52 protein-coding genes and 1 riboswitch (1 of these 53 cut by a window edge) are annotated in these 56,944 nt (G+C 72.2%); of the genes, 10 read left to right on the top strand and 42 right to left on the bottom strand.

The window, feature by feature from the left end:
• The 8 genes from IE260_RS31460 to IE260_RS31425 all read right to left on the bottom strand — a co-directional run.
• A protein-coding gene (locus tag IE260_RS31460) for a hemolysin family protein (protein ID WP_189878066.1) crosses the window boundary here: on the bottom strand, positions 1–1,022 show its 5' portion. Its footprint begins 310 nt before the window's first position; the window shows 1,022 of its 1,332 coding nt (coding positions 1–1,022); the start codon lies at positions 1,020–1,022; the stop codon falls past the left edge of the window.
• A gap of 278 nt (positions 1,023–1,300) precedes the next feature.
• Entirely contained in the window at positions 1,301–1,792 is a 492-nt protein-coding gene (locus tag IE260_RS31455) for a PH domain-containing protein (protein ID WP_189878064.1), read from the bottom strand.
• A gap of 23 nt (positions 1,793–1,815) precedes the next feature.
• Entirely contained in the window at positions 1,816–2,664 is an 849-nt protein-coding gene (hisG, locus tag IE260_RS31450; protein ID WP_189878062.1) for an ATP phosphoribosyltransferase, read from the bottom strand.
• Positions 2,665–2,711: 47 nt separating this feature from the next.
• The gene (locus IE260_RS31445; RefSeq protein WP_030951748.1) at positions 2,712–2,984 is read right to left on the bottom strand and encodes a phosphoribosyl-ATP diphosphatase; all 273 of its coding nucleotides are present in this window, start codon (positions 2,982–2,984) and stop codon (positions 2,712–2,714) included.
• Between the two features lie 34 nt (positions 2,985–3,018).
• Positions 3,019–3,504: a 6,7-dimethyl-8-ribityllumazine synthase gene (ribH, locus tag IE260_RS31440; RefSeq protein WP_189878060.1), complete on the bottom strand. Its 486-nt coding sequence runs from the start codon at positions 3,502–3,504 to the stop codon at positions 3,019–3,021.
• A gap of 22 nt (positions 3,505–3,526) precedes the next feature.
• Entirely contained in the window at positions 3,527–4,816 is a 1,290-nt protein-coding gene (locus IE260_RS31435) for a bifunctional 3,4-dihydroxy-2-butanone-4-phosphate synthase/GTP cyclohydrolase II (protein WP_189878058.1), read from the bottom strand.
• Positions 4,813–5,457, bottom strand: a complete 645-nt coding sequence (locus tag IE260_RS31430) for a nicotinamide mononucleotide transporter family protein (protein WP_189878056.1) — start codon at positions 5,455–5,457, stop codon at positions 4,813–4,815. Before IE260_RS31430 ends, IE260_RS31435 begins: the two co-directional genes overlap by 4 nt.
• The gene (locus IE260_RS31425) at positions 5,454–6,056 is read right to left on the bottom strand and encodes a riboflavin synthase (RefSeq protein ID WP_189878054.1); all 603 of its coding nucleotides are present in this window, start codon (positions 6,054–6,056) and stop codon (positions 5,454–5,456) included. Before IE260_RS31425 ends, IE260_RS31430 begins: the two co-directional genes overlap by 4 nt.
• 150 nt (positions 6,057–6,206) lie before the next feature.
• Positions 6,207–6,337, bottom strand: a riboswitch (FMN riboswitch).
• Between the two features lie 215 nt (positions 6,338–6,552).
• Between IE260_RS31425 and IE260_RS31420 the strand changes: the two genes are divergently transcribed.
• From IE260_RS31420 to IE260_RS31410, 3 genes are all read left to right on the top strand, one after another.
• Complete coding sequence (locus IE260_RS31420) at positions 6,553–8,916, top strand: chitinase C-terminal domain-containing protein (protein WP_189878052.1); 2,364 nt, start codon at positions 6,553–6,555, stop codon at positions 8,914–8,916.
• Positions 8,917–9,069: 153 nt separating this feature from the next.
• Positions 9,070–9,831, top strand: coding sequence for an SDR family oxidoreductase (locus tag IE260_RS31415; protein ID WP_189878050.1), 762 nt, complete (start codon positions 9,070–9,072; stop codon positions 9,829–9,831).
• Positions 9,828–10,262: a hypothetical protein gene (locus tag IE260_RS31410; protein ID WP_229881483.1), complete on the top strand. Its 435-nt coding sequence runs from the start codon at positions 9,828–9,830 to the stop codon at positions 10,260–10,262. Before IE260_RS31415 ends, IE260_RS31410 begins: the two co-directional genes overlap by 4 nt.
• Positions 10,263–10,371: 109 nt before the next feature.
• On the opposite strand, the gene IE260_RS31405 is transcribed toward IE260_RS31410, so the two are convergent.
• A complete protein-coding gene (locus IE260_RS31405) occupies positions 10,372–11,766 on the bottom strand; it encodes an ROK family transcriptional regulator (RefSeq protein WP_189878048.1) in 1,395 nt (464 codons plus the stop codon).
• Positions 11,767–11,931: 165 nt separating this feature from the next.
• Here IE260_RS31405 and IE260_RS31400 point away from each other — a divergent pair, with 165 nt between their 5' ends.
• Positions 11,932–13,143: an MFS transporter gene (locus IE260_RS31400; protein ID WP_189878046.1), complete on the top strand. Its 1,212-nt coding sequence runs from the start codon at positions 11,932–11,934 to the stop codon at positions 13,141–13,143.
• Here the strand turns inward: IE260_RS31400 and IE260_RS31395 are convergent.
• Positions 13,103–13,561 (bottom strand): acyl-CoA thioesterase, encoded by a 459-nt coding sequence (locus IE260_RS31395; protein ID WP_189878044.1) that lies wholly within the window; start codon positions 13,559–13,561, stop codon positions 13,103–13,105. The genes IE260_RS31400 and IE260_RS31395 overlap by 41 nt on opposite strands.
• 191 nt (positions 13,562–13,752) lie before the next feature.
• On the opposite strand from IE260_RS31395, the gene IE260_RS31390 reads away from it, so the two are divergent.
• Complete coding sequence (locus tag IE260_RS31390) at positions 13,753–15,144, top strand: uracil-xanthine permease family protein (protein ID WP_189878042.1); 1,392 nt, start codon at positions 13,753–13,755, stop codon at positions 15,142–15,144.
• On the opposite strand, the gene IE260_RS31385 is transcribed toward IE260_RS31390, so the two are convergent.
• The gene (locus tag IE260_RS31385; protein WP_189878170.1) at positions 15,126–16,259 is read right to left on the bottom strand and encodes a glycoside hydrolase family 6 protein; all 1,134 of its coding nucleotides are present in this window, start codon (positions 16,257–16,259) and stop codon (positions 15,126–15,128) included. The two genes, IE260_RS31390 and IE260_RS31385, sit on opposite strands and share 19 nt — an antisense overlap.
• A gap of 174 nt (positions 16,260–16,433) precedes the next feature.
• Here IE260_RS31385 and IE260_RS31380 point away from each other — a divergent pair, with 174 nt between their 5' ends.
• On the top strand, positions 16,434–17,129 hold the full coding sequence (locus IE260_RS31380; protein WP_189878040.1) for a DUF5995 family protein: 696 nt from the start codon (positions 16,434–16,436) through the stop codon (positions 17,127–17,129).
• A gap of 92 nt (positions 17,130–17,221) precedes the next feature.
• Complete coding sequence (locus tag IE260_RS31375; protein WP_189878039.1) at positions 17,222–18,148, top strand: TIGR03619 family F420-dependent LLM class oxidoreductase; 927 nt, start codon at positions 17,222–17,224, stop codon at positions 18,146–18,148.
• Here IE260_RS31375 and IE260_RS31370 read toward each other — a convergent pair.
• The 10 genes from IE260_RS31370 to rpe form a co-directional block, all read right to left on the bottom strand.
• A complete protein-coding gene (locus IE260_RS31370) occupies positions 18,145–19,842 on the bottom strand; it encodes a flavin monoamine oxidase family protein (RefSeq protein ID WP_189878037.1) in 1,698 nt (565 codons plus the stop codon). The genes IE260_RS31375 and IE260_RS31370 overlap by 4 nt on opposite strands.
• A gap of 54 nt (positions 19,843–19,896) precedes the next feature.
• Entirely contained in the window at positions 19,897–20,685 is a 789-nt protein-coding gene (locus tag IE260_RS31365; protein WP_189878035.1) for a carbon-nitrogen hydrolase family protein, read from the bottom strand.
• 383 nt (positions 20,686–21,068) lie between these two features.
• A complete protein-coding gene (locus IE260_RS31360; RefSeq protein WP_189878033.1) occupies positions 21,069–22,289 on the bottom strand; it encodes an MFS transporter in 1,221 nt (406 codons plus the stop codon).
• Positions 22,290–22,424: 135 nt separating this feature from the next.
• Positions 22,425–22,877, bottom strand: coding sequence for an Lrp/AsnC family transcriptional regulator (locus tag IE260_RS31355; protein ID WP_189878031.1), 453 nt, complete (start codon positions 22,875–22,877; stop codon positions 22,425–22,427).
• A 10-nt stretch (positions 22,878–22,887) separates the two neighbouring features.
• Complete coding sequence (locus IE260_RS31350; protein WP_189878028.1) at positions 22,888–24,357, bottom strand: amino acid permease; 1,470 nt, start codon at positions 24,355–24,357, stop codon at positions 22,888–22,890.
• 424 nt (positions 24,358–24,781) lie between these two features.
• Positions 24,782–26,224 (bottom strand): GuaB1 family IMP dehydrogenase-related protein, encoded by a 1,443-nt coding sequence (locus IE260_RS31345; protein WP_189878026.1) that lies wholly within the window; start codon positions 26,222–26,224, stop codon positions 24,782–24,784.
• A gap of 108 nt (positions 26,225–26,332) precedes the next feature.
• The gene (locus tag IE260_RS31340; protein ID WP_189878024.1) at positions 26,333–26,686 is read right to left on the bottom strand and encodes a barstar family protein; all 354 of its coding nucleotides are present in this window, start codon (positions 26,684–26,686) and stop codon (positions 26,333–26,335) included.
• Complete coding sequence (locus IE260_RS31335; protein ID WP_189878022.1) at positions 26,683–27,057, bottom strand: guanyl-specific ribonuclease; 375 nt, start codon at positions 27,055–27,057, stop codon at positions 26,683–26,685. The genes IE260_RS31340 and IE260_RS31335 overlap by 4 nt, the downstream gene beginning before the upstream one ends.
• Before the next feature lie 40 nt (positions 27,058–27,097).
• Entirely contained in the window at positions 27,098–28,141 is a 1,044-nt protein-coding gene (locus IE260_RS31330; RefSeq protein ID WP_189878020.1) for a sugar-binding transcriptional regulator, read from the bottom strand.
• Positions 28,142–28,219: 78 nt separating this feature from the next.
• Positions 28,220–28,906 (bottom strand): ribulose-phosphate 3-epimerase, encoded by a 687-nt coding sequence (gene rpe / locus IE260_RS31325; RefSeq protein ID WP_189878018.1) that lies wholly within the window; start codon positions 28,904–28,906, stop codon positions 28,220–28,222.
• 125 nt (positions 28,907–29,031) lie between these two features.
• Here rpe and IE260_RS31320 point away from each other — a divergent pair, with 125 nt between their 5' ends.
• Complete coding sequence (locus tag IE260_RS31320) at positions 29,032–31,179, top strand: MMPL family transporter (RefSeq protein ID WP_189878016.1); 2,148 nt, start codon at positions 29,032–29,034, stop codon at positions 31,177–31,179.
• Here the strand turns inward: IE260_RS31320 and IE260_RS31315 are convergent.
• Both IE260_RS31315 and fmt read right to left on the bottom strand, forming a co-directional pair.
• Positions 31,160–32,578 (bottom strand): RsmB/NOP family class I SAM-dependent RNA methyltransferase, encoded by a 1,419-nt coding sequence (locus IE260_RS31315; RefSeq protein WP_189878014.1) that lies wholly within the window; start codon positions 32,576–32,578, stop codon positions 31,160–31,162. The genes IE260_RS31320 and IE260_RS31315 overlap by 20 nt on opposite strands.
• A gap of 77 nt (positions 32,579–32,655) precedes the next feature.
• Complete coding sequence (gene fmt / locus IE260_RS31310; protein ID WP_189878012.1) at positions 32,656–33,588, bottom strand: methionyl-tRNA formyltransferase; 933 nt, start codon at positions 33,586–33,588, stop codon at positions 32,656–32,658.
• A 305-nt stretch (positions 33,589–33,893) separates the two neighbouring features.
• On the opposite strand from fmt, the gene IE260_RS31305 reads away from it, so the two are divergent.
• A complete protein-coding gene (locus tag IE260_RS31305) occupies positions 33,894–34,442 on the top strand; it encodes a hypothetical protein (RefSeq protein WP_189878010.1) in 549 nt (182 codons plus the stop codon).
• 80 nt (positions 34,443–34,522) lie between these two features.
• On the opposite strand, the gene IE260_RS31300 is transcribed toward IE260_RS31305, so the two are convergent.
• The 14 genes from IE260_RS31300 to pyrR form a co-directional block, all read right to left on the bottom strand.
• The gene (locus tag IE260_RS31300; protein WP_189878008.1) at positions 34,523–36,673 is read right to left on the bottom strand and encodes a primosomal protein N'; all 2,151 of its coding nucleotides are present in this window, start codon (positions 36,671–36,673) and stop codon (positions 34,523–34,525) included.
• Positions 36,674–37,086: 413 nt separating this feature from the next.
• Positions 37,087–38,295 (bottom strand): methionine adenosyltransferase, encoded by a 1,209-nt coding sequence (metK, locus tag IE260_RS31295; RefSeq protein WP_189878006.1) that lies wholly within the window; start codon positions 38,293–38,295, stop codon positions 37,087–37,089.
• A 240-nt stretch (positions 38,296–38,535) separates the two neighbouring features.
• Positions 38,536–39,738, bottom strand: coding sequence for a bifunctional phosphopantothenoylcysteine decarboxylase/phosphopantothenate--cysteine ligase CoaBC (gene coaBC, locus IE260_RS31290; RefSeq protein WP_189878004.1), 1,203 nt, complete (start codon positions 39,736–39,738; stop codon positions 38,536–38,538).
• 102 nt (positions 39,739–39,840) lie between these two features.
• Positions 39,841–40,113 carry a DNA-directed RNA polymerase subunit omega gene (gene rpoZ, locus IE260_RS31285; protein ID WP_003977348.1) on the bottom strand — a complete coding sequence of 91 codons (273 nt, stop codon included), beginning with the start codon at positions 40,111–40,113 and terminating at the stop codon, positions 39,841–39,843.
• Between the two features lie 69 nt (positions 40,114–40,182).
• Positions 40,183–40,740 carry a guanylate kinase gene (gmk, locus tag IE260_RS31280; protein WP_189878001.1) on the bottom strand — a complete coding sequence of 186 codons (558 nt, stop codon included), beginning with the start codon at positions 40,738–40,740 and terminating at the stop codon, positions 40,183–40,185.
• A 37-nt stretch (positions 40,741–40,777) separates the two neighbouring features.
• Positions 40,778–41,101: an integration host factor gene (locus tag IE260_RS31275; protein ID WP_003977346.1), complete on the bottom strand. Its 324-nt coding sequence runs from the start codon at positions 41,099–41,101 to the stop codon at positions 40,778–40,780.
• A 224-nt stretch (positions 41,102–41,325) separates the two neighbouring features.
• The gene (pyrF, locus tag IE260_RS31270; protein WP_189877999.1) at positions 41,326–42,171 is read right to left on the bottom strand and encodes an orotidine-5'-phosphate decarboxylase; all 846 of its coding nucleotides are present in this window, start codon (positions 42,169–42,171) and stop codon (positions 41,326–41,328) included.
• Positions 42,168–43,274 carry a quinone-dependent dihydroorotate dehydrogenase gene (locus IE260_RS31265; protein ID WP_189877997.1) on the bottom strand — a complete coding sequence of 369 codons (1,107 nt, stop codon included), beginning with the start codon at positions 43,272–43,274 and terminating at the stop codon, positions 42,168–42,170. The genes pyrF and IE260_RS31265 overlap by 4 nt, the downstream gene beginning before the upstream one ends.
• Positions 43,275–43,367: 93 nt before the next feature.
• A complete protein-coding gene (gene carB, locus IE260_RS31260; RefSeq protein ID WP_189877995.1) occupies positions 43,368–46,676 on the bottom strand; it encodes a carbamoyl-phosphate synthase large subunit in 3,309 nt (1,102 codons plus the stop codon).
• Positions 46,669–47,811, bottom strand: coding sequence for a glutamine-hydrolyzing carbamoyl-phosphate synthase small subunit (gene carA / locus IE260_RS31255; protein WP_189877989.1), 1,143 nt, complete (start codon positions 47,809–47,811; stop codon positions 46,669–46,671). The genes carB and carA overlap by 8 nt, the downstream gene beginning before the upstream one ends.
• Positions 47,808–48,374 carry a PH-like domain-containing protein gene (locus tag IE260_RS31250; protein WP_189877987.1) on the bottom strand — a complete coding sequence of 189 codons (567 nt, stop codon included), beginning with the start codon at positions 48,372–48,374 and terminating at the stop codon, positions 47,808–47,810. The genes carA and IE260_RS31250 overlap by 4 nt, the downstream gene beginning before the upstream one ends.
• Positions 48,371–49,657, bottom strand: a complete 1,287-nt coding sequence (locus tag IE260_RS31245; RefSeq protein WP_189877985.1) for a dihydroorotase — start codon at positions 49,655–49,657, stop codon at positions 48,371–48,373. The genes IE260_RS31250 and IE260_RS31245 overlap by 4 nt, the downstream gene beginning before the upstream one ends.
• Before the next feature lie 5 nt (positions 49,658–49,662).
• Complete coding sequence (locus tag IE260_RS31240) at positions 49,663–50,643, bottom strand: aspartate carbamoyltransferase catalytic subunit (RefSeq protein ID WP_189877983.1); 981 nt, start codon at positions 50,641–50,643, stop codon at positions 49,663–49,665.
• Positions 50,644–50,758: 115 nt separating this feature from the next.
• The gene (gene pyrR / locus IE260_RS31235) at positions 50,759–51,328 is read right to left on the bottom strand and encodes a bifunctional pyr operon transcriptional regulator/uracil phosphoribosyltransferase PyrR (protein ID WP_189877981.1); all 570 of its coding nucleotides are present in this window, start codon (positions 51,326–51,328) and stop codon (positions 50,759–50,761) included.
• Between the two features lie 286 nt (positions 51,329–51,614).
• Here pyrR and bldD point away from each other — a divergent pair, with 286 nt between their 5' ends.
• Positions 51,615–52,118, top strand: a complete 504-nt coding sequence (gene bldD, locus IE260_RS31230) for a transcriptional regulator BldD (protein ID WP_018570201.1) — start codon at positions 51,615–51,617, stop codon at positions 52,116–52,118.
• A 181-nt stretch (positions 52,119–52,299) separates the two neighbouring features.
• Here the strand turns inward: bldD and nusB are convergent, their stop codons facing one another.
• The 5 genes from nusB to aroB all read right to left on the bottom strand — a co-directional run.
• Positions 52,300–52,734: a transcription antitermination factor NusB gene (nusB, locus tag IE260_RS31225; protein WP_189877979.1), complete on the bottom strand. Its 435-nt coding sequence runs from the start codon at positions 52,732–52,734 to the stop codon at positions 52,300–52,302.
• Between the two features lie 2 nt (positions 52,735–52,736).
• Positions 52,737–53,303, bottom strand: a complete 567-nt coding sequence (gene efp / locus IE260_RS31220) for an elongation factor P (RefSeq protein ID WP_188180555.1) — start codon at positions 53,301–53,303, stop codon at positions 52,737–52,739.
• Positions 53,304–53,362: 59 nt separating this feature from the next.
• Positions 53,363–54,469 carry an aminopeptidase P family protein gene (locus IE260_RS31215; RefSeq protein ID WP_189877976.1) on the bottom strand — a complete coding sequence of 369 codons (1,107 nt, stop codon included), beginning with the start codon at positions 54,467–54,469 and terminating at the stop codon, positions 53,363–53,365.
• 172 nt (positions 54,470–54,641) lie between these two features.
• Positions 54,642–55,508 carry a Pro-rich N-terminal domain-containing protein gene (locus tag IE260_RS31210; protein WP_189877974.1) on the bottom strand — a complete coding sequence of 289 codons (867 nt, stop codon included), beginning with the start codon at positions 55,506–55,508 and terminating at the stop codon, positions 54,642–54,644.
• A gap of 179 nt (positions 55,509–55,687) precedes the next feature.
• Positions 55,688–56,944 (bottom strand): 3-dehydroquinate synthase (aroB, locus tag IE260_RS31205; protein WP_229881481.1); only part of this gene is annotated, 1,257 nt, incomplete at its 5' end.

The following is a 56,944-nucleotide window of genomic DNA, read 5'->3' as shown; positions in this document are numbered from 1 at the left end:
CGCACCTCGCCCACGATCTCCTCGACGATGTCCTCCAGGGTGACGACGCCGGCGGTGCCGCCGTACTCGTCGACGACGACCGCGATGGGCTGCTCGCTGCGCAGCCGGGTGAGCAGCGGCCGGACGGGCAGGGTCTCGGGGACGAGCAGCGCCGGCCGCGCGATCCGGCCGACGGGGGTGCGCAGCCGGTCGTGCGCGGGTACCGCGAGGGCGTCCTTGAGGTGGACCATGCCGGCGATCTCGTCGATCTTCTCCCGGTAGACGGGGAAGCGGGACAGACCGGTGGCGCGGGTGAGGTTGACCACGTCCTCGGCGGTCGCCGACGACTGCAGGGCGCTGACCTTCACCCGTGGGGTCATGACGTGCTGCGCGGTCAGCTCACCGAGCGAGAGGGTCCGTACGAAGAGGTCGGCCGTGTCCTGTTCCAGGGCGCCGGCCCGGGCCGAGTGCCGGGCCAGGGAGACGAGCTCGCCGGGGGTGCGAGCGGAGGCCAGCTCGTCGGCGGGCTCGATGCCGAGCGCGCGCACGAGGCGGTTGGCCACCGCGTTGAGGGCGGCGATCACCGGGCGGAACAGACGGGCGAAGGCATGCTGCGGGCCGGCGACGAAGCGCGCGACCTGCAGGGGCTTGGACACCGCCCAGTTCTTGGGCACGAGCTCGCCGATCACCATCTGCACGGCGGAGGCCAGCAGCATGCCGACGACCACCGACAGGCCGGGTACGGCACCGTCGGGGATGCCGATCGCCGTGAACGGGCCGTCCAGCAGCTGGGCGAGTGCCGGTTCGGCGAGCATGCCCACGACGAGGGAGGTGATGGTGATCCCCAGCTGGGTGCCGGAGAGCTGGAAGGACAGTTCCTTGAGGGACTCGACGACCCGGCGGGCGCGTCGGTCGCCGTCGGCGGCGGCCTGCTCGGCGTCGGGGCGTTCCACCGTCACCAGGCCGAACTCGGCGGCGACGAAGAAGCCGTTGGCGAGGATCAGCAGGAATGCGGCTGCCAGGAGCAGCAGGGGGGTGGTCATGATGCCGCCGCCTCCGCATGGGCGCGTCCCGCGGGGGTGCGGTGCGCGCTGTGTCGGCAGGGGGCGGCGCAGGTACTACAGGACGATCCGTCCATCGCCGGAGGGAGTCACTCCTCGGGTAGCAGGAACCCCCGTGCACCGGGCGGAGCGACAGGGGCAGGGACGCGACGGCCGCGTCCTCGGTTCCCAGATTAATCACGACCGGGCGCCCTGCGGCAGGGTGTGCGCCTGCGAGCCGCCCCGGACATCCGTCCGGGGCGGGCCCCGAGGGCCGCGGATCAGCCGCGCGGAGCCTCGGGACCGGCGGTCGAACGGGCCTCGGTGAGCGCGCGCAGCGCCCGCCCGTCGGCGATGGCCCGCTGCCGGGCGATGCCCGGCTGGATGCCGAGCGCGGGCAGGCTGGTGCCGTCGCTGAGGTCGAGGAACACCCAGGGATCACCCGGGCGGAGGTTCACCCGGAGGATCTCCGCCCACTCCAGGCGCCGCTTGTTCGTGAGGTTGACCACGGTGACCCCCGACTCGTCGGCGACGACCTTGGGGCGCGCCAGCAGGAGCAGGACCCCCGCCAGGAGAAGGGCGGTCAGCACGAAGCTGAGCCGTTCTCCGGGGCCGAGGCCCTTGAGCGCCACCGCCACGGCCGTGATGGTCCCGAAGATCAGCACGGCCGAGACGATCAGGACGGCCCGGGTGCGGCCAGGCCGGAAGGTGACCGGCAGTGCGGGCAGGTCCCCGGTGGCGGGCTGGGCGCCCCCCGGCTGGGTGTCCGACATGAGGGTGCTCCGTTGGCTGTGACTCAGAGACGGCAGGCGTGGATGGCCGTGGTGAGAATGGCGCGGGCGCCGATCTCGTACAGGTCGTCCATGATCCGCTGGGCCTCCTTGGCCGGGACCATCGCGCGGACGGCGACCCAGCCCTCGTTGTGCAGCGGGGAGACGGTCGGGGACTCCAGGCCGGGGGTGAGCGCGACGGCCTTCTCCAGCTGCTCGACCCGGCAGTCGTAGTCCATCATCACGTACGTCCGGGCGACCAGGACGCCCTGGAGGCGGCGCAGGAACTGCTGCACCTTCGGCTCCTCGGCGTCGGCGCCGGTGCGGCGGACGACGATGGCCTCGGACTTCATGATCGGCTCGCCGAACACCTCCAGGCCCGCGTTGCGCAGGCTGGTGCCGGTCTCCACGACGTCGGCGATGACCTCGGCCACGCCCAGCTCGATCGCGGTCTCCACGGCGCCGTCGAGGTGGACCACGGAGGCGTCGACGCCGTTGTCGGCGAGGTGCCCGGCGACGATCCCCTCGTAGGAGGTGGCGACGGTCTTGCCCTTGAGGTCCTCGATGCCGTCCGCGGTGCCGGGCTTGGCGGCGAAGCGGAAGGTGGAACGGGCGAAGCCCAGCGGCAGGATCTCCTCGGCGTCGGCGCCGGAGTCGATCAGCAGGTCGCGGCCGGTGATGCCGATGTCGAGGCGGCCGGAGGAGACGTAGATCGCGATGTCGCGGGGGCGGAGGTAGAAGAACTCGACCTCGTTCTCCGGGTCGACGATCCGCAGTTCCTTGGACTCCCGGCGCTGCTGGTAGCCGGCCTCATGCAGCATCTCCGCCGCAGGGCCTGACAGGGAACCCTTGTTGGGGACGGCGATGCGCAGCATGAGGTCGGCTTCCTTTGCGTGATGGGGAAATGTAGGGGAACGGGGTGTCACAGGTGGGCGTAGACGTCGTCCAGGGAGATGCCGCGGGCGACCATCATCACCTGGACGTGGTACAGCAGCTGGGAGATCTCCTCGGCGGCCGCCTCCTTGCCCTCGTACTCGGCGGCCATCCAGACCTCGGCGGCCTCCTCGACGACCTTCTTGCCGATGGCGTGGACGCCCTTGTCCACCAGCTCGGCGGTGCGGGAGGTGGCGGGGTCGCCGTTTGCGGCCTTGTGCTGGAGCTCGGTGAAGAGCTCCTCGAACGTCTTCTTGGACATGGTGGCGCCCACTTTACGCGCTGTGCCGACCTGGCTAGCGCCACGGTTCGGATACTGAGCGCAGCGTCGCCGCCGTGGCGACGGCCGCGGTCACCGCCTCGTGCCCCTTGTCCTCGCTGGAACCGTCGAGACCGGCCCGGTCCAGGGCCTGCTCCTCGGTGTCGCAGGTGAGCACGCCGAAGCCGACGGGGACGCCGGTGTCGACCGAGACCTGGGTGAGGCCCTGGGTGACGCCCTGGCACACGTAGTCGAAGTGCGGGGTTCCGCCGCGGATGACGACGCCGAGGGCGACGATCGCGTCGTAGCCGCGGCCCGCGAGGACCTTGGCGACGACCGGCAGCTCCCAGCTGCCGGGGACCCGCAGCAGGGTCGGCTCGTCGATGCCCAGGTCGTGCAGGGCGCGCAGGGCGCCGTCCACCAGTCCGTCCATCACCTTCTCGTGCCACTGTGCCGCGACGACGGCGACCCGCAGGTCCCCCACGTTGCGTACGGACAGTTCCGGTGCACCCTTGCCGCTCACGCTTCTCCTCGCATCCCTTCGCTTACTGATTGCCGCAGGTGGACACGGCGGTCGTGTCCAGCCAGGGCAGGTCGTGTCCCATCCGGTCCCGCTTGGTGCGCAGGTAGCGGAGGTTGTGCTCGCCGGCCTGGACGGGCATCGGCTCGCGGTCGGTGACCTCGAGGCCGTGCCGCTCCAGCGCGTCGGTCTTGTCGGGGTTGTTGGTCATCAGGCGCACGGTGCGCACGCCGAGGTCCTTCAGGATCTGCGCGCCGGCGCCGTAGTCCCGGGCGTCGGCGGGCAGGCCGAGCTCCAGGTTGGCGTCGAGGGTGTCCCGGCCGCGCTCCTGGAGTTCGTAGGCGCGCAGCTTGGACATCAGGCCGATGCCGCGCCCCTCGTGGCCGCGCAGGTAGACCACCACTCCCCGGCCCTCGGCCTGGATGCGGTCCAGGGAGGCGTCCAGCTGGGGTCCGCAGTCGCAGCGCAGGGAGCCGAAGACGTCGCCGGTCAGGCACTCGGAGTGGACGCGGACGAGGACGTCCCTGCCGTCGCCGATCTCGCCGTGCACGAGGGCGACGTGCTCGACCCCGTCGACGGTGGAGCGGTAGCCGTACGCGGTGAACTCGCCGTGCCGGGTGGGCAGGTGGACCTCGGCCTCGCGGCGGACGGTGGGCTCCTCGCTGCGGCGGTAGGCGATCAGGTCCTCGATGGAGATGATCGTCAGTCCGTGCTTGCGGGCGAACGGGATCAGCTCGGGCAGCCGCAGCATCCGGCCGTCCTCGCCGGCGATCTCGACGATGGCGCCGGCCGGGCGCAGACCGGCGAGGCGGGCGAGGTCGACGGCGGCCTCGGTGTGGCCGTTGCGGACCAGGACGCCGCCGGAGCGGGCGCGCAGCGGGAAGATGTGCCCGGGCCGGACCAGGTCGGTCGGCTCGGCGGTGCCGCTCGCGAGCAGCTGGAGGGTGGTGGCGCGGTCGGCGGCCGAGATGCCGGTGCTCACGCCGTGGGCGGCGGTGGCGTCCACGGAGACCGTGAAGGCGGTCTTCATCGACTCGGTGTTGTCCTCGACCATCTGCGGGAGCTTCAGCCGGTCCAGTTCCTCGCCCTCCATGGGGGCGCAGATCAGGCCGCGGCACTCGCTCATCATGAAGGCGACGATCTCCTCGGTCGCCTTCTCCGCGGCGATCACGAGGTCGCCCTCGTTCTCGCGGTTCTCGTCGTCGACGACCACGACGGGGCGGCCGGCGGCGATGTCGGCGATGGCCTGTTCGACGGGGTCGAGCGAGAGGTCGTCGATGCCGTCGGTGCTGTAGAGGATGGGTGCCGTGCTCATGCGGGCGCTCCTTCCGGGATGGGCCGCGTGGCGTTGCGGGAGCGCAGCCACCAGTCGCGCAGGCCCCACAGGACGAGCGCGCCGTACAGGACGTAGACGAAGCCGGAGAAGGCGAAGCCGTTGGCGAAGTTCAGCGGCACGCCGACCAGGTCGACGAGCAGCCAGGCGAACCAGAACTCGACCATGCCGCGGGCCTGGGCGTACATGGCGACGACGGTGCCGACGAAGATGTACGCGTCCGGCCAGGGGTCCCAGGACAGCGTCGGGTAGGCGGTGAACAGGCCGCCGACGGCGAGGGTGCCGAGGGCGGCGGCGGCGAGCAGGGCACCGCGCTCGCGCCAGGTGGCGAACCGGACGGCGATGGAGCCGTCCTGCGCCTGCTGCCGGCCGCGGTTCCACTGCCAGAAGCCCCAGGCTGCGACGACCATGACGACGATCTGCTTGCCGGCGCTGCCGGAGAGGTGGGCGGTGGCGAAGGCGGCGAAGAGGATGACGCCGGAGAGGAACTGGGCGGGCCAGGTCCAGATCGAGCGCCGCCAGCCGAGGGCGAGGGCGAGCAGACCGACCACGTTGCCGATCACGTCCGACCATTTGATGTGCTGGTCGAAGAGCGTGAACGCCTCGGAGTTGAGCCAGTTCACTTGGTGCCCCCCTGGGTGCCGAGCAGCCGCTCGACGTACTTGGCGATGACGTCGACCTCGAGGTTGACCGGGTCGCCGGGCTGCTTCAGGCCGAGCGTGGTCAGGGCGAGGGTGGTGGGAATGAGGCTGACGGTGAAGAAGTCGGGCCCGGCGTCGACGACGGTGAGGCTGATGCCGTCGACGGTGATGGACCCCTTCTCCACGACGTAGCGGGCGAGGTCGGCGGGCAGGGAGATCTTGACGATCTCCCAGTGCTCGGAGGGCTTGCGCTCCAGGATCTCGCCGGTGCCGTCGACGTGGCCCTGCACGATGTGCCCGCCGAGCCGGGCGCCCACGGCGGTGGGGCGCTCCAGGTTGACGCGGGAGCCGACGGCGAGGACGCCGAGGCTGGAGCGGTTCAGGGTCTCGGCCATCACGTCGGCGGTGAACTCGTCGCCCTCGTGGTCGACGACCGTGAGGCACACGCCGTTGACGGCGATGGAGTCGCCGTGCCGGGCGCCCTCGGTGACGACGGGGCCTCGCAGGCGGAAGCGACAGGCGTCGTCGAGGGTCTCGACGGCCGTGACCTCGCCCAGCTCTTCGACGATTCCGGTGAACACTTCCCGGGTCCTCCTGCCTCTTCGGGCACGGACTCCGGGGCTGTCGAGACGACAGAAAGTACGAGCGAGGACACCGGGAGCGACGCCGGACGGGGACCCGCCCGGTTCCGGACGAGCCCAGATTCGGCGGCGCGCACGCATGCCCGCCCGCCGCGCACTGCCTCCCATCCGGACTTTAACCGTCGGTCCAGGAATTTCACCTGGTCAACCGGCCGCTGGAGGCGACCGGGTCGCGGACTGTAACCGCCGGTTCGGACTTTCACCGACCCCGGAGTGCGCTGCTTCTGGTACACGGCCAGTGTGCCACGCCGGATCGGCGTCCATGCGGGTGAGTGGTGTGGATTGGCTCACAGCACCCCCGTCCGCACCCGCCGGCCGCGCCGCGACGGGCTCAACTCGCCCGCCCGCCCATCGCCTTGAGCTTGGTCCATACCTATTGACTCACTGGTCTAGTCCTCTCTAGGGTCTGCGCAACTTCCGTGGAGAGGAACCCACCGTGCTTTCCCCCTCACGCCATAGAGCGAGACCCGCGCTGTTCGCGGCGGCCGCCGCCGTCGCCGGTCTGGTGCTCGCCGGCCTCCCGGCGACCGTCTCGCACGCAGCCGACCAGGAGTCCTGTCGCCCCGACGGGCTCTACCGGACACCCGGCGTCGACGTCCCCTACTGCTCGGTCTACGACGCCGAGGGCCGGGAGGAGATGGGCGCCGACCACCCCCGCCGGGTGATCGGATACTTCACCGGCTGGCGCACCGGCAAGGACGGCAAGCCCGCCTATCTCGCCTCGGACATCCCCTGGGACAAGGTCACCCACATCAACTACGCCTTCGCGCACGTCGACGGCGGCAACAAGCTCTCCGTCGGCTCGGACGGCCCGGCCAACGCCGCCACCGGGATGACGTGGCCGGGCGTCAGCGGCGCGGAAATGGATCCGGAACTCCCCTACAAGGGCCATTTCAACCTGCTGAACAAGTTCAAGAAGCAGCACCCGGACGTCAAGACGATGATCTCGGTGGGCGGCTGGGCGGAGACGGGAGGCTACTTCGCCGACGACGGCACCCGCGTGGACTCCGGCGGCTTCTACTCGATGGCCACCAACGCCGACGGCTCGGTCAACCAGGCGGGCATCGACACCTTCGCGGACTCGGCGGTCGGCTTCGTCCGGAAGTACGGCTTCAACGGCGTCGACATCGACTACGAATACCCGACGACGATGAAGGACGCGGGCAATCCGCTCGACTGGTCCCTGGCCAACGGCCGCCGGGCGGGCCTGGTCAAGGGCTACGCGGCGCTGATGAAGACGCTGCGCGAGAAACTCGACCGCGCGGGCGCCGCGGACGGCAGGCACTACCTCCTCTCCGTCGCCGCGCCGTCCTCCGGATACCTGCTGCGCGGCATGGAGACCTTCCAGGTCCAGAAGTACCTGGACTACGTCAACATCATGTCGTACGACCTGCACGGTGCCTGGAACGAGTACGTCGGTCCGAACGCCTCCCTCTTCGACGACGGGAAGGACGCCGAACTCGCCGCCGCGGGCGTGTACTCCACGTCCCAGTACGGCGGGATCGGCTATCTCAACACCGACTGGGCCTACCACTACTTCCGCGGTTCGATGCCCGCCGGCCGCATCAACATCGGGCTTCCCTACTACACGCGGGGCTTCAAGAACGTCACCGGCGGCACCGACGGGCTCTGGGGCAGGGCCCCCGCCACGAACTGCCCGGCGGGCTCCGGCCTGACCAAGTGCGGTGACGGCGCGGTCGGGATCGACAACCTGTGGCACGACCTCGACACGAACGGCAAGGAGTCGCCCGCGGGTTCGAATCCGATGTGGCACGCCAAGAACCTGGAGAAGGGCGTCGTCGGCGACTACGTCACCGACTACGGCTTCCCGGCCGACACGAAGCTGACGGGGACCTACGCGCGCAAGTACGACGCCACGCTGGTCGCGCCCTGGCTGTGGAACGCGGAGAAGAAGGTCTTCCTGTCCACCGAGGACGAGCAGTCGGTCAAGGCCAAGGCGGACTACGTCGTCGACCGGGGCATCGGCGGCACGATGGTGTGGGAGCTCGCGGGCGACTACGCCTGGAACGCGGGCAAGGGCCAGTACGAGCCGGGATCGACGCTGACCGGGACGATGTACGACACGTTCAGGTCGGCCACCCCGTACGGCGCCGAGCGGTCCACCGTCGAGATGCCGGCCGAAGCCCTGGACGTCGGCGTGGAGTTCGGGCAGTTCCCGCTCGGCGACTCCAACTACCCGATCAGCCCCAAGCTGAAGATCACCAACAACACGAAGGCCACGCTGCCGGGCGGCACGGAGTTCCGGTTCGACTACGGCACCTCCGCGCCCGGCAACGCCAAGGACCAGTCCGGCTGGGGCACTTCGGTGGTCCGCAGCGACCACACCGGAAACAACGTGGGCGGGCTCGAGGGCGACTACCACCGGGTCTCGCTGAAGCTCCCGGCCTGGCAGTCCCTGGCACCGGGCGCGTCCACCGAGCTGGACCTCGTCTACTACCTGCCGGTGTCGACGCCCTCGAACTGGACGGTGACGTTCGGTGGAAAGACGTACGCGCTCAAGGGCGACCTGGCCCGCGGGACCACCGTGGTGGACCCCGGGACGCCGACCCCGACCCCGACGCCGACGCCCTCGGGCACGGGATCGCCCTCCCCGTCGCCGAGCCCGACCGGAGGCACCGGGCAGTGCACGGCACCGGCGTGGAGCGCGGCCACGGAGTACGGCGGCGGCAGCACCGTGTCCCACGAGGGGCACACCTGGAAGGCCAAGTGGTGGACGAAGGGCGAGGAGCCCGGAACCACCGGCGAGTGGGGTGTCTGGCAGGACCTCGGCGCCTGCTGACCTCCGGCGAGACCGGCCCGGCGGCGGTGACGACGGCCCTTGCCCGCCGCCGGGCCTCCCAACGACCTGACCGGCGCCGGTTCTCGTCACGGGACCCGGAGCCGGACAGACTGGAGTTCCCACGCCGTCACCTCGCCGAAGGGGCTCAAGGGCATGACCACGATCCTGGTGACCGGCGGTACCGGCACGCTCGGCCGGCTCGTCACCGAGCGGCTGCGCGCGGACGGGCACGAGGTGCGGGTGCTCAGCCGGCGCAGCCGGCCGTACGCCGTCGATCTGCGCGAGGGCGGCAGCCCTCTGGACGCGGCGCTCGACGGAGTGGACACGGTGGTGCACTGCGCGACCTCCCCGCGCGGCGGCGACGAGCGGGCGGCCACGAATCTGATCGCGGCGGCGCTGCGGGCCGGGGTGCGGCATCTGGTGTACATCTCCATCGTCGGCGTCGACCGGGTGCCGCTCGGCTACTACCGGTCCAAGCTCACCGTCGAGCGGCTGGTCGAGGCGTCGGGTCTCGGCTGGACCGTGCTGCGGACGACGCAGTTCCACGATCTGCCGGTCCGGCTGTTCCGGGCGCTGGCCAAGCCGCCGGTCATGGTCCTGCCGGCGGGTGTCTCGGACCAGCCGGTCGCGGCGGCGGAGGTCGCCGAGCGGCTCGCCGGGCTGGCCGTCGGCGAGCCCGCCGGACGGGTCCCGGACCTGGCGGGGCCCGAGGTGCGGACGGTGGAGTCGCTGGCCCGGGCGTATCTGCGGGCGACGGGGCGCCGGCGTGCCGTGCTGAACGTGCCGCTGGCGGGGAAGGCTTACCGCGGGTTCCGTGCGGGCGGGCACCTCGCGCCCGAGCGGGCGGTCGGCACGGGGACGTTCGAGGAGTACCTGGCGGTGCGGTTCGGCGGCGGGGACGGGCGGCGGGCATGAACAGACGTGACTGGCTGCGGGCGGGGCTGGGGCTGCTCGCCGGTACGCAGGTGCTGCTCGGGCTGTGGATCCTGCTGCTGCCGGAGCTGTTCTGGAAGTGGCGCTGGGTGTCGCATCTGCCGCCCTACAACGAGCACCTGCTGCGGGACTTCGGCGGGGCGAGCCTGGCGCTCGCCGTCGTGCTGTGCGCGGCGGTGGCGGCGATGGAGCGGCGGCTGGTGATGACGGCGCTGGTGGCCTATCTGGTGGCCTCGGTGTCCCATCTCGTCTTCCACGCCCAGCACCTTCAGCCCCTGTCGGCCGCGAGCGGCGCGGGCTTCATGGCACTGCTGGGGACGGCGGTGGTGCTGCCCGCCGCGCTGCTGTGGCTGGCGGCGGACGCCGCGGCCTTCCGGGTGGCCGGTCCCGTTGACGAGAAGGCCATGCCCTGACGCCCCGCGGGTGAACGGGGCCCGGTGTGTCCGGGGAACGTTTCGGCAGCACGGCGGGCGCCCGTGCCAGGTGTCGCCGGGCAGGTGGGGGCGTGTCCGACTGGGGCCCCTAGCGCTCCGGCGGTGCGAACAGCTCGTCCTGGGCGCGGTCCCGGGCGGTCAGGAGTGCCCCGCGCAGCACCGCGCCGCCGCCCAGCTCGCTGGGCCGCACGTCGGTGGCGAGCGGCGACATCCGGGCGAGTCCGTCCCGGACCCGGGCGGCCAGTACGTCGCCCCCGGCCCGGCCGACCTCGCCGGCCAGCACGACGCAGCCCGGGTCCAGGACGGAGACGACGGCGGCGGCACCGAGGGCGATCCGGTCGGCGAGGGCGTCGAGGAACCTCTCGGCGGCGGCCGTGTCCGGTCCCGTCCAGGACATCGCCGCCCGCCCGGACTCCCCCGCCGGCGGGTGGTCGCCTTCGCCGGCGGCCGTCGGCTGCCCCTCACCGGTCATCGCACGGCGCTCCCCGGCCGCGTCCCCGGCCGCCGCAGCTCTTCCCCCGTGCGCCGCTTCCTCCCCCGACCGCGCCTCCTCCCGGCCGGCCGTGCCCCGCCCTGCCCCGCCGACCCGGCGCACCGCCTCCCGCACCAGTGCCGCCGCCCGCGGTTCCCGGCCGGCGGCCCCGGCCGTCAGCCCGTGTTCCGTCGCGAGGTCGACGACCGCCGCGGCCCCGGTGAGGGAGTGGAAGCCGCCGTCGCAGTCGGTGGCCGACGGCAGGCCGGTCGTACCCGGTACCGGCAGGAAGCCGATCTCCCCCGCACCGCCGGAGGCACCGCGCCGCAGCGTGCCGTCGAGGACCACCGCGGCGCCGACGCCCAGGCCGAGCCACAGCAGGACGAAGGTGTCGCGGTCCCTGGCGGCGCCGTCGCGCTGCTCGGCCAGGGCCGCGAGGTTGGTCTCGTTCTCGACGTTGACGCGAGCCTCCGGGAACCGTTCCTGGAGGGCCGCCACCAGCCTGCGGTGCCACGCGGGCAGGCCGGTGCTGTCGCGGAGTTCGCCGCTCGCGGGATCGATCAGCCCGGGCGCGCCGATGCCGACGGTGTGCAGCCGGTCGGCGCCCGCCTCCTTCGCCGCCCGCTCCACGAGCGTGACCGCCTGCTCCACCGCCGGACCGGTCCCGGTGTCGCCGCCGATGGGCACGGACGCCTCGGCGAGCACCCGGCCGACCAGGTCGGACACCAGCACGGAGACGCCCTCGGTGCGCACGTCGAGCGCGGCCAGGTGCGCCCGGTCGGCGACGATGCCGTACAGCTTGGCGTTCGGCCCGCGGCGCTGCTCGCCCGACTCCCCGGCCGGCTCGATCAGGCCCGCGGCGGTGAGCCGTTCGACCAGGTCGGCCACGGTCGGCCGGGACAGGCCGGTCAGCTGCTTCAACTGCCCTGCCGTCAACGGACCCTCCTGCTGCAGCAGACGCAGGGCGAGCCGGTCGTTGATGGCCCGGGCGGTGCTCGGGGATGCGGGCATGCCGGGATCCTCCCAGATCGACGGGCCGCGTCGGACGCGGCCGGAACGGGCCTGCCGTGGGCGGGCCTTCGATCACCTATCTATCAGGCAGGGTTCCTGATAGTTTACGCCGGGCACCGGGACGCACAGGGCGCGGTGGGGCGACGACAGGGGGAGGACCCGACAATGAGCTCAGTGGTCTACGAGCAACGCGAGGTGAGGCGCGCCCGGTACGCCGTGGCGGCCGTGTTCGCCGTGCACGGCGCCGTCACCGGCTCGTTCGCGACGCGCGTGCCGTGGATCCAGGACCACGCCGGGGTGAGCGCCGGCCAGCTGGGCCTGGCCCTCGCGTTCCCGGCGCTCGGCGCCTCCGTCGCCATGCCGCTGGCCGGCGGCATCAGCCACCGCTTCGGCGCCCGCACCGCGCTGCGCGGACTGATCGCGCTGTGGACGCTGTCGCTGGTCCTGCCGTCGATCGCCCCGAACCTCCTCACCCTCTGCCTCGCCCTGTTCGTCTACGGCGCGACGGCCGGCATGTCGGACGTCGCCATGAACGCGCTCGGCGTGGAGGTCGAGAACCGTCTCGACAAGTCGATCATGTCCGGACTGCACGGCATGTGGAGCGCCGGCGCCCTGATCGGCTCGGCGGCCGGCACGCTCGCCGCCCACCTCGGCGCGGACGCCCGGCTGCACCACGTGCTGGCCGCCGCCGTGCTGACCGTGCTGGGCGTCACCGCGTGCACCTGGGTGCTGGACCTCCAGCCCGCCGAGGACGAGGATCCGCCGCCCCGGTTCGCGCTGCCGCCCAGGTCGGCGCTGCTGATCGGCGCGATCGGGTTCTGCGCGGTGTTCGCGGAGGGCGCGAGCCTGGACTGGTCGGCGGTGTATCTGCGGGACGAGCTGGAGACCTCGGCCGGCCTGGCGGCGGCGTGCACGACCGGCTTCACCCTCACGATGGCCGTGGCCCGGATCGCGGGCGACAAGGTGGTGGACCGGTTCGGCGCGGTGCGCACGGTCCGGGTGAGCGGCGTACTGGCCGCCCTCGGCGGACTGCTGATCGTCGTCGCGGGCCATCCGGCGGTGGCGATGACGGGCTTTGCGCTGATGGGCCTGGGCATCGCCGTGGTCGTCCCGCTGTGCTTCGCCGCGGCCGGCCGCAGCGGTCCCAACCCGAGCCAGGCCATCGCCGGTGTCGCCACCATCACCTACACCTCGGGCCTGGTGGCGCCGAGCGCGATCGGCACGCTGGCCCAGGTGACCAGCCTGGTGGTGTCGTTCGCCCTGGTGACCGTGCTGTCCTGCGGCCTGGCGGCGTTCGCGGGCGTGCTGCGTGCCGGCGACCGGGACCGGCCGAAGGTCAGTCCTCCGAGCGCAGCAGTTCCCGACCGGCGCCCCTGAAGGCCTCGCTCCAGGGCGCCGGGCGCATTGTTGCGGAGTCCAGCCGGACCAGCACCCGGGTGCCCTGGGCGTACGTGGTGGAGCCGTCCGCCGAGCAGAACCGGAAGCCGTACGTCAGCCCGGTCGTGCCGAGCCGCTCCAGCCAGAGGTGGACGGCGTACGCTCCGGGCCGGGTGACCGGCGCCTCATAGGTGATCCGCAGTTCCTTGACCGCGTTGCAGGCGTCGCCGGCCGCCGCCCAGTCGCCCTCGAACCGGAAGCCGTGCTCGGTCCACAGCTCGGCCCAGGCACGCTCGACCATCACCGGGTAGCGGGCGTTGTGCAGCAGGCCGAGGGCGTCCAGGTCGTCGAAGTGGACGGTGACGGGGACGAGCCGGCCGTAGGACAGGGTGGGGGCGGCGGGGGCTTCGGCGGTCACGGGCGGGCTCCTGGAGGGTCACGCAAAGCTTGCTCACGTACGGAGGATCCCCCTCATCCTAAGCGCACGCTCAGCGAGCCCGTCGGGGAAGGCCCTGGTCAGCAAGGGGGCCGGGGGACAATGGGACGGCCCGGTACCCCCGACAATGGGTCCGGACAGTCCTCACGTACACAAGAAAGCGAAACCTCACCATGGACCTCGGCGTGCGCTGGAAGCTGCACGGTGACGGGCGCACGCCCGCACCCGGAGCGGTGGTCCGCCCCGACGAACGGCTCTCGTGGCCCCGCACGGTCGGGCTCGGCGCCCAGCACGTGGTGGCCATGTTCGGAGCGTCCTTCGTGGCCCCCGTCCTCATGGGCCTGGACCCCAACCTCGCGATCATGATGTCCGGCGTCGCCACGGCCATCTTCCTGCTCGCCACGCGCGGCCGCGTGCCCAGCTACCTCGGCTGCTCGCTGTCCTTCGTCGGCGTCGCCGCGGTGATCCGCGCCCAGGGCGGCACCAGTGCCACGGTGACCGGTGCGGTCCTCGTGGTCGGCGCGGCGCTGTTCCTGGTGGGCCTCGCCGTGCAGCGCTTCGGGGCGCGGATCATCCACGCCGCGATGCCGCCGATCGTCACCGGCGCGGTGGTGATGCTGATCGGCTTCAACCTGGCCCCGGTCACCGCCTCGACCTACTGGCCGCAGGACCAGTGGACGGCGCTGCTGGTGATGCTCTTCACCGGCCTGGCCGTGGTCTGCCTGCGCGGATTCTGGTCCCGGATCGCCATCTTCCTGGGGCTGGTCTTCGGCTACGGCGTCTCCTGGGTCTTCGACCAGCTCTTCGGGAAGATCCACTCGGTGGACGGCAGCGGCAAGGTCACCGACCACTGGCGGCTCGACTTCTCCGCCGTCGGCCAGGCCGACTGGATCGGCCTGCCGTCCTTCCACGGGCCGTCCTTCGAGTGGTCGGCGATCCTGGTCGCCCTGCCGGTCGTGATCGCGCTCGTCGCCGAGAACGCCGGCCACGTCAAGGCGGTCGGCGAGATGACCGGCGACCCGCTCGACGACAAGCTCGGTACGGCGATCTCCGCCGACGGCGTCGGCTCCATGCTGTCCACCGCGGTCGGCGGCCCGCCCAACACGACGTACTCCGAGAACATCGGCGTGATGGCCGCGACCCGCGTCTACTCGACGGCCGCGTACTGGGCCGCCGCCGGCTTCGCCCTGCTCTTCGGCATCTGCCCGAAGTTCGGAGCCGTGGTGGCCGCGATCCCCGGCGGCGTGCTCGGCGGCATCACCGTCATCCTCTACGGCATGATCGGACTGCTCGGCGCGCAGATCTGGATCAACGCCAAGGTGGACCTGCGCAACCCGCTGAACCTGGTGCCGGCCGCCGCGGGCATCATCATCGGCGTCGGCAACGTCAGCATGGAATTCACCGACAACTTCTCGCTGAGCGGCATCGCGCTGGGCACCCTGGTCGTGATCACCGGCTACCACGCGCTGCGTGCCTTCGCCCCGGCCCACCTCAAGATGCAGGAGCCGCTGCTCGACGAGGGCACCTCGACGTACGACGAGGACTCTCAGCGCGCCAAGTCGTAGGCGTACGAGGGGGTGAACGTGCCCGGCGACCCCTTGCAGCCGTCCGACTCCCCCGGCAGCTTCACCCACAGGTAGGCGTCGATGCGCCCCAGGCCGGTGCTCAGGGTCGGGGCGCGGCCGACCTTGCGCCCGGCCGGGTCGCACCACTCGCCGTCGGGCGGGGCGCCGTTGCCGTTGCGGCTGGTGTCGATGACGGCACCGAGGCTCGCGGGGCCGCCGAGGGCGTCCAACACCGCACGGTCGTAGGCGACCTCGTCTGAGGTGGTGTGGAAGTTGGAGACGTTGCTGAAGATGCCGTCGGAGGAGTCGGCCGAGGCGGCACCGGCCCGTTTCAGCCATCCCGCCTGCTTGGCGGGCGCGTGCCAGCCGGAGTGGCCGGCGTCGAAGTAGACGCGGGCACGGGGGTTGGCGTCCTTCATCACCCGGCCGGCCCGGGCCAGCGAGGCGAAGCGGTCGGCGCGCTCACCGGCGGACAGGCACTCGGCCTGGGCCACCGAGTCGGGCTCCAGGATGACGACGACCTCACCCGAGCCGAGCCCGGCGGCGAAGCGGTCGACCCAGTCGTCGTAGGCGTCGAGGTCCGGCGCACCGCCCTGGGAGTGCCCGCCGCAGTCCCGGCCGGGTATCGCGTACGGCACCACGACCGGAACCCGGCCCTGCCGGGCGCCGCCCGAGGTGACCGCGCGGACCCGGGAGGTGATGGTCCCGGGCGAGAAGTCGGCGAACCACACGGCCGCCGGGTGGTCGGCTATCCGGGACTCGATGACCGGCCGGCGCGGGTCGTCGCGGTGGGCACGGACCCATTCGAGGATCTGGGACTCGGGGTGCCGGTAGAGCCGGGTGGACGCGGCGACGGTCCGCGGCTGCTTCCCGGTCTTCTTCGGCGTCGGCCGGGGGCTCGCCTTCTTCTCGGCCGGCGTGGGCGACGGCGAGGCGGACCGGGTGGCCGACGGGGACGGCGACGGCGACGGCGGCACGACGGGCAGCGACTGAAGGCGGGGCGACCGTGTCACCTCGGGTGGCCGGGCCTGGTCCGTGCCGCCGCCTTCGTCGAGCGCGGACAGCATGCCGGTCGCGATGCCGACCACGACCACGACGGACGCCGCCGCGACCATCGCGCCACGACGGACGGCACGCCTGCGCTCGGCCCTGCGGGCGGCCAGGCGCCGGGCACGAAGGCCAGACACGTACGGTTCCCCCTCCCCCGCACGGCGGGCGCGTTCCCCCGTTCTGGGGAAGCGTCGGGCCCGCCGGCACTCCTGCCACCCTAGAGCTGCGACCCTGCCGCCATGGCGCACTGCGAACAAGTCACCACGGCCGTCGGGACGGTGGACGGCGTCCTGTCGCGCATGCGCGCCCTCGACGCGACGCTCCCGGCACGGGACGGCCTCGCCGTGTTCAACCGCGTCTACCTCGCCGTCACCGAGGCGGTCGACCGGCACATCGACGCAGGCCGGTTCGCGGACGCCCGGGCCGCGATCGCGCTGGACGTGCGGTTCGCGGAGCGCTATCTGGCCGCCGTCGACGCGGTGGCCGGCGACCGCCGGCCGCCGGCCTGCTGGCGGCCCCTGTTCCAGTTCCGCCGGCATCCCGGAGTACGGCCGTTGCAGTTCGCGCTGGCCGGCATCAACGCGCACATCGGCCACGACCTGGCGCTCGCCGTGGTGGACACCTGTCGTACGCTCGGCTGCGAACCCGTCGAGCTGGAGGACGAGTTCGACCGCGTGGGCGATCTCCTCGTGTCGCTGGAGGAGCGCATCCGCGACGATCTGATGCCGGGACCCGACCTGCTCCAGATCGCCGACCCGCTGACGCATCTGCTCGGCTCCTGGAGTCTGGAGCGCGCCCGGGACGCCACCTGGGCGGCGGCCCGCGCGCTGTGGGCGCTGCGCCGACTGCCCGACGTCGCCGAGGAGTTCACCGAGCGGCTGGACGCGGCGGTGGGCTTCGCCGGGCGCATGCTGCTCACCCCGCTGCCGGACTGATCCGGCCATCCTCGCCGCGCCCGGCGGGAAATCCCCGGTGACCGCAGTACGTTGGCCGCTCGGGCACAGCGACGGCGAAGGAGCACCCAGGTATGGCGACCCGGCTCGGACTCGGCCTCCCCCAGATGCGTCAGTACGACATCGGCAAGGACGTCCCCGACGTGGCCCGCGCAGCGGAGCGGATCGGCTACGACAGCCTGTGGGTCTTCGAGCGGGCCCTGTTCCCCGAACCGGCCACCCAGGGGCTGTACGGCATCGAGGGCCTGCCCTGGCCGGACGAGTACCGGAACGTGGCCGAGCCGCTGGTCACCCTGGCACTGGCCGCCGCGGCCACCGAACGGGCGGAGCTGGGCACGAGCGTCCTGGTCGCCCCGCTGCACGTGCCGTTCCAGCTCGCCAGGACGCTGGCGTCGCTGGACGCGGCGAGCGGCGGGCGGGTGGTCGCGGGCTTCGGCACGGGCTGGTCGCACGACGAGTACGCGGCGGCGTCGGTGCGGCCGTTCGCCGAGCGGGGCCAGGCGCTGGACGAGCTGATCGGGGTGTGCCGCGCGGTCTGGGGCCCGGACCCGGTCACGTACGACGGTCACCTCACGAAGATCGCGTCCGCGGTGGTCGGCCCCAAGCCCGCCCGGCCCATCCCCGTCCTGCTGGCGGCGGGCAGCGGCGCGGCCCGGCGCCGGCTGGTCGACCACGCGGACGGCTGGCTGCCGGTGGGCATGGGCGCCGAGGCCGTGGCCGGGCAGTGGCGGTCGCTGCGGGAGCTGGCCGCCGAGCGCGGCCGTACGCGGCCGATCCGGACCGTGCTGCGGGTCAACGCGCGCCACCGGGCGGCGACCGTGGACGGCGAGCGCGGCCCCTTCCACGGCAGCGTCGACCAGATCGTCGATGATCTCGCCGCCCACGCCGAGGTCGGTCTCGACGAGATCCTGATCGACCTCCAGGGCACCCCGCGGGACGCCGAGGAACTCAAGGACGTCGCCGCCGAGGTGTACGAGAAGGCGCGGGCGGCCGGGATCTAGTCCTCGGGCAGTTCCACGGGGGCGATGTCGTCGTACACGTCACCGGGCCCCGGGTTGCCGGGGTCCGTCGCCCCGCCGAAGTGGTGCATGACGCCCCACACCGCGTTCAGCGCGGTCTGGACGGCGCCCTCGGCCCAGCCCGCCGTCCAGGAGATGTCGTCGCCGGCGAGGAAGATGCCCCGCTTGTCCTCGGGCAGCCGGTCCTGCATGAAGTGGGTGAACAGGCGGCGCTGGTAGCGGTAGTGCCCGGGCAGGTTGGCCTTGAACGCGCCCATGAAGTAGGGCTCGTTCTCCCAGGAGACCGTGACCGGGTTGCCGATGATGTGCTTCCTGATGTCGACCTTCGGGTAGATCTCGCCGAGCGACTTCAGCATGACCTCCATCCGCTCGTTCGCGGACAGCGGCAGCCACTTCAGGCTGTCGTCGCACCAGGTGTAGGACAGGCAGATGACGGCGGGCTTGTCGGGACCGTCGTCGAGCAGGTAGGTACCGCGCGTCATGCGGTCGGTGAGCGTCATCGACATGACGTCCCGGCCGGTCTCCTCGTCCTTGTCCAGCCAGAAGGGCCGGTCCACGGGCACGAAGAGCTTGGAGCTCTCCATGTAGTGGGTCCGCTCGATGGCCGTCCAGTGGTCGATCGGGAACAGCGAGTCGTCGCAGGCGATCTTGGACAGCAGCATCCAGGACTGCGCGGTGAAGATCGCGGCCCGGTAGGTGCGGATGTCGCCGTTCGCGTCCGTCACGGTGATGTGGTTGCCCGCGGTGCGGTTGAGGCGGGTCACGGCCGGGCGGGGCTCGCCGCCCTCGTGCAGGCTCGCGAGCGAGGTGCCGTACGGCCAGTGGACGATCTTCTCCGGCTCGCGCTCCCACAGGCGCAGCGGCAGCTGCTGGGAGCCGCCGACGATGCCTCGGTGGTGGTCGTCGGCCTCGGTGTACACGACCCGCAGGATCTCCAGGATGGAGTTGGGGAAGTCGGTGTCCCAGCCGCCCGTGCCGAAGCCGACCTGGCCGAAGATCTCGCGGTGCCGGAAGGACTTGAAGGCCTCGGAGTCGCAGAGGAAGCCGTAGAAGGTCTGGTTGTCGAGCTTCTCGACGAGCTTCGCCCAGATCTCGCGGATGCGCGGCACGTCCCGCTCGCGCAGGGCGCGGTTCATGTCGGAGAAGTCGGCGCCCTCTTCGAGGCACCTGGCCCAGGCGTCGGCCACGTCGCGGTAGACCTGGGGCAGGTCGGCGAGCGTCTCGGCGTAGTGCGACTCGCCCTTGAGGTCGACGACGGTGGAGGGGGTCGCCTCCGCGAGGGGGTTCGGGAAGGGTCGGGTCTGCAGGCCGACCAGGTCGATGTAGTGCTGGAGGGCGGTGGAGGACGGCGGGAAGCGCATCGCGCCCATCTCGGCCGTCAGCGACGGGTCGCACCCGTCGAAGCCGACCGTCCGCAGCCGGCCGCCGATCCGGTCGGCCTCGTAGACGACGGGCTTGAGGCCCATCTTCATCAGCTCGTAGGCGGCCACGATGCCGGACAGACCGCCGCCGATGACCGCGACCTCGGTGCCGTGCTCGGTCGCGGGTATCTGACCCAGGCCCGCCGGGTGGGCGAGGAAGTCGTCGTACGCGTACGGGAAGTCCGGGCCGAACATGGTGATCGGCGGCTGCTGCTCGTCTGTGTGCTCGACGGCGTTGGGCACCGTGGACGTCATGGGGTACGGACTCCTTGCGCGAAAAGCTGAGGGGGGAGGTACTGGCGGGGTGGTTCAGACGAGGGACCCGTAGAGGCCGGGGCGGCGGTCCTTCAGGTACGGGTTGGCCTCGCGGGAGGCGGCGAGGAAGGCCGGGTCGGCGTCGGCGAGCACCAGCTGCTCCGCGCGCCCGGCCCGGGTCCGGGCGATGCCGTCGGGTCCGGCGAGGGTGGAGAGACCGACGAACTCGAACTCGCCCTCCTGGCCGACCCGGTTGACGTACGCCACGTACATCTGGTTCTCGAAGGCCCGTACCGGCACGACCGACTCGGCGACGAACTGGAACGGGTGCATCTGCGCGGTCGGCACCAGGAGAAGGTCGGTGCCGGCCAGGGCGTGGGCGCGGACGTTCTCCGGGAACTCGACGTCGTAGCAGATCATCAGGCCGACGGTCAGACCGCCCAGCTCGGTCTGGACGACGGGCTGCTCGCCCGGCGTGAAGTGGTCGCGTTCGAAGCAGCCGAAGAGGTGGGTCTTGCGGTAGTTGGCCAGGCGCGTGCCGTCGGCGGAGATCAGCTGGGCGGAGTTGAAGACGGTCCCGCCGGCCCGCTCGGGGTAGCCGTAGGCGATGGCGAGGCCGTGCCGGGTGGCCGTCTCCCCGATCGCGTCGGCCGCGTCGCCGTCGGCGGGCTCGGCCAGGCGGGCGACGTCGTCGCCGATGGCGTACCCGGTCAGGAACATCTCCGGCGCGACCAGCAGCCCGGCGCCCGCGGCGGCGGCCCGGCCCGCGGCCTCGTCGAGGACCTTGAGGTTCTCGGCGGTGGAGCCGGGGCGGCCGGAGCTCTGGAGCAGGGCGGTGCGCATGCGTGTTCCTCACCGGTGGGCGGGGTTCGGGGTCAGGTAGACGGTACGGTCGGCGGTCTCGGCCGGACAAGGAGGAGCCGTTGCGCGCCGGTGAGCGGATCGTTGCGTCCGTCGGGCGCCTCCCGGCGATTCGTTGCGCGGCCCCGGTCGGGCGTCCGTCCTCCCCGTCCGGTCCGCTGCCTCGGCCGTCGGGACCGCCTCGGTTCACGCTCGTGCCCCGGCGGCCGCGGCCCCGGGGCACGTCCGGCGGACCACGCGGCACGCGGGGGTCCGGCATGCCCTCCTCGGCGCCGGGACCCCCTCGCACCGCCCGCCGCGCAGCGGCTGTTGTCAACACCTCCGGCTTGCGGCCGGCCGCGCCGGGCCCGGTTTCCCGGCGCCGGTCAACTGCCGCCGCTCTGCTGCGACTGCTCCGCCGGACGGGCTCGGGCCGCCCGTGCCGTCAGCAGCGCGGCCGTCAGCAGGTACGGCACCGCGAACCACGCGAAGGCGGTGCCGTGTCCGGTCGACGTGCCGACCGCCGCGTAGGCGCCGTAGACGGCGACCGTGGCCAGCTCGGTGCCGAGGCCCGCCACCGAGGTGAGGGTGGCCCGGCCGGTGGTGTCGATGCGCTGCTGGAGCCGGGCGTCGGCGAGCACGCTCGCGAGCTGGAACCCGCCGAAGGCGACGGCGACCAGCACGAGGGCTGCCGGTGTGCCCGCGGCGGCGCCCGTGGCCAGGGCGAGCGCCGCGCCCGTGAGCAGACCGGCGAGCCCGGCCGTTCCCAGGCGTTCGCCGACGCCGGCCAGCAGTCCGCCGGCGGTGGCGCCGGCCCAGATCACCAGAAGCAGCCACGGCACGGTCCGATCGGCCACACCGGTGTCGCGCACCAGCAGCGGCGTGTACTCGTCGAGCGCTCCCCACACGGCGGTCACGGCCGGGACGAGCAGCAGCGCGCCGCGCACGGAGCGGTCGGCGCGGGCCTCGGCCAGCCCGGCCCGCAGGGTGGTGGCCCAGCGGGCGCCGTCGGCGGACGGCTTCCGGTGTTCCGGGAAGCGGGTCGCCGTCGCCGCCGCGAGCAGGCAGACCAGGACGCTCGCCGCGCCCACGGCGGCGTACCCGCCCCAGGCGAAGACCGGCCCGGCGAGCCCCATCGCGGCCATCACGGCGACCAGCCCCGCCGAGCGGGCCCGGCCCATGACACGGGCGTACCGGTCGGTGGCACCGAGCCGGTCCAACTCGTCGTGGACCAGCGCCTCCAGCGCTCCCGAGCCGAGCGCTCCCCCGGCTCCCCACAGCACGAAACCGAGCGCGAAGGCGCCGTACGAGGGGACGAGCACCCACAGGGCGAACCCCGCGGCGGTGAGCAGCGGGCCGAGCCACAGCAGCCGTCGGCGGGAGACGGCGTCGGCCCAGGCGCCGGAGGGGACCTCCAGCAGCACACCGGTGACCGACCAGAGGGCGAAGAGGGAGGACACCTGCCAGACGGACAGACCGGTGTCGCTGAACAGCAGCGCGTACACCGGGTAGAGCAGGACGAACTCGTCGAGGAACGAGTAGCCGTACAGCGTGGTCGTCAGCCGCCGGTATCCGGCGGTCGGCGCACGCGGGGGTGTGAGAGTCATGAGGCCTTCCCGAGGGAGCGGTTCGGACACCGGAGGTACGGCGTCCGAGGCGGTCCTCGGGAGGCGCGGCTGGTGGATCAATGTCGCCAGGTCATGGCCCGATGATAGGCGGGCCGGCGGCCCCCCGCGGGGGAATCAGGTGGGCGACCCCGACGAGAAGCGCCGCAGCAGCGGCGACAGCACCAGCACGGACTTGGTCCGCTCCACGAACGGCTCCCCGGCGATCCGCTCCAGGACCCGTTCGAAGTGCCGCATGTCGGAGGCGAAGACCTGGGCGATCGCGTCCGCGTCCCCGGTGACGGTGGACGCGGCCACGACCTCCTGGTAGCGCTCCAGGCCCCGCTGGATGGTCTCCGGCGAGGTGTTGCGGCGGCAGTGGATCTCGACGAACCCCTCGGTCTCCCAGCCGAGCGCGGCCGGGTCGACGCGCACGGTGAAGCCGGTGATGGCTCCGGTGGCGCGCAGCCGGTCCACGCGCCGCTTCACGGCGGGCGCGGACAGGCCGACCAGTTGCCCGATGTCCGCGTAGGAGCGGCGGGCGTCCTCGGCGAGGGCGTGCACGATGCGTTCGTCGAGATCGTTCAGCACTGCGGGTCGTTCACTTCGCTTCTGATGTGGCCAGTCGGGAGCGGCGGTAGCCGTATACGAAGTAGAACACGAGCCCGACCGCCATCCAGACACCGAAGACCACCCAGGTGACGGTCGACAGGCTGCCCATCATCCACACGCAGAAGCCGAAGCCCAGGGCCGGCAGCACCGGCGACAGCGGCACCCGGAAGGTGCGGGGCATGTCCGGACGGGTCCGGCGCAGCACCACGACGGCCACGTTGACCAGCGCGAAGGCGAAGAGCGTGCCGATGCTGGTGGCGTCCGCGAGCTGCCCGAGCGGGATCGCGGCGGCGAGGACGCCGCAGAACAGGGACACGATCAGGGTGTTGGCGCGGGGGGCGCCGGTCTTCGGGTGGACCTTGGAGAACACCTTGGGCACGAGGCCGTCCCGGGACATCGCGAACAGCACGCGGGTCTGGCCGTAGAGCACGGTCAGGACGACGCTGGCGATGGCGATGACCGCGCAGAACGCCAGCAGCGTGCCCCAGAAGTCCTGCCCGGTGACGTCGCTCATGATCTGGGCGAGGGACGCCTCGGAGTCGGTGAAGGTCCGCCAGGGCCGGGCGCCGACGGCGACGGCCGCGACGAGGACGTACAGCGCGGTGACGATGACGAGGGACAGCATGATCGCGCGCGGCAGGTCGCGCTGGGCGTTCTTCGCCTCCTCACCGGCGGTGGAGGCGGCGTCGAAGCCGATGTACGAGAAGAACAGCGTGGCCCCGGCGGCGCTGACGCCGGCCATGCCGAGCGGCATGAAGTTCTCGTAGTTGCCGGAGCGGAAGCCCTGGACGCCGATGGCGCAGAACAGCACCAGCGCGGCGATCTTGACGACGACCATGACGGTGTTGGCGCGGGCGGACTCGCGGGCGCCGCCGAGCAGGAACGCCATGGCGAGCAGGACCACGATCAGCGCGGGCAGGTTGAAGATGCCGCCGTCGCCGGGCGGGGCCGACAGAGCGGCCGGGATGGTGACGCCGACGGTGCCGTCGAGGAGCTCGTTGAGGTACTCGCCCCAGCCGACGGCGACGGCGGCGACCGACACGCCGTACTCCAGGACCAGACACCAGCCGCAGACCCAGGCGACCAGCTCGCCCATCGTCGCGTACGCGTACGAGTACGAGGACCCGGCGACCGGGATGCTGCCCGCCAGTTCCGCGTAGGACAGGGCCGAGAACAGCGCCGTGAGGCCGGCGATGACGAAGGAGAGGGTGACCGCGGGTCCGGCCTTGGGGACGGCCTCGCCGAGGACCACGAAGATGCCGGTGCCGAGCGTGGCGCCGATGCTGATCATCGTCAGCTGCCACAGGCCGAGGGAGCGGCGCAGGCTGCCTCCCTCGCCCTGGCCGCCCTCGGCGACCAGGCGTTCCACCGGCTTGCGGCGCATGAGGCGCGCGGCCGGGCCCGGGGACGGCGGGGCCGCCGATGCGTCGTGGTGCGGGGGTGCGCCTTGGTCGAGCACGCGTTGACTCCTTTGTCGCTGCCGGTCTCAAGCGGGCGGGCTTGCGGCGGGCTTGCTGAAGCGGCGGGGACCGGCGGCGCTCGCGGAAGCGGGCACCCACCGAGCGGGGTCCCCGCCACGCCACGTACAGCGCAGAACCCTATGAGCGGGGCGTTGCCCCCGGTAATGCAGCAACCTTGCGCGTCTCCGCACGATCGTTGCGTTCCCCGGGTCAGGACGTGTGTTCGTTGCGCGGGGGCTGTCGAGCGTTGCGCCGGACGGTCGTGGTGCGGTGGATCGGCCCTGGTCAGCGCCCGGCCGACGCCCGCCCGTGCCCGCGGGTGATCTTCCGTGCCGCGATCCCGCGGGGGACGGCCGGTCACGGCGACGGCCCCCGCTCCTCCCGGTGACGGGAGGGACGGGGGCCGTTCGGGACGGGTGCCGCTCAGCTCCAGCTGGCGTGCAGCGGCTTGCCCTCGGCGTACCCGGCCGCGCTCTGGATGCCGACGATGGCCTTCTCGGCGAACTCCTCCAGGGAGGCGGCACCGGCGTAGGTGCAGGAGGAACGGACGCCGGCGATGATCGAGTCGATCAGGTCCTCGACGCCGGGGCGGGCCGGGTCGAGGAACATCCGGGAGGTGGAGATGCCCTCCTCGAACAGCGCCTTGCGGGCCCGGTCGTACGCCGACTCCTCCGAGGTGCGGTTGCGCACCGCGCGGGCGGAGGCCATGCCGAACGACTCCTTGTAGGCGCGGCCGTCCGCGTCGTGCTGGAGGTCGCCCGGGGACTCGTACGTCCCCGCGAACCAGGAGCCGACCATCACGTTGGACGCGCCGGCCGCGAGTGCCATCGCCACGTCGCGGGGGTGGCGGATGCCGCCGTCGGCCCACACGTGCTTGCCGTACTTCTTCGCCTCGGCCGCGCACTCCAGGACGGCGGAGAACTGCGGCCGGCCGACACCGGTCATCATGCGCGTGGTGCACATGGCGCCGGGGCCGACGCCGACCTTGACGATGTCCGCGCCCGCCTCGATCAGATCGCGCACGCCCTCGGCGGAGACGATGTTGCCCGCGACGATCGGGACCTGCGGGTCGAGGTCGCGCACCAGCTTGATGGCGCTGATCATCGACTCCTGGTGGCCGTGCGCGGTGTCGATGACGAGCGTGTCCACGCCCGCGTCCAGCAGCGCCTGGGCCTTGCCCGCCACGTCGCCGTTGATCCCGACCGCGGCGGCGATGCGCAGCCGGCCCTGCGCGTCGGTGGCCGGCGTGTACAGGGTGGCGCGCAGGGCGCCCTTGCGGGTGAGGATGCCGGCGAGCCTGCCGTCCCCGTCGACGGCGGGGGCGTAGCGGCGGTTGGCGGCGTCGAGGGTGTTGAACGCCTCGCGCGGGTCCATGTCCGCGTCGATCAGCAGCAGGTCCTTGGACATGACCACTTCGAGCTGGGTGAAGCGGTCCACGCCGGTGAGGTCGGTGTCGGTGACCACGCCGATCGGCTTGTGGTTCTCGTCGACGACGACACCGGCGTTGTGCGCCCGCTTGGGCAGCAGGGCCAGGGCGTCGGCGACGGTCTGGTGCGGGGCCAGCACGATCGGGGTGTCCAGGACGTGGTGGCGGCCCTTCACCCAGGAGACGACCTCGGTGACGACCTCGATCGGGATGTCCTGCGGGATGACCACGAGGCCGCCACGACGGGCCACCGTCTCGGCCATGCGGCGACCGGCGATGGCGGTCATGTTGGCGACGACGAGCGGGATGGTCGTGCCCGTGCCGTCCGGGGAGCTGAGGTCCACGCCCTGCCGGGAGCCCACGGCGGAGCGGCTCGGCACCATGAAGACGTCGTCGTACGTCAGGTCGTACGAGGGCTGGATGTCATTGAGGAAACGCACGTGCTGCACATCCCAGTGGTTCAGAGGTGGCCCCCGGACAGGTCAGCCAGGGGGAAAGAGCACGTACTTCATTCTCCCATGTCAGGCGGCCCATCCGCCCCGGGCAGATCATCCAGGCTGGTCAGGACCCTGTTTGGAGGAACCTCCAGGACCCAGGGTCACGAAGAGGCCCGCGCCGCGGTCGGTCGCCTCGGCGAACACCTCCTCGGCGACCTGCCACTCCTCCGGCCGCGCCTCGGCGTACGCCCGCCAGCCCCGCACGACGACCAGCAGCCCCCGCTCCACGGCCCCCGCGGGCCAGAGGGTGTCGTCGGACAGCGAATCGGCGAGGGCGTCCCAGTTGCGGCCGAACCACTCGGGCAGCCCCAGGGCACGGGCGCAGCGGTCCATCAGGCCCGCCTTGTCGGTGACGCCGTCGAGATCCAGCGTGATCACGATCCGTCCCGCCGGGTCTTCCGTCATCTCAGCACCGCCCTGAAGGAGTCGTAGTGATCGTCGGTGTAGTAGGTCTCGCCGTGCCGGCCGGTCACGATCCGCCGGGCCCCGCGGTCGCGAGAGCCGGGCGTCCCGACCGTGTACTCGTGGTAGTAGCCGCGCTCGTGGCGCGGCAGCAGGCCCTCGAAGTTGCCGAAGACGGCACCGTCCCGCTCGTACGGGAAGGGCCCGCCCGCGTCGATGAGCCGCAGAGTCTCGCGGGCCTCGGCGGGCAGCTCGGACTCCCGGACGGTGGCCATGCCGGCCGACCGCTCGGGGGCCGGGGCTTGTGTCGTCGAGCAGGCTGTGAGCAGGACGAGAACGCCGACGAGCCCCCGGAGGACGAACCGCAGCACCATGCCGCCGATGCTGCCACGGCCCTCCCCCCGTCACCTCTGGTCAGGCCCCGTCCGGATCCGCCCGGTTGAGCGCCGGCCTGGGCGTCGGCCCGGCCGTCATCAGGTAGTCCGCGGCGGACGTGTCCGTCACCAGGCTGGTGACCAGTCCGGACCGCAGCACCGCGTCGATGGCCGCAGCCTTGCGCTGTCCGCCCGCGATCGCCACGACCTCCGGGATACGGCGGAGCTGGTCCGCCTTGACCGTGATGCACCGCTCCCCCAGGTCCCGGCCGACCCGGCGCCCCTCGGCGTCGAAGAGGTGCGCGGACATCTCGGCGGCGACGCCGAGCGAGGCGTAGTGCGCCCGCTCCTCGTCGCTGAGCATGTCGTGCACCGTCGAGATGCCCGGCTCCCAGGAACCGATGGAGACGCAGGCGACCGTGACCTTGTCGAAGTACTCGAAGGCCCGCGCGATACCCGTCTGGTGGCGCAGCGCCGTCGCGGTGGCCGCGTCGGGCAGCAGCATCGGCGCGTAGATGGGGTGCGCGTCGCCGCCCGACACCTGGGCCGCACGGCGCACGGCCTCCACCGAGCCGCGCTCGGCGGTCCCGGCGTCGTACACGCCCGTCAGCTGCACCACCGTGCACGGCGGCAGCCGGTCCAGCGCCGCCGCCATGTGGATGGTGGACCGGCCCCAGGCCAGCCCCAGCACGTCCCCCTCGTTGACCAGCTCGCCGAGCAGGTCGGCGGCCACTTCCCCCAGGTTCTCGGGATCGGGCGTCTCCTCGGCGTCGGCCGGGGACTCCACCACGACCGCGTGCCTGAGGCCGTAGCGGGCGCGCAGCGCGTCCGAGCGCTCGGCGTCCAGCTCGGCCGGCACCCTGATCTCGATTCGTACGAGGTCCCGTTCGAGGGCGGTCTCCAGGACCCGGGCCACCTTGAAGCGGCTGACGCCGAACTCCTCCGCGATCTGGATCTTGGACTTGCCCTCGAGGTAGAAGCGGCGGGCCATGGCCGCCGCCTGGACCAGCTCAGCGGGTCCCATCCGCATGGCTGACCGGCCCGCCGACATACCCGACACGGCGATCTCCTCACTGCTGTTCACACTCTGGATTCGCCGTTCATCCTTGCAGATCCGGCGCTTTTGATCAGCCCTGATGGGAGCCGTTCACGTTCTCGTGGTTCAGTGGTCGCACGCCCAGGACGCCTTGGCGGTCGCCGCCTCGGCACGGGTGCGCAGTGCACGTACGGCCTCGGCAGGGTCGGACGCCCCGTACACGGCCGAACCCGCGACGAAGACGTCGGCGCCCGCGTCGGCGCACTGTTCGATGGTGGAGTCCGACACACCCCCGTCGACCTGGAGCCACAGCTCCAGACCGTGCTTGCTGATCAACTCGCGGGTGCGGCGGATCTTGGGGAGCATGATGTCCAGGAAGGCCTGCCCCCCGAAGCCCGGCTCGACCGTCATGATCAGCAGCATGTCGAGCTCGGGGAGCAGGTCCTCGTACGGCTCGATCGGCGTCGCGGGCTTCAGCGCCATGGAGGCACGGGCACCCTTGGCCCGGATCTCCCGGGCGAGCCTCACGGGAGCGGCGGCCGCCTCGACATGAAAGGTGACGGAACCGGCCCCCGCCTCCACGTACTGGGGCGCCCACCGATCGGGGGCCTCGATCATCAGGTGGCAGTCCAGCGGGATGTCCGTCGCCCGGGCCAGGGACTCCACGACCGGCACGCCGAGGGTGAGGTTCGGGACGAAATGGTTGTCCATGACGTCGACGTGGAGCCAGTCGGCTCCCCGGACGGCCCGCGCCTCGTCCGCGAGGCGGGCGAAGTCGGCGGACAGGATGCTGGGGTTGATCTGCGCGGCCATGACCCAAGACTGCCATGCCGGGACGCGAAGGGTCGCGCCGGTCCGGGCCCAGGACGTTCATCGGATGTTCGGACGGTTCCGTCCGTGCCTGAGGGGGCGCTCCACGGGCCCCGGGAGGGGCGGCCGTGAGGGACCACCGAGGCGTGGGACACCTGGTGTGCGGGCGGCGGTCGAAGTGGCTGGTGCTCGCCCTGTGGTTGCTGGTGCTGTTAGTGGCGGCGCCCTTCGCGCAGAAGCTCAACGACGCCCAGGACAACGACGCGGCCTCCTGGCTGCCGGCCTCCGCGGAGTCCACCCGGGTCATGGACATCTCCAAGGACTTCCGGCCCGAGCAGGTCCCTGCCGTCGTCGTGTACGCGCGCGAGAGCGGGCTGACGGACGAGGACCGGGCCCGTATCGCACAGGACGTGCGGCAGCTCAAGGAGCTGCGCGACGACGGCGTCATCGGTGCCCAGACCCGGGGCCCGGTGTACGACCGGCCCGCCGACCCGCGTGCGGCCCAGGTCTACGTGCCGATCACGATGGACGGCCGGGGCTGGGAGCGGATCGGGCCCGCCGTCGACTCCGTCCGGGACGACGTCGGCGAGGGAGGCGACGGGCTCGCCGTGCACATCACGGGCCCGGGCGGCACCTCCGCGGACTTCGCCGAGGCGTTCGAGGGCATCGACTCCACACTGCTGTTCTCCGCGATGGCCGTCGTCGTCGTGATGCTGCTGATCACCTACCGCAGCCCCACCCTGCTCGTGGTCCCGCTGCTCGCGGGCATCTGCGCGCTGTTCACCGCTCAGGCGCTGATCCATCTGCTGGCCGAGCACGCGGGTCTGACGGTCAACGCCCAGAGCGCCGGCATCCTCACCGTCCTGGTCTTCGGGGCGGGCACGGACTACGCGCTGCTCCTGGTCGCCCGGTACCGCGAGGAGCTGCGCCGCCACGCGGACCCGCACGAGGCCATGGCTCTGGCGCTGCACCGCGCGGGCCCGGCCGTGCTCGCCTCGGGTGCGACGGTCGTCCTGGGCATGCTGGTGCTGCTCCTGGCCGAGATGAACTCCACCAGCGGCCTCGGCCCGGTCGCCGCCATCGGGGTCGCGGTCGCGCTGCTGGCGATGACGACTCTGTTCCCCGCCCTGCTGGTGATCTTCGGCCGGTGGATCTTCTGGCCGGTGATCCCGCGCTTCGGCGCGGCCGACCCCACCGAGTGGGGCGTCTGGGCGCGCACAGGCCGTCGCATCGCCCGCCGTCCCCGCGTGATCTGGGTCGTCACGGCGGCCGTGCTGGCGGTCTGTTCGCTGGGCCTGTTCCAGCTCCGCGCGGAGGGCATCGGCAACGCGGACGCGTTCACCGGCGAGCCGGACTCGATCGCCGGCCAGGAGGTCTCCGCTCGGTACTTCCCGGCCGGCAGCGGCGATCCGCTGGTGATCATCAGCAACCTGGCGCAGGCCGAACAGGTCGGCCGCGCGGTGGCGGCCACGCCGGGTGTGGTCGCCGAGTCGCTGGGCCTGCCGCCGGACAGCAGACCCTCCTTCGAGGGCAAGGTGCTCTTCGAGGCGGTGATGACCGCCCCGGCGGACAGCGAGGCCGCGAAGCAGACCGTGGAGCGGGTCCGGGACGCCGTGCACGCGGTGCCGGACGCCGATGCCGCGGTGGGCGGCGGGACCGCGTCCCTGCTCGACATGGACAAGGCGACCGCGCGTGACAACGTGCTGGTCATCCCGCTGGTGCTGCTGGTGGTCCTGCTGATCCTGTGCGTGCTGCTGCGTGCCCTGCTCGCGCCGCTGCTGCTGATCGGCACGGTGATCCTGTCGTTCGCGGCGGCGCTCGGCATCAGCGCGCTGGTGTTCCGCCATGGGTTCGGCTACGCGGGCGAGACGACCGACTTCCCGCTCCTCGTCTTCGTCTTCCTCGTGGCCCTGGGCATCGACTACAACATCTTCCTGACGACCCGCATCCGCGAGGAGGCGGCCCGCCGGGGCACCCGCCCGGGCGTGGTGACCGGCCTCGCCGCCACGGGCGCGGTCATCACCTCCGCGGGCCTGGTGCTGGCCGGCACGTTCGCCGTCCTCGGCACCCTGCCCATGGTGGTCTTCGCCGAGATCGGCTTCGCGGTGGCGCTGGGGGTGCTCCTGGACACGTTCGTCGTGCGCTCGGTGCTGGTCACGTCCCTGCTCCTCGACGTGGGCCCGCGGGTGTGGTGGCCGCACCGGCTGGCCCGGGAGGACGGTGGGCCGACGGCGCCGGCACCGTCACCGCAGGTCCTCAGCCGGATCGTCGAATGAGCGCCAGGTACATCGCGTCGGTCCCGTGCAGGTGCGGCCACAGCTGGACGTCGGGCCCCTCGCCCAGGTCCGGCACGCCGGGCAGCAGCGGACGGGCGTCGAGCAGCTCGGTGCGGGGGTGCTGCTTGAGGACGTCGGCGACGACGGCCCGGGTCTCGGCGAGGTGCGGCGAGCAGGTCGCGTAGCCGACGACGCCGCCGGGCCGTACGGCCTCCAGGGCGCTGCTCAGCAGGCCGCGCTGGAGCGGCGCGAATCCGTCCAGGTCCTCGGGCCGGCGCCGCCAGCGCGCCTCGGGCCGGCGGCGCAGGGCGCCGAGCCCGGTGCACGGAACATCGACCAGCACCCGGTCGAAGCTGCCCGGCCGCCAAGGCGGCCGGGTGCCGTCGGCGGCGATGACCTGGTACGGGCCGGGGTTCCCGTCCAGCGCCCTGGCCACGAGCCCGGCCCGGTGCGGCTGCTTCTCGGAGGCCAGCAGGAAGGCACCCCGCTCGGCGGCCAGGGCACCGAGCAGCGCGGCCTTGCCGCCGGGCCCGGCACACCCGTCCAGCCAGCGCCGGTCCGGCCCGTCCAGGGGCGCGTTGGCCAGGGCCAGCGCGACCAGCTGGCTGCCCTCGTCCTGCACCCCGGCGCGGCCCTCGCGCACGGCGGTGACGGCACCGGGCTCACCGCCCTCGGTCAGCCGCACGGCGTAGGGCGACCAGCGTCCCGGCACGGCGGCCTCCTCGCCGAGCAGCTCGTCGCTGGTGGCCCGGCCGGGCCGCGCGACCAGCGTGACCTCCGGCCGCTCGTTGTCGGCGGCCAGCAGCTCCTCGATGCCGGCGCGGCCGCCGCCGAGCGAGTCCCACAGCGCCGAGACGACCCAGCGCGGATGCGAGTGCACGACGGCGAGGTGGTCCTCGGGGTCCTCGTCGTAGGGCGGGGCGACCCGCTCCAGCCACCCGTCGAGGTCGTCCTGCGCGACCTTGCGGAGCACGGCGTTGACGAACTTGGCCCGTCCGTCGCCGAGCACCACCCGGGCCAGCTCCACGGAGGCGGACACGGCGGCGTGGCTCGGGATCCGTGTCCCGAGCAGCTGGTGCACGCCGAGGCTGAGCACGTCCAGCACCGGCGGATCGACCTCTCGCAACGGCCGGTCGACGCAGGCGGCGATGACCGCGTCGTACGTCCCCTGCCGCCGCAGCGTCCCGTACACCAGCTCGGTCGCCAGCGCCGCGTCCCGGGCGTCGAAGTCACCGCTCTCCCGCGCCTTGCGCAGCAGTGGGGGCAGGACGAGGTTCGCGTACGCGTCCCGCTCGTCCACGGCCCTGAGCGCCTCGAAGGCGAGGACGCGGACGGGGTCCTTCTTGGGCCGGCGGTAGGGCTTGCCGGGTCTGCGGGGACGACGAGGCTGCTCGCTCACGAAAAAGGTGCTCCGGGTGTGGGAGGAAGTGCGCCTCCCAGCCTACGTCGGCCGAGGCGGGAGGCGGTCCGGGGGCGTCAGTCCCCGAGGGTCTCGCCCTCGGCGATCCGCACCCCGCGCGCCCAGTCCGCGGCCCGCATCGGCTTCTTGCCCTGGGCCTGCACCCACAGCAGCTCGACGGCGTACGAGCCGGTGCCGACGTACACGTTGTTCTTGCCGGCGGCGAGCCGCCCCGGGGCGAGGTCGGTCCGGTCCGGCACGGGCGTGGCCTGCACGAGCTTGAGCCGCTCGCCCCGGAAGGTGGTCCAGGCGCCGGGCGCGGGGGTGCAGCCGCGCACCACCCGGTCGACGCGCAGCGCCGGTGCGGACCAGTCGACCCGGGCGTCCTCGACGGTGATCTTCGGGGCGAGGGTGACGCCCTCGGACGGCTGCGGCACGGCCTTCAGGGTGCCGTCCTCGATGCCGTCCATGGTGGCGGCGAGCAGCCCGGCGCCGGCGAAGGCGAGCCGGGTCAGCAGGTCCCCGCTGGTGTCGCTGGGGCGGATCTCCTCGGTGACCGTGCCGTAGACGGGCCCGGAGTCGAGCCCCTCCTCGATGAGGAAGGTGGAGGCCCCGGTGATCTCGTCCCCCGCCATGAGCGAGTGCTGCACGGGCGCGGCCCCGCGCCAGGCGGGCAGCAGCGAGAAGTGCAGGTTGATCCAGCCGTGGACCGGGACGTCCAGGGCCACGCGCGGCAGCAGGGCACCGTAGGCGACGACGGGGCAGCAGTCGGGCGCGATCTGCCGCAGCCGGTCCAGGAACTCGGGGTCCCCCGGCCTGGCGGGCTTCAGCACCTCGATCCCGGCCTCCTCGGCCCGCTCGGCCACGGGGGAGGCGACCAGCCTGCGCCCGCGTCCGGCCGGTGCGTCGGGCCGCGTGACGACGGCGGCCACCTCGTGCCGCCCGGAGGCGATCAGGACGTCCAGAGCGGGAACGGCGACCTCGGGGGTACCGGCGAAGACGAGCTTCATGGGTGGGACGGGCCTCTCGGGCTGGGGCAGTTGCGGGCAACGCAACAGTCTACGAGCCCGCACGGCACGGAAAACCGCCGACGGCACACAGCCCCCGCGGGCGACGCAGGCCCCTCGGCCGACCGGACACGACTGGTGCGCGGGTGGGAGACCCCCGAGGCCGCAGGCCGAGGGGCGCACGCATATGCCGCCGCGCCCCGACCCGTGACCCGCGGAGCGCTGACGCGTTGGTCAAGGAAGAGTTGACCACAACGGGCCGCCCGCGCGGCCCGATTCCTTTCAACGCCGGTTCGAGAGGCTTGTTCATGGCCGACCACGCAACCCACGACGCCCAGGCTCGGGCCAGCCTGCACTTGCTGGTGCGGGACATCGAGCGGGTCCGCCGGCAGGTGGACGCACTGCGTACGCTCACCGCCCAGCTGGGCAACGTCTACCGCCCGCGCCGCACCGGGCCCTCCACGGGCTTCGTCGTCTACGGACGCGCCCCCGCACCGACGGTCCGTCTCGCCCAGGAGCTGCGGGACAGTGTCGAGACCCTGGTCACGGCCGCCGTGGACTTCGACCGCTCGCTCGGCTTCTCGTGGGACGCGGTCGGCTCCGCCCTCGGCGTCACCAAGCAGGCGGTGCACCGCCGTTACGGCGCCCGCCGTGCCGCGGCCCAGACGGCGGCCCCCGAGACCGCCGAGCGCGCGCCGGAGCCGACGGGCACCCGCACGGTCAACGTGGGCACCGGCGTCACCACCGTGCCGACCGTCCCGGCGGCCCGCTCCATGCCGACCCAGCCGACGGCCGGCAGCCCGGCCCTGCGCGACGAGGTCAGGCCGACGGCCTTTCCCGGCCCGCGCAACGGCTGACCGGCCGTCCCGTCCCCCGCCTCGGCCCTCCCGGTACTTCTCCCGGGAGGGCCGCACCATGTGCCCCGGGTCCGCGCGGCTCAGCCGATGTCGGGCGGATCGATCCGCACCCACACCGCCTCTTCGCCCCCACGTGCCATCCGCGCCGCCTGCGCGGTCTTCAGCGCGCCGGCCAGTGCCGCGCCACTGCCCGGCGGCACCCGCACCAGCGCCCGCTCCCAGTGCTCCCCGGGCGGCGGCGCCCCCGCCCGCCGCGGACGCCCCGCGGGGGTGACGGGCAACGGCACGGGCCCCAGGACCTCGGCCTGGCGCGGCAGTACGACCGCCCGCAGGAAGCCGGCCACCGCCTCGGGACGCCCCGACACGGACGCCATGCGGGACACCGGCGGGAAGCCCAGCTCCGCCCGCTCGGCGAGCTCCCGGACCGCATGGCCGACGGGGTCCCAGCGCACGAGTGCCTGCACCGGCCGCAGGGTCGGCTCGGCGACCACGACGACGGTGCCCCCGGCGCCCTGCGGGCGTACCAACGCGCAGGCGGCGATCCATCGCCGCAGGGCGTCCTCACCGGCGCGCAGGTCGGGCCGTCCGAGCATGGCCCAGCCGTCGAGCAGCAGGGCCGCCGCGTACCCGCCCTCGGCGACGGGCTCGGCGCCCGGGGTGCTCACGACCAGCGCGGGGGCCCCCGGCACGGTGTCGAGCACGTGCTCGCGTCCCGAGGTCCGCACGGGCACGGCGGGGAAGGCCCGCCCCAGCTCCTCGGCGGTCCGCCGGGCCCCCACGACCTGGGCACGCAACCGGAAGGAACCGCACTCCGGGCAGTGCCAGCCGCTCTCCTCGCGCCCGCACCACCCGCAGCGCAGCGCGGACCCGGACTCCTGGGCGGCCAGCGGTCCGGAGCAGTGCCGGCAGCGTGCGGGGGCCCGGCAGGCGGCACACGCCATCCGGGGCGCGTAGCCGCGCCGGGGCACCTGCACGAGCACCGGTCCGTCCCGCAGCCCGTCCTTGACGATCTGCCAGGCGAGAGTCGGCAGCCGTGCGGCCCGGGCGGCCTCGTCCCGGGCCAGATCACCGTCCCCGACGGTCCTCACGAGCGGGGCGGAGGCCCGCACCTGGTCCCGGGCCGCGACCAGCGGGCGGGCCCAGCCGCTCTCCACGAGCTGCGCGGCCTCCACGGTGCAGCTCCAGCCGCCCAGCAGGAAGGCGCACTTGTCCTGGGCCGCCCGCAGCAGCAGCACCTCCCGTGCGTGCGGCTGCGGGGCGTGGGGTTCGCTGTGGCTGTCGTCGCCGTCGTCCCAGAGGGCGACCAGTCCGAGGTCCCGCACCGGCGCGAACATGGCGGCGCGGGTGCCGACGACTGCCCGTACGGCGCCGCGCCGGACCGCGAGCCATTGCGCGTACCGCTTCTCCGGGCCCGCGTCGGCGGTGAGCACCGCGTGCCGTCCCTCCCCCAGCAGGGAGGTCAGCGCGGCGTCGGCCCGGGCGACCGTCCGCCCGTCCGGCAGGACGACGAGCGCACCGCGGCCGGAGGCCAGCGTCGCCGCCACGGCGCGCGCCAGCTCCTCGGCCCACCCGGGTCCGGGCAGTGCGTTCCACACGGCGCGCGGCGCTCCGCCCGAGGCGAGGGACGCGACGAACGCGGCACCCCGCTCGTACCGCTCCCAGGAGCCGGCCTCGGGCGCCGGTGGCGGCGGCAGCGGCTCGGGTGAGGGGCGCTGCTCGGCGCGCGCGTTGCGCGGCGGGACGGCGAGCTGCAGTACGTCGGCGAGGCTGCCCGCGTACCGGTCGGCGACCGCGCGCGCGAGTCCCAGCAGCTCCTCGCCGAGCACCGGCTCGGGGGAGACGACCTGGGCCAGCGCGGCCAGCGGTCCCGAGTAGTCGGACTCGGCGAGCCGCTCGACGAGGAACCCGTCGATGAGCCCGCCGCCCTCGCGCCGCCCTTCGCGCACCCGGTGCCGCCCCGCTCCGAACCGCACCCGCACCCGCACCCCGGGCTGGGCGTCGGCGTCGAGTTCCTCGGGCACGGCGTAGTCGAAGTACCGGTCGAGGTGGAGCACGCCCTTGTCGACCAGCACCCTGGCGACGGGCAGTTCCTTGGCGAGGGCGGCGCCGCGCCAGGTCCGCGGCTTGGCGCGGGGCGCCTTCGCCCTGCGCACGCTCTCGCGGATGAGCGCGAGCTGCTCGGGCGGCGCGTCCCGAGCGCCCCCGTCCGCCGGTCCGTTCTCGCTGCTCACGCTTGCATTCTTACCAAAGTCCACTGACAACCGCGGCGCCCGAGATCATCACCGGCGACGGTTCGACTCTGCCTTGGACCACTCGGCCACGCCGGCCGGAGCGGTGTGCGTCCGGCCGACGGCGGGATTCGAACCCGCGAGGGCTGTTCGCCCGAAGTACCCGTCGCCTTCGCACCGGGCGCCCGGTGCCGGTTCTCCCGAGGTCAGGGCGGCTGCGGTCACGTGTTGCCGGACTTCACCGCGCGCCACGGGCGCGCTCCATCGAAGTATCCGCGGCCTGCGCACCGGGAGATCACCAGCATAGGAGCCGCCCACGCGGGCCACGAGCCGTTTTCGGTGCGGCCTCCGGACGCACCGGGGCCCGGCGTCCCTCACCGGGACACCGGGCCTCGCACGGAGCCGTGAAGGACTTCTTACAGTCCCGCAGCCTGCCGCAGCGCGTCCACGCGGTCGGTGCGCTCCCAGGTGAAGTCGGGGAGCTCACGGCCGAAGTGGCCGTACGCGGCGGTCTGCGCGTAGATCGGGCGGAGCAGGTCGAGGTCGCGGATGATCGCGGCCGGGCGGAGGTCGAAGACCTCGTCGATCGCCTTCTCGATCTTCTCGGCGTCGATCTTCGCGGTGCCGAAGGTCTCCACGAACAGGCCGACCGGCTCGGCCTTGCCGATGGCGTAGGCCACCTGGACCTCGCAGCGGGAGGCGAGGCCCGCGGCGACCACGTTCTTGGCGACCCAGCGCATGGCGTACGCCGCCGAGCGGTCCACCTTGGACGGGTCCTTGCCGGAGAAGGCACCGCCGCCGTGGCGGGCCATACCGCCGTAGGTGTCGATGATGATCTTGCGTCCGGTCAGGCCGGCGTCGCCCATCGGGCCGCCGATCTCGAAGCGGCCGGTCGGGTTGACCAGGAGGCGGTAGTTCTCCGTGTCGAGCTTGATGCCGTCCTCCAGCAGCGCCTTCAGCTCCGGCTCCACGACGAACTCGCGGATGTCGGGGGCCAGCAGCGAGTCCAGGTCGATGTCGCTGGCGTGCTGGGAGGAGACGACGACCGTGTCGAGGCGGACGGCCTTGTCACCGTCGTACTCGATGGTGACCTGCGTCTTGCCGTCGGGACGCAGGTAGGGGATGGTGCCGTTCTTGCGGACGTCCGACAGGCGCTTGGACAGGCGGTGCGCCAGGAAGACCGGCAACGGCATGAGGGTCGGCGTCTCGTCGGAGGCGTATCCGAACATCAGGCCCTGGTCACCGGCGCCCTGCCGGTCCAGCTCGTCCTCGTCGCCCTCGACCCGCGACTCGTACGCCGTGTCGACACCCTGCGCGATGTCGGGGGACTGCGCGCCGATCGACACCGAGACACCGCAGGAAGCGCCGTCGAAGCCCTTCTTGGAGGAGTCGTAGCCGATCTCCAGGATCTTGCCGCGGACCAGCGTGGCGATGTCCGCGTACGCCTTGGTCGTGACCTCGCCGGCCACGTGCACCAGGCCGGTGGTGATCAGGGTTTCGACGGCGACCCGGGAGGTCGGGTCCTCGCGCAGAAGCGCGTCGAGAATCGTGTCGCTGATCTGGTCAGCGATCTTGTCGGGGTGACCTTCGGTCACGGACTCCGAGGTGAACAGGCGACGGGACACAACGCTCCCTGGGGTTGCAGCGGCTGCTGGCTGATCATTGGTGGACGGCACGGGGGGCTGCACCCGGCGACGTCCGAGAACAGTTTATCGGTCGCACTGGACCGCGGGCCCACCCGTCTCGCCTCTCGGGAGGGCTGTGACCTGCGGCACGGGCATTCTGCCCAATCCGGAGCGCGCTTGGCCAGCGTCGCCACGCGGGATTGCGCGGGGTTCCAGCGCGCTGCGAGGTGCATCGGACATTCAGCCGAGCCGTTCGGCCACGAGGTCCCACACGGTTTCGGCCAGCTCTTCCTTCGGGCCGTGCGGGACCGGGGTCTCGCCGCCGTCGGCGCCGAGCACCACGGCCTCGTTCTCCTCGGCCCCGAAGGTCTTGCTCTCCCCCACCTCGTTCACCACGAGGAAGTCGCAGCCCTTGCGCTTCAGCTTGGCGCGGCCGTTGGCGAGGACGTCGTCCGTCTCGGCGGCGAAGCCGACGACCACCTGCCCGGGGCGGGCACGGTGGGCGGACAACTCCGCGAGGATGTCCGGATTCCGCACGAGGACGATCGGCTCGGGCTCCTGGTCGTCCTTCTTCTTGATCTTCCCGGCGGCATAGGCGGCGGGGCGGAAGTCGGCGACCGCCGCGGCCATGACGACGGCGTCGGCGTCCGCGGCCGCCCGCAGCACCGCCTCGCGCAGTTCCACGGCCGTGCCCACCGGGACCACGTCCACGCCGGCCGGGTCCGGCAGGGCCGTGTTCGCCGCGACCAGCGTGACGCGGGCGCCGCGTGCGGCGGCGGTGCGGGCGAGGGCGTAGCCCTGCTTGCCGGAGGAGCGGTTGCCGAGGAAGCGGACCGGGTCGAGGGGCTCCCGGGTACCGCCGGCGCTGACGACGACGTGCCGCCCCTCGAGGTCCGGCTCCTCGGCGCCCCGGGCGAGCACACGGCGGCAGACCTCGAAGATCTCGCCGGGGTCGGGCAGCCGGCCCTTGCCGGTGTCGACGCCGGTGAGGCGGCCGACGGCGGGTTCGACGACGACGGCGCCGCGGCGGCGCAGCGTCGCCACGTTCTCCTGGGTGGCCGGGTGCTCCCACATCTCCGTGTGCATGGCGGGGGCGAAGACGACCGGGCAGCGGGCCGTGAGCAGGGTGTTGGTGAGGAGGTCGTCTGCGAGGCCGTGGGCCGCCTTGGCGAGTATGTCCGCCGTGGCCGGAGCGACGACGACCAGGTCGGCGTGCTGCCCGATGCGCACGTGCGGGACCTCGTGCACGTCGTCCCACACCTCGGTGGCGACCGGGTTGCCGGACAGGGCGGACCAGGTGGCGGCGCCCACGAAGTGCAGCGCGGAGGCGGTGGGGACGACCCTGACCTCGTGCCCCGACTCCGTGAACCTGCGCAGCAGCTCACAGGCCTTGTACGCGGCGATGCCGCCGCTGACCCCCAGAACGACCTTGGGCTTGTCCACCGTCACTCCCGGACCTCGGAAAACGTATGCCCCCATCACACACCACAGGCCCGGCAGTCGCTCTGCCGGGCCTGTGGAAAAGTCAGCTCTGGGCTGAAAATACTACTGCGCCGGGCCCTCGATGGCCTCGGACGTCAGCAGCCCCGCGTTGATCTCGCGCAGGGCGATCGAGAGCGGCTTCTCGTGGACGTGGGTGTCGACGAGGGGACCGACGTACTCGAGGAGGCCCTCGCCGAGCTGCGAGTAGTACGCGTTGATCTGGCGGGCCCGCTTGGCCGCGTAGATCACGAGGCTGTACTTCGAGTCGGTGGCCTCGAGGAGCTCGTCGATCGGCGGGTTGATGATGCCCTCGGGCGCGGAGATGGAAGAGGACACGCTCTACCTTCCGATGGATGGGAAAGAATCAGTCGCGGTGATCGGTCTGGACCAGGCGATCACTCACGATCACACGACGTCCATCAAGGCTAGCAGCTCGCGTGCCACGTCCTCGACGGAGGTGTTGACCAGGGTGCTGTCGAACTCCGGCTCGGCCGCCAGCTCGACCCTCGCCGCCGTGAGGCGGCGCTCGATCACTTCCGGCGGCTCGGTGCCCCGGCCGGTGAGCCTGCGCACCAGCTCCTCCCAGGAGGGAGGAGCCAGGAACACCAGCCGGGCCTCCGGCATGGACTCGCGGACCTGCCGCGCACCCTGGAGGTCGATCTCCAGCAGCACCGGCTCACCGGCCTCCAGGCGCTCCAGCACGGCCGCACGCGGCGTGCCGTAGCGGTTGCCGGCGAATTCGGCCCATTCCAGCAGCTCGCCGTTGGCGATCAGCTTGTCCATCTCCTCGTCGGTGACGAAGAAGTAGTGGACTCCGTGCTGCTCACCGGGTCGGGGCCTGCGGGTCGTCGCCGACACCGACAGCCAGACCTCGGGGTGTTCCTTGCGCATATGGGCGACGACCGTGCTCTTGCCGACCCCCGAGGGGCCGGAGAGCACGGTCAGCCGCGGACGTTCACTCATGCAGCGATTATTCCAGCAATCCCGGAGTGGTCCGGACTCAGCTGCCGGTGCTGCCGAACTCGCGCTCCAGGGAAGCGATCTGGTTGGAACCGAGGCCGCGCACGCGGCGGCTCTCGGAGATACCGAGTCGCTCCATGATCTGCTTGGCGCGGACCTTGCCCACGCCCGGCAGGGACTCAAGGAGGGCGGAGACCTTCATCTTGCCGATGACGTCGTTCTCCTGGCCCTGCTTGATGACCTCGTGGAGGGAGGCGCCGGAGTGCTTGAGTCGATTCTTGACCTCGGCCCGCTCCCGGCGAGCCGCGGCGGCCTTTTCGAGCGCGGCTGCGCGCTGTTCAGGGGTAAGGGGCGGAAGAGCCACGCCTACGTCACCTCGGATGTCGAACTGTCGGATACGGACCGGTGAGGAACCTAGTCGCCCCACACCTGGGGAGCCACGAGCAACACGCTTGCCCGTTCACTCTCGTCGGAGACTAGCGGTCAAGTCCGCCAGAGTCAGCGAGAACAGCGGAAAAGTCCTGGTCAGCCTCCGTCAGGCCGGACATTTAGGACATACTGCCTCGGATTTGAGAATGTATCCAGACTCTATGCCCCCGCCACCGCGCTCCGGATCTCCTCCGCGAAGCGGTCGGCGGCCGTCCGCAACGCGCTCACGTCCGGACCGTGACGCAGAACACCCCGGCTCACGTTGGGCACCACGTTGCGCACCGCCGCGCCGAAGACCCGGGGCAGATCCGCCGGGGTGGCACCCTGGGCGCCGATGCCGGGCGCGAGCAGCGGACCGTTGATGGCCAGGTCGTACGACGACAGGTCGCCGAGTGTGGCGCCGACCACGGCACCGAAGGAGCCGAGGGGCTCCTCCCCCGCGTTCTCCGCCGCCAGGTGCGCCAGCATCGTCGCCCCGACGCTGCGCCCGTCGGACCGCGTCGCGTGCTGGACCTCGCCGCCCTCCGGGTTGGAGGTCAGCGCCAGCACGAACAGGCCCGCGCCGCTCTCGCGCGCCAGGTCCACGGCCGGCTTCAGGGAGCCGTAGCCGAGATAGGGCGAGACGGTCAGGGCGTCCGAGAACAGGGGGGCGTCCTTGCGCAGGAAGGACTCGGCGTACGCGGCCATGGTGGAGCCGATGTCGCCGCGCTTGGCGTCCATGACGACCAGCGCGCCGGCGTTCCGCGCCTCCTCGACCGACTTCTCCAGCACGGCGACGCCCCGGGAGCCGAAGCGCTCGAAGAACGCGCTCTGCGGCTTGAGGACGGCGACCCGGTCGGCCACCGCCTCGACGACGGTGCGGCTGAACCGCTCCAGACCGGCCACGTCGTCGCTCAGGCCCCACTCGGCGAGCAGGGAGGCGTGCGGGTCGATGCCGACGCACAGGGGGCCGCGCTCGTCCATCGCACGGCGCAGTCGCGCGCCGAAGGGTTCGAGTACCGTCATGAGTTCGTCCTCACATCGGCGCCGACCGCGTCGGCGAGGGTGGCGTACGGGCTCTGCCGCAGACGGGCGGCGAGCCCCTTGTGGATGGCGCGGCCCCAGAAGGGCCCCTGGTAGATGAACGCGCTGTAGCCCTGGACCAGCGTGGCCCCGGCCAGGATGCGCTGCCAGGCGTCCTCGGCGGTCTCGATGCCGCCGACGCCGACGAGCGTGATCCGGTCGCCCACGCGCGCGTACAGGCGGCGCAGCACCTCCAGGGAGCGCGCCTTCAGCGGGGCGCCCGACAGACCGCCGGTCTCCTGGACGAGCGCGGGCGGGGACGTGAGGCCCAGTCCCTCGCGCGCGATGGTGGTGTTGGTGGCGATGATGCCGTCCAGGCCCAGCTCCACGGCCAGGTCGGCGACCGCGTCGACGTCCTCGTCGGCGAGGTCGGGGGCGATCTTGACCAGCAGGGGCACGCGCCGGGTGGTGACCACGCGGTCGGCGGCCTCGCGCACCGCGCTCAGCAGGGGTCGCAGCGCCTCGGTGGCCTGGAGGTTGCGCAGGCCGGGTGTGTTCGGGGAGGAGACGTTGACGACCAGGTAGTCGGCGTAGGGGGCCAGCCGCTCGGCCGACTTCACGTAGTCGCCGACGGCCTCCGCCTCGGGGACGACCTTCGTCTTGCCGATGTTGACGCCGACGACGGTCCTGAAGACGGGCGTACGGGAGGCCAGGCGGGCCGCGACGGCGCGCGAGCCGTCGTTGTTGAAGCCCATGCGGTTGATCAGCGCCCGGTCCCCGACCAGGCGGAAGAGGCGCTTCTTGGGGTTGCCGGGCTGCGGCTCGCCGGTCACGGTGCCGATCTCGACGTGGTCGAAGCCGAGCATCGCCATGCCGTCGATGGCGACCGCGTTCTTGTCGAAGCCGGCGGCCAGTCCGAAGGGACCGTGCATCCGCAGGCCCAGGGCCTCGGTGCGCAGCTCCCTGTGGCGGGGCGCGAGCACGGCGGCCACGAAGGTGCGCAGCACGGGGATGCGGGCGGCCAGGCGGATCCAGCGGAAGGCCAGGTGGTGGGCCTGCTCCGGGTCCATCCACCGGAAGACCAGGCGGAAGAAGAGCTTGTACATGTTCGGGTGTCCCAGGTGTCCTCGTGAGGCCTCGTGGCCTCGTGGGCCTCATGAAGAGGGGGACACCGTTTCCGGTGTCCCCCTCTTCGGCTGCTAGTCGCGGGCCGCGGTCAGGAATTCCGCGTGTTCCTGCAGCGAGCGGACGCCCACGTCCCCGTGGTTGAGGGCGTCGATGCCCTGGACCGCCGCGGCGAGCGCCTGGACGGTGGTCAGGCACGGCACGGACCGCGCCACGGCGGCCGTACGGATGTCGTAGCCGTCGAGTCGGCCGCCGGTGCCGTACGGGGTGTTGACGATGAGGTCGACCTCGCCGTCGTGGATGAGCTGGACGATGGTCTTCTCGCCGTTCGGGCCGGTGCCCTCGGACTGCTTGCGCACGACCGTGGCGTTGATGCCGTTGCGCTTGAGGACCTCGGCGGTGCCGGAGGTGGCCAGGAGCTCGAAGCCGTGGGCGACCAGCTCGCGGGCCGGGAAGATCATCGAGCGCTTGTCGCGGTTGGCGACCGAGATGAACGCCCTGCCCTTGGTGGGCAGCGGGCCGTAGGCGCCCGCCTGCGACTTGGCGTACGCCGTGCCGAAGACGGAGTCGATGCCCATGACCTCGCCCGTGGAGCGCATCTCCGGGCCGAGGACGGTGTCGACGCCGCGGCCGTGGATGTCCCGGAAGCGGGACCACGGCATCACGGCCTCCTTGACGGAGATCGGTGCGTCGAGCGGCAGCTCGCCGCCGTCGCCGTGCGCCGGGAGCAGGCCCTCGGCGCGCAGCTCGGCGACGGTCGCGCCCAGCGAGATGCGGGCGGCGGCCTTCGCCAGCGGAACGGCGGTCGCCTTGGAGGTGAAGGGCACCGTGCGCGAGGCGCGCGGGTTGGCCTCCAGGACGTAGAGGATGTCCCCGGCCAGCGCGAACTGGATGTTGATCAGGCCGCGCACGCCGACACCGGCGGCGATGCCCTCGGTGGAGGCGCGCAGCCGCTTGATGTCGAAGCCGCCCAGCGTGATCGGGGGCAGGGCGCACGCCGAGTCGCCGGAGTGGATGCCGGCCTCCTCGATGTGCTCCATGACGCCGCCGAGGTACAGCTCCTCGCCGTCGTACAGCGCGTCGACGTCGATCTCGATCGCGTCGTCGAGGAAGCGGTCGACCAGGACCGGCCGGGAGGGGCTGATCTCGGTGGACTCGGCGATGTAGGACTCCAGCCGGGTCTCGTCGTAGACGATCTCCATGCCGCGTCCGCCGAGGACGTAGGAGGGCCGGACGAGGACCGGGTAGCCGATCTCGTCGGCGATGGCCTTGGCCTCGGCGAAGGTGGTCGCGGTGCCGTGCTTGGGGGCCGGCAGGCCGGCCTCCTTGAGGACCCGGCCGAAGGCGCCCCGGTCCTCGGCCGCGTGGATGGCCTCGGGGGACGTGCCGACGATCGGCACACCGTTGTCCTTGAGCGCCTGCGCGAGGCCCAGCGGCGTCTGGCCGCCGAGCTGGACGATCACGCCCGCGATCGGGCCGGCCTGCGCTTCCGCGTGGACGATCTCCAGGACGTCCTCCAGCGTGAGCGGCTCGAAGTACAGCCGGTCGGAGGTGTCGTAGTCGGTGGAGACGGTCTCCGGGTTGCAGTTGACCATCACGGTCTCGTACCCGGCGTCGCTCAGCGCGAAGGAGGCGTGGACGCAGGAGTAGTCGAACTCGATGCCCTGGCCGATGCGGTTCGGGCCGGAGCCGAGGATGATCACGGCGGGCTTCTCGCGCGGCGCGACCTCGGTCTCCTCGTCGTAGGAGGAGTAGAAGTACGGCGTCTTCGCGGCGAACTCGGCGGCGCACGTGTCGACCGTCTTGTAGACCGGGCGGATGCCGAGCGCGTGCCGGACCTCGCGGACGACGTCCTCGCGCAGCCCCCGGATCTCGCCGATCTGCTGGTCGGAGAAGCCGTGCCGCTTGGCCTCGGCGAGCAGGTCCGCGGTCAGCTCGGGCGCCTCGGCCAGCTCGTCGGCGATCTCCTTGATCAGGAAGAGCTGGTCGACGAACCAGGGGTCGATCTTCGTGTACTCGAAGACCTCCTCCGGCGTGGCACCCGCGCGGATGGCCTGCATGACGGTGTTGATGCGGCCGTCGGTCGGCCGGACGGACTCCTCCAGCAGGGCCTGCTTGTCGCCCGTCTCACCGACGAAGGTGAACTGGCTGCCCTTCTTCTCCAGCGAGCGCAGCGCCTTCTGGAACGCCTCGGTGAAGTTCCGGCCGATGGCCATGGCCTCGCCGACCGACTTCATGGTCGTCGTCAGCGTCGAGTCGGCGGACGGGAACTTCTCGAACGCGAAGCGCGGGGCCTTGACGACCACGTAGTCGAGCGTCGGCTCGAAGGAGGCCGGGGTCTCCTGCGTGATGTCGTTCGGGATCTCGTCGAGGGTGTAGCCGACGGCGAGCTTGGCGGCGATCTTCGCGATCGGGAAGCCGGTCGCCTTCGAGGCCAGCGCGGACGAACGCGACACACGCGGGTTCATCTCGATGACGATCACGCGGCCGTCGGCCGGGTTCACCGCGAACTGGATGTTGCAGCCGCCGGTGTCGACGCCGACCTCGCGGATGACGGCGATGCCGATGTCGCGCAGGATCTGGTACTCGCGGTCGGTCAGCGTCATCGCGGGCGCGACGGTGATCGAGTCGCCGGTGTGCACGCCCATCGGGTCGAAGTTCTCGATGGAGCAGACGACCACGACGTTGTCGTGCTTGTCGCGCATCAGCTCCAGCTCGTACTCCTTCCAGCCGAGGATGGACTCCTCCAGGAGCACCTCGGTGGTCGGCGACAGGGTGAGGCCCTGGCCGGCGATGCGGCGCAGTTCCTCCTCGTCGTGGGCGAAGCCGGAGCCGGCGCCGCCCATGGTGAAGGAGGGGCGGACGACGACCGGGTAGCCGCCGAGCTCCTCGACGCCCTTGAGGACGTCGTCCATGGAGTGGCAGATGTAGGACCGGGCGGACTCGCCGTGGCCGATCTTCTTGCGGACCTCCTCCACGACCTCCTTGAACTGGTCGCGGTCCTCGCCCTTGTGGATGGCCTCCACATTGGCGCCGATCAGCTCGACGCCGTACTTCTCCAGGACGCCGTTCTCGTGCAGCGAGATGGCGGTGTTCAGGGCCGTCTGGCCGCCCAGGGTGGGCAGCAGCGCGTCGGGCTGCTCCTTGGCGATGATCTTCTCGACGAACTCCGGGGTGATCGGCTCGACGTAGGTGGCGTCGGCGATCTCCGGGTCGGTCATGATCGTCGCCGGGTTGGAGTTCACCAGGACGACGCGCAGGCCCTCGGCCTTGAGCACGCGGCACGCCTGGGTGCCGGAGTAGTCGAACTCGGCGGCCTGGCCGATGACGATCGGGCCGGAGCCGATGACCAGGACGGACTGGATATCGGTGCGCTTAGGCACGCTGGCCCTCCATCAGGGAAACGAAGCGGTCGAACAGGTAGGCGGCGTCGTGCGGGCCCGCTGCCGCTTCGGGGTGGTACTGGACGCTGAAGGCCGGCCTGTCGAGGAGCTGGAGGCCCTCCACCACGTTGTCGTTGAGGCAGACGTGGGAGACCTCGGCGCGGCCGTAGGGGGTCTCGGAGACCTTGTCGAGCGGGGCGTCGACGGCGAAGCCGTGGTTGTGCGCGGTGACCTCGACCTTGCCGGTCGTGCGGTCCTGCACGGGCTGGTTGATGCCGCGGTGGCCGTACTTCAGCTTGAAGGTGCCGAAGCCGAGGGCGCGGCCCAGGATCTGGTTGCCGAAGCAGATGCCGAACAGCGGGGTGCCGCGCTCCAGGACGCCCTGCATCACGGAGACCGGGTGGTCGGCGGTGGCGGGGTCGCCCGGGCCGTTGGAGAAGAACACGCCGTCGGGCTGGACCGCGTACACGTCGTCGACGGTCGCGGTGGCCGGCAGGACGTGCACCTCGATGCCGCGCTCGGCCATGCGGTGCGGGGTCATGCCCTTGATGCCGAGGTCGACGGCGGCGACGGTGAACTTCTTCTCGCCGATCGCGGGGACGACGTACGGCTCGGTGGTGGCGACCTCGGCGGAGAGGTCGGCGCCGGCCATCTCGGGGGCCTGGCGGACCTCGGCGAGCATGGTGCCCTCGTCGGGCAGCGCGTTGCCGGAGAAGATGCCGACGCGCATGGCGCCGCGCTCGCGCAGGTGCCGGGTGAGGGCGCGGGTGTCGATGCCGCTGATGCCGACGACGCCCTGCGCGGCCAGCTCCTCGTCGAGGGAGCGGCGGGAACGCCAGCTGGAGGGCACGCGAGCGGGGTCGCGCACGACGTAGCCGGAGACCCAGATCTTCCTGGACTCCATGTCCTCGTCGTTCACACCGGTGTTGCCCACGTGCGGGGCGGTCATCACGACGACCTGGCGGTGGTACGACGGGTCGGTGAGGGTCTCCTGGTAGCCGGTCATCCCGGTGGAGAACACGGCTTCGCCGAAGGTGGCCCCCACGGCCCCGTAGGCGCGGCCGCGGAAGATCCGGCCGTCCTCCAGGACGAGTACGGCGGGAGTCCTGGCAACTCCCCTGGTGGAGGTCGTCATCGTGCGCCTTCCGTTTCCGTCTTGTTGATCATGTCGTTCAGGGTTTCGACCCACTCGTTGTGCTCGGCCGCGCGGTCCGAGCGGAAGCCGGAGTCGATCAGCTTGTCGCCGTGCTCCCAGGTGACGACCAGCAGGCCGCCCTCGGTGAGCACCTTGCCGGCGATGCCCTTGTCGAGCCGGGCCTCGCGGAGCTGCCCGGCCGGGACGAAGAAGTCGGTCGCGCCGGGGCGTACGACGTCAAGTCCCGCGTCCGTCAGCGTCAGCTCGACACGGCTGCGGGTGCCCAGGCCGTGCGCCACGATGCGGTCCAGCCACTGCCCGGCGGTGGTCGAGCCGTGGTAGCGGCCGCTCATCGTCAGTCTGGCGGCACCGGGCGACTCCGGCGCGCCGGGCAGCTCCGGCAGGTCGCTCTGGAGCGTGCCCCGCCACTTCCAGCCCTCGCGCATCAGCCAGTAGACGAGGGCCACGAACAGGCCGAGGCCCACGACCCAGCCGATGCGGGCGGCCCAGTCGGTCACTTCCGCCGATTCCTTCTCGGCGGCCAGCAGGATTACAGGTGTCACGTGAGCTTCCCGTCGACGAGCGTGGCCTTGCCCCGCAGCCACGTGTGCGTCACGCGGCCCGGCAGCTCACGCCCCTCGTACGGGGTGTTGCGGCTGCGCGAGGCGAAGCCCGCGGGGTCCACCCGGCCACGGTATGCCGTGTCGACGAGGGTGAGGTTGGCGGGCTCACCAGCCGAGACGGGACGGCCCTGGCCGGTGGCCCGTCCGATCCGCGCGGGCGTGAAGGACATCCGGTCGGCGACGCCGGCCCAGTCGAGCAGGCCCGTGTCCACCATGGTCTCCTGGACCACCGACAGCGCGGTCTCCAGGCCGACCATGCCCATGGCCGCGGCGGCCCACTCGCAGTCCTTGTCCTCGTGCGGGTGCGGGGCGTGGTCGGTGGCGACGATGTCGATCGTGCCGTCGGCGAGCGCCTCGCGCAGCGCCATGACGTCGCGCTCGGTGCGCAGCGGCGGGTTGACCTTGTAGACCGGGTTGTACGACCGCACCAGCTCGTCGGTGAGGAGGAGGTGGTGCGGGGTGACCTCCGCGGTGACGTCGATGCCGCGGGACTTGGCCCAGCGGACGATCTCGACGCTGCCCGCCGTCGACAGGTGGCAGATGTGGACGCGGGAGCCGACGTGCTCGGCGAGCAGCACGTCCCGGGCGATGATCGATTCCTCGGCGACGGCCGGCCAGCCGCCGAGGCCCAGCTCGGCGGAGACGACGCCCTCGTTCATCTGGGCGCCCTCGGTCAGCCGCGGCTCCTGGGCGTGCTGGGCGACGACGCCGCCGAAGGCCTTCACGTACTCCAGCGCCCGGCGCATGATCACGGCGTCGTGGACGCACTTGCCGTCGTCGGAGAAGACGGTGACGCCGGCCGCGGACTCGTGCATGGCGCCCAGCTCGGCGAGCTTGCTGCCCTCCAGGCCGACGGTGACCGCGCCGATGGGCTGCACGTCGCAGTAGCCGGACTCCTTGCCGAGCCGCCAGACCTGCTCGACGACACCGGCGGTGTCGGCGACCGGGAAGGTGTTGGCCATGGCGAACACGGTGGTGTAGCCGCCGCTCGCCGCCGCGCGCGTGCCGGTCAGGACGGTCTCGGAGTCCTCCCGGCCGGGCTCGCGCAGATGGGTGTGCAGGTCGACCAGGCCCGGCAGCAGCACCTTGCCGGCGGCCTCGACGATCTCGGCGCCCTCCGCCGGGAGGCCGGTGCCGACCTGCGCGATCGTCCGGCCCTCGATCAGCACGTCCTGCGGCTCGCCGCCGAGCACCTTCGCACCACGGATCAGGATCTTGCTCATCGTTCTTACTTCTCCTCGGTGGTGCGGGCATGGGTGACGGCGGGTTCGTTGCCGCCGAGCAGCAGGTAGAGGACGGCCATCCGGATGGAGACGCCGTTGGTGACCTGCTCGACGACGGTGCAGCGGTCGGAGTCGGCGACCTCGGCGGTGATCTCCATGCCGCGGACCATCGGGCCGGGGTGCATGACGATGGCGTGCTCGGGCATCCGCGCCATGCGGTCGCCGTCGAGGCCGTAGCGGCGGGAGTACTCGCGCTCGGTCGGGAAGAACGCGGCGTTCATGCGTTCGCGCTGCACGCGCAGCATCATCACCGCGTCGGACTTGGTCAGCGTGGAGTCCAGGTCGTACGACACCTCGCACGGCCAGGTCTCGACGCCGACCGGCAGCAGGGTCGGCGGGGCGACGAGGGTGACCTCGGCGCCGAGCGTGTGCAGCAGGTCGACGTTGGAGCGGGCGACCCGGCTGTGCAGGACGTCGCCGACGATCGTGATGCGCCGCCCGTCGAGGTCCCGGCCGAGGCCGGCGTCCCGGCCGACCAGCCGGCGGCGCATGGTGAACGCGTCGAGCAGGGCCTGGGTGGGGTGCTGGTGGGTGCCGTCACCCGCGTTGATGACGGCGGCGTCGATCCAGCCGGAGGTGGCCAGGCGGTACGGGGCCCCGGAGGCGCCGTGCCGGATGACGACGGCGTCGACGCCCATGGCCTCCAGGGTCTGGGCGGTGTCCTTCAGGGACTCGCCCTTGGAGACGCTGGACCCCTTGGCGGTGAAGTTGATGACGTCCGCGGACAGGCGCTTCTCGGCGGCCTCGAACGAGATCCGGGTGCGGGTGGAGTCCTCGAAGAAGAGGTTGACGACGGTACGGCCGCGCAGGGTCGGGAGTTTCTTGATCGGCCGGTCCGCGACCCGGGCCATCTCCTCGGCGGTGTCGAGGATCAGGACGGCGTCGTCGCGGGTGAGGTCGGCGGCCGAGATGAGATGACGCTGCATCTGTCAGGCTCCGTAAGGCAGTTCATTCGGAAGAACAGGAGAATTCGGGCGTCCGGGCGCGTGCGTGGGCGCACCGAGCGGGCGTACGGCGGGCGAGTGCGCGTACGCAGCGGTGCTACGGCTGGGCGCCCTGGGTGGCCGGCTTGGCTCCGAGCAGCACGGTGTCGCGACCGTCCTCCTCGGCGAGCTGGACCTTGACCGTCTCCCGCAGCGACGTGGGGAGGTTCTTGCCGACGTAGTCGGCGCGGATGGGCAATTCGCGGTGGCCGCGGTCGACGAGGACCGCCAGCTGCACCGCGCGGGGACGTCCGATGTCGTTCAGGGCGTCCAGAGCGGCCCGGATGGTGCGGCCGGAGAAGAGAACGTCGTCGACGAGGACGACCAGACGGCCGTCGATGCCGTCACCGGGGATCTCGGTGCGGGCCAGCGCACGCGGCGGGTGCATGCGCAGGTCGTCGCGGTACATGGTGATGTCCAGCGAGCCGACCGGGACCTTGCGCTCGGTGATCTGCTCCAGCTTGGCGGCGAGTCTGCGGGCGAGGAAGACGCCTCGGGTCGGAATGCCGAGGAGCACCACGTCGTCGGCGCCCTTGGCGCGTTCGACGATCTCGTGGGCGATGCGGGTCAGCACCCGCGCGATGTCGGGCCCTTCGAGTACGGGCCGTGCATCGGACTGCGTGTCCATAAGAAACGGACCTCCTTCTCCGCCTCACGGGACGGACCTTAAAGGACGTCGGAATTGCGCCACCTACGGTAGCAGGCCCCGGGGAGTGACCCGATCGCCCCCCTGTCACCCTTCCGCCACCCCGGTATCACCCCTTCGGAGTAATGGATCGCCGATACCACGGAAGCGTCGGTGCGGACCATTCGGCTTGACGCAGGAGAGTAACGCTGCGTAACCTCACAGTGAGTTACCAGCCGCGCGGCACGGAACCAAGCCAGCCGCGTCGACACAGTGTCCGGGGAGCCATATGTCCAGCGAATACGCCAAACAGCTCGGGGCCAAGCTCCGGGCCATCCGCACCCAGCAGGGCCTTTCCCTCCACGGTGTCGAGGAGAAGTCCCAGGGCCGCTGGAAGGCCGTGGTGGTCGGTTCGTACGAGCGCGGCGACCGTGCCGTGACCGTGCAGCGCCTCGCCGAGCTGGCGGATTTCTACGGCGTTCCCGTGCAGGAGCTGCTTCCGGGCACCACCCCGGGCGGTGCCGCCGAGCCGCCGCCGAAGCTGGTCCTGGACCTGGAGCGGCTGGCCACCGTGCCGGCCGAGAAGGCGGGTCCCTTGCAGCGCTACGCGGCCACGATCCAGTCGCAGCGCGGTGACTACAACGGCAAGGTGCTCTCGATCCGCCAGGACGACCTGCGCACCCTCGCCGTCATCTACGACCAGTCGCCGTCGGTGCTCACCGAACAGCTGATCAGCTGGGGTGTCCTGGACGCGGACGCGCGCCGTGCGGTGGCGTCCCACGAGGAGGCCTGAGCGCCCAGCCGCCTCAGCAGAAACGTGCCGCCGGGGTGGCCGGAACTTCACGGTTCCGGCCACCCCGGCGGCGTCTCACGGGTCCCGGGAGAGCTCAGGGGCCCGCCAGGCAGAACGCCGGAGGGCCCACAGCAGGCGTGATGCGTGCTGCGGGCCCTCCGGCGTGGATGAGGGGTCCGGCTCAGCTCTCGTCCCGGCGCAGCGAAGGCTTCAGGTCCTTCAGCCGGCCCAGCAGGCCGTTGACGAACGAGGGCGACTCGTCCGTGGAGAACTCCTTCGCCAGCTGCACCATCTCGTCGAGGACGACGGCGTCCGGGGTCTCGTCGACCCAGATCAGCTCGTACGCGCCGAGGCGCAGGATGTTGCGGTCGACGACCGGCATCCGGTCCAGCGTCCAGCCGACCGAGTACTGGGCGATCAGCTCGTCGATGCGCTGGGCTCGCTCGGCGTAGCCCTCGACCAGCTCCATCGTGTACTCGCTCACCGGCGGCTGCCGGGTGTCGGCCCGGGAGTGCCGGACCCAGTCCGCGAGGACCGTCAGGACGTCGGCGCCGCGCTGGTCGCCCTCGAAGAGGATCTGGAAGGCGCGCTTGCGGGCCGTGTTGCGGGCGGCCACGGTTAGCTGTTCACCCGGCCGAGGTAGTCGCTCGTGCGGGTGTCGACCTTGATCTTCTCACCCGTGGTGATGAAGAGCGGGACCTGGATCTGGTGGCCGGTCTCCAGCGTGGCGGGCTTGGTGCCGCCGGTGGAGCGGTCGCCCTGGACGCCCGGCTCGGTCTCCTGGATGGTCAGCTCGACGGCGGCGGGCAGCTCCACGAAGAGCACCTCGCCCTCGTGCTGAGCGACGGTGGCCTCGAAGCCCTCGATGAGGAAGTTGGCGGCGTCGCCGACGACCTTGCGGTCGATGTGGAGCTGGTCGTAGGTCTCCATGTCCATGAAGACGAAGTAGTCGCCGTCCATGTACGAGAACTGCATGTCGCGCTTGTCGACAGTGGCCGTCTCGACCTTGACACCGGCGTTGAAGGTCTTGTCGACGACCTTGCCGGAGAGCACGTTCTTGAGCTTGGTGCGCACGAAGGCCGGGCCCTTGCCGGGCTTGACGTGCTGGAACTCGACGACGGACCAGAGCTGGCCGCCTTCGAGCTTGAGCACCATGCCGTTCTTGAGGTCGTTCGTGGAAGCCACGGTTGCGGAATCTCCTGGACTGACGTGGGACGACCCCGGGGCAGGCGCTCAGCGCAGGGCTAGAGCGCGAGCAGCTCCTTGGTCGTGATGGTGAGTAGCTCGGGTCCGCCGTCCGCCTCGGGGCGTACGACGAGCGTGTCATCGATCCGGACACCGCCCCGGCCCGGGAGGTGGACCCCCGGTTCGACGGTGACCGGCACGCAAGCGTCCAGTTTACCCATGGCCGCCGGGGTCAACTGAGGGTCCTCGTCGATTTCGAGCCCGACACCGTGCCCCGTGGCGGTCGGCAGGTTCTCCCCGTACCCGGCGGAGTCCAGCGCCTGACGTGCGGCGCGGTCCACGTCGCGGCAGGCGGCGCCGGGCGCGAGCGCCTCCCGGCCGGAGCGCTGAGCGGCGAAGACGAGGTCGTACAGCTCGATCTGCCAGTCGGCGGGCGAGGTGCCGATCACGAAGGTGCGGCCGATCTCGCAGCGGTAGCCGCGGTAGGTCGCGCCGAGGCAGACCGAGAGGAAGTCGCCCTCCTCCACCCGCCGGTCGGTGGGCCGGTGACCGCGACGTCCGGAGTTCGGTCCCGTGCCCACGGACGTCGGGAAGGCGGGGCCGTCGGCGCCGTGGTCGACCAGGCGGCGTTCCAGTTCCAGGGCGAGGTGCCGCTCGGTACGGCCGACGAGGATGGACTCCAGGAGTTCGCCGAGGGCCTGGTCGGCGATCTCCGCGCCGATCCGCAGGCAGGAGATCTCCTCCTCGTCCTTGACGACCCGCAGCTGTTCGACCGCGCCGCCCAGGTCGGTCAGACGCAGCCGGGGCGCGACGGAGCGCATGGCGCGGTGCCGGGCCACGGTGAGGTGGTGTTCCTCCGCGGCGAGGGAATCGGCGCCCTGGGCCGCGGCGAGGCCGGCGGCCGCGACGGCGGGGTCGCCGCCGGGTCCGGGCAGGGACCGCACCGGCAGGGCCTCGTCGGGCCGGCCCTCGGCGGAGCGGTCGCCGGGCGGGCCGGCGCACACCAGCAGATCTTCGGTCTTGCCCAGCAGCAGCACGGCGCCGTGCGGGGCGGCGCCCGCGAGATAGCGCACGTTGGCGGGCCGGGAGACGAGCGCCGCCGCGCTGCCGCCCGCGTTGCAGCGTTCTCGTAGGCGCGTCCGGCGGGCCGCGTACACCTCTGACATGAACCGAGCGTAAGAGCTCCGCTCGCGGGGCGCCGCTCGGGAGAGGCCGAGTGGGGAGGTGCTGGTTCTCGGGGTGCGGGGTGCGGCCGGCCGCTGTTCGCCGTCTGACCGCCGGTGGGGCCTGGTCGCTCAGTTCCCCGCGCCCCTGACGGGGCGCTTCCGGTCCGCCTCTTCACCAGCTCGGGGGGCTCGCTATCGAGCGGGCCAGGACCTCGTCCAGGACCTGCGCCGTCTCCGGAACGTCGAGCTGGGAGTTGTCGATGATCGGCAGACCCGAGCCGTACCAGCCGGCCATGCGGCCGTGGATGCGGGCGACCTCCTCGTCCGTGAGGCGGCGGTTGCCGGTGCGTTCCGCGTTGCGTTCCAGGACGATGTCCAGGCCGGGCAGCAGGACGACCGGGAGCAGCCCGGGGCCGACGTGCCGCTTCCAGCCGCCGAGGCCGACGACCGGGCGGTCGGGGAAGACGGCGTCGTCGAGGATGCACGAGATGCCGTTGGCGAGGAAGTTGCGCGCGGCGAAACCGCAGGTGCGGCGGGCCAGGCGGTACTGCGCCTCGGAGTTGTCGTTCCACCCGGACTGGGGGTCGGCGAAGCCCGAGCGGACCCATTCACGTACGTCGTCGAGGCTGATGTGGGCGGTGGGGACCCGGCGGTGGTCGGCCCAGTACTTGGCGACGCTGGTCTTGCCGGCACCCGCGGGGCCGATCAGCAGGACCGCGAGCGTGGTCGTGGCCGGCTCGGGCACGGTGGCCGTGGCGGGGGGCGCGCTGGGCACGGCGACGGGGCCGCCGGGCGGCAGCGGTACGTGACCGGTGGTGTCCGGCACGGCCGGGGCCGGGGGCTGCTGGGGTGCCGTGGGGTGCGCGGGCTGCTGGGGGGCCGTGGAGTGCGGGGGCTGCGTCGGGTAGCCCGGAGGCGGCGGCACGGGCGCGGAACCCTGGTGCGGACCCGGGTGGTGTGCGGCCGGGGACCAGCCGATGGCCGGTCCGTGCCCCGGCAGGTGGGGCGGCGGCAGCGGAGAACCCACTGCGTGCTGCATCCGGTGCCACTCCGTCTCGTTCTCTGGGCTCGGTTCGCCTCAGGCGATGGGCGCTGACAGCGGGGCGGCCCCGCTCGCTACCGAACGGTACCGCCCCCGGCCGTCGTTTGGTGAACGGCCGGGGGCGGCCCGAAGTGCCCGTGCCCGAAGGCGAATCGGACGGAAGGTGCGCCGGGGTACTACTCGCCCACTTCACCGTAGGCGGCCAGCAGGACGGCCGGGTCGGGGCCCTCCAGGACGGTCGGCTTGGCCAGGCCGTCGAGGACGATGAAGCGCAGCAGGTCGCCGCGGGACTTCTTGTCGACCTTCATGTTCTCCAGCAGCTTGGGCCACTGGTCGTAGCGGTAGTGCAGCGGCAGCCCGACCGCTTCCAGGATGGTGCGGTGGCGGTCGGCGGTGGCGTCGTCCAGGCGGCCCGCGAGGCGGCCCAGTTCGGCGGCGAAGTGCATGCCCACCGCCACCGCGGCACCGTGCCGCCACTTGTAGCGCTCGTTCTTCTCGATGGCGTGGCCGAGCGTGTGGCCGTAGTTGAGGATCTCCCTCAGGCCCGCTTCCTTCAGGTCCGAGGAGACGACCTCCGCCTTGACCCTGATCGAGCGCACGATCAGCTCGGCGGTGTGCGGTCCGGCCGGAGTGCGTGCGGCCTGGGGGTCCTCCTCGATGAGGTCCAGGATCGCCGGGTCGGCGATGAAGCCGGCCTTGATGACCTCGGCCAGGCCGGACACGTAGTCGTTGACGGGCAGGGAGTCCAGGGCGGCGAGGTCGCACAGGACGCCGACGGGCGGGTGGAAGGCGCCGACGAGGTTCTTGCCCTCGGCGGTGTTGATGCCGGTCTTGCCTCCGACGGCCGCGTCGACCATGGCCAGCACGGTGGTCGGGATCGCGACCCAGCGCACTCCGCGCAGCCAGGTGGCGGCCACGAATCCGGCCAGGTCGGTGCTGGAGCCGCCGCCCACGCCCACGATGACGTCGGTGCGGGTGAAGCCGGACTGGCCCAGTGCCTTCCAGCAGTAGGCGGCGACCTCGGCGGTCTTGGCCTCCTCGGCGTTGGGCACCTGGATGGCGATCGCCTCGTAGCCCTGCTCGGCGAGGTCGGCGCGCAGCGCGTCACCGGTCTCGGCCAGTGCCTCGGGGTGGATGACCGCGACCCGCTTGGCCTTGGGTCCGATCAGACCGGCGAGCTCGCCCAGGAGCTGACGGCCCACCAGGACCTCGTAGGGCTCGGATCCCGCGGTGCCACCGACCTGGATCCTTGTCACTTCGTTCACCATAGCGTCCTTCTGCCGGGGGGCCGGGGGTCGTCCCCCGGGCAACGCGGTCTTCAACTCCAGTGCGTCGAGGGCGGCTTGGGTCACTTCCTCGGGGGTGCGCGCGTCGGTGGCGACGACGACGGTGGCCACCTCCTCGTACAGATGACGGCGGGCCTCCATCAGCTC

The sequence above is a fragment of the Streptomyces viridiviolaceus genome (assembly GCF_014650995.1).
GTDB lineage: Bacteria > Actinomycetota > Actinomycetes > Streptomycetales > Streptomycetaceae > Streptomyces > Streptomyces viridiviolaceus.
The sequence above is the reverse complement of the archived record's forward strand: the minus strand, read 5'-3'. Positions and strand labels throughout refer to the sequence as shown.

Coding starts and splice junctions, on each gene's coding strand:
- IE260_RS31455 (WP_189878064.1), bottom strand. CDS start 1,792: ATGTCGGACACCCAGCCGGGGGGCGCCCAGCCCGCCACCGGGGACCTG.
- hisG (WP_189878062.1), bottom strand. CDS start 2,664: ATGCTGCGCATCGCCGTCCCCAACAAGGGTTCCCTGTCAGGCCCTGCG.
- IE260_RS31445 (WP_030951748.1), bottom strand. CDS start 2,984: ATGTCCAAGAAGACGTTCGAGGAGCTCTTCACCGAGCTCCAGCACAAG.
- IE260_RS31435 (WP_189878058.1), bottom strand. CDS start 4,816: ATGAGCACGGCACCCATCCTCTACAGCACCGACGGCATCGACGACCTC.
- IE260_RS31415 (WP_189878050.1), top strand. CDS start 9,070: ATGACCACGATCCTGGTGACCGGCGGTACCGGCACGCTCGGCCGGCTC.
- IE260_RS31410 (WP_229881483.1), top strand. CDS start 9,828: ATGAACAGACGTGACTGGCTGCGGGCGGGGCTGGGGCTGCTCGCCGGT.
- IE260_RS31405 (WP_189878048.1), bottom strand. CDS start 11,766: ATGCCCGCATCCCCGAGCACCGCCCGGGCCATCAACGACCGGCTCGCC.
- IE260_RS31400 (WP_189878046.1), top strand. CDS start 11,932: ATGAGCTCAGTGGTCTACGAGCAACGCGAGGTGAGGCGCGCCCGGTAC.
- IE260_RS31390 (WP_189878042.1), top strand. CDS start 13,753: ATGGACCTCGGCGTGCGCTGGAAGCTGCACGGTGACGGGCGCACGCCC.
- IE260_RS31385 (WP_189878170.1), bottom strand. CDS start 16,259: ATGGTCGCGGCGGCGTCCGTCGTGGTCGTGGTCGGCATCGCGACCGGC.
- IE260_RS31380 (WP_189878040.1), top strand. CDS start 16,434: ATGGCGCACTGCGAACAAGTCACCACGGCCGTCGGGACGGTGGACGGC.
- IE260_RS31375 (WP_189878039.1), top strand. CDS start 17,222: ATGGCGACCCGGCTCGGACTCGGCCTCCCCCAGATGCGTCAGTACGAC.
- IE260_RS31370 (WP_189878037.1), bottom strand. CDS start 19,842: ATGACGTCCACGGTGCCCAACGCCGTCGAGCACACAGACGAGCAGCAG.
- IE260_RS31365 (WP_189878035.1), bottom strand. CDS start 20,685: ATGCGCACCGCCCTGCTCCAGAGCTCCGGCCGCCCCGGCTCCACCGCC.
- IE260_RS31360 (WP_189878033.1), bottom strand. CDS start 22,289: ATGACTCTCACACCCCCGCGTGCGCCGACCGCCGGATACCGGCGGCTG.
- IE260_RS31340 (WP_189878024.1), bottom strand. CDS start 26,686: ATGACGGAAGACCCGGCGGGACGGATCGTGATCACGCTGGATCTCGAC.
- IE260_RS31335 (WP_189878022.1), bottom strand. CDS start 27,057: ATGGTGCTGCGGTTCGTCCTCCGGGGGCTCGTCGGCGTTCTCGTCCTG.
- rpe (WP_189878018.1), bottom strand. CDS start 28,906: ATGGCCGCGCAGATCAACCCCAGCATCCTGTCCGCCGACTTCGCCCGC.
- fmt (WP_189878012.1), bottom strand. CDS start 33,588: ATGAAGCTCGTCTTCGCCGGTACCCCCGAGGTCGCCGTTCCCGCTCTG.
- IE260_RS31305 (WP_189878010.1), top strand. CDS start 33,894: ATGGCCGACCACGCAACCCACGACGCCCAGGCTCGGGCCAGCCTGCAC.
- gmk (WP_189878001.1), bottom strand. CDS start 40,740: ATGAGTGAACGTCCGCGGCTGACCGTGCTCTCCGGCCCCTCGGGGGTC.
- pyrF (WP_189877999.1), bottom strand. CDS start 42,171: ATGACGGTACTCGAACCCTTCGGCGCGCGACTGCGCCGTGCGATGGAC.
- IE260_RS31265 (WP_189877997.1), bottom strand. CDS start 43,274: ATGTACAAGCTCTTCTTCCGCCTGGTCTTCCGGTGGATGGACCCGGAG.
- carA (WP_189877989.1), bottom strand. CDS start 47,811: ATGACGACCTCCACCAGGGGAGTTGCCAGGACTCCCGCCGTACTCGTC.
- IE260_RS31245 (WP_189877985.1), bottom strand. CDS start 49,657: ATGAGCAAGATCCTGATCCGTGGTGCGAAGGTGCTCGGCGGCGAGCCG.
- IE260_RS31240 (WP_189877983.1), bottom strand. CDS start 50,643: ATGCAGCGTCATCTCATCTCGGCCGCCGACCTCACCCGCGACGACGCC.
- pyrR (WP_189877981.1), bottom strand. CDS start 51,328: ATGGACACGCAGTCCGATGCACGGCCCGTACTCGAAGGGCCCGACATC.
- bldD (WP_018570201.1), top strand. CDS start 51,615: ATGTCCAGCGAATACGCCAAACAGCTCGGGGCCAAGCTCCGGGCCATC.
- IE260_RS31215 (WP_189877976.1), bottom strand. CDS start 54,469: ATGTCAGAGGTGTACGCGGCCCGCCGGACGCGCCTACGAGAACGCTGC.
- IE260_RS31210 (WP_189877974.1), bottom strand. CDS start 55,508: ATGCAGCACGCAGTGGGTTCTCCGCTGCCGCCGCCCCACCTGCCGGGG.